Source organism: Achromobacter sp. LC458, assembly GCF_001005835.2.
Lineage (GTDB): Bacteria > Pseudomonadota > Gammaproteobacteria > Burkholderiales > Burkholderiaceae_B > Achromobacter > Achromobacter spanius_B.
Genome location: NZ_LBHW02000038.1, coordinates 1 through 57,120 on the forward strand (window position 1 = coordinate 1; position 57,120 = coordinate 57,120).

A 57,120-nucleotide genomic window follows, 5' to 3' on the forward strand; every position below is an offset into this window, starting at 1 on the left:
GGTCACGACCTGGTCGCGGGTCTTGGCTTGTTCCAGACCGGCGGCTTGGGCGCCAACGCCAACAAGCGCCAGGGATAGCAACAGGGTGGTGGTTAGGGTTTTCATGATTGAGACCTCCGTGTCATCTTGGATGGGGACCGAATCCGGCGGCCCTCCGTCGTGGTTCGTTGTTTGTTCCCGATGACTGAATTCTGCGCTTGATCCCACCTGGGATAAACCCTTGCTTGTTGAAAACATCTTTCCAAATAACCGAGTAATAAGCGTGATAGTGAAAAATCTCCCCGTTTTTGGCATGGTCTTGGCATGGTCGCGGCCCTCCAGGGAAACTTTCCTTACCGCCGGGACGGCAGATGGCGCAAAAAAGCCCCTGCCGTCATCCGGCAGGGGCTAGGGCGTAACCGCGGGGTCCGGCGCGCTCAGGCGCCGGCAGTACCCGGATCGGTTCAGGTCAAGGCGCGGCTTTCTTCTTGAAGTCGCCGGCGACGGCGGTGCTGAAGCCGTCGGGACGCAGGTACTTGCGCAGCGCGGCGTTGACCGTCTCAGGCGTCAGGGCCGAGATCTTCTTGTCCATCTCGGCTGACCACTCAAACGTGCGACCACGTTGCAGATAGTCCAGCCAGGTGCTGGCCAGGATGTCGTCCTGCGCGCGCGCCAGGTTGCGGTAGTTGAGCAGCGCGTTGATGCCATCGGTGATTTCCTTGTCGGAAAAGCCGTCTTTCAGCACGCGAGCCAGTTCCTCGTTGATGGCCTTTTCCAGCCGTTCACGATTCTGCGGCGCGTAGATGGCGTACATGGTCCAGCTGGCGCTGGGTTCGAACGAGGACACCGACAACGAACTGCGCACGTTGTACGACAGCCCTTCGGTCTCGCGCACGCGATTCCACAAGCGTGACGTTTCCGACGCACCGAACAGGTAATTGCCCAGATACAGTGCCGCGTAGTCGGCATCGGTGTCTTGCAGCTTGAGCGGCATGCGCGACAAGTAGAACGCATTGGCCTTGTCAGGTGTGTCGATATCGAACTGCTTGGCGGGGATGTCGCGATACGGGTTGGGCACGCGCGTGTAGGCAGGCGCCTTCTTCCAGCCGGCAAGGCCCGTCTTGATGGCCTTTTCGACGGCCGCCGGTTCAAAGTCGCCGACGGCGGAATACTCGATCTTGCCGGCGCCGTAGAACTTGGCGTGGAATTTGACGAGCGCGTCGCGGTTCAGGCCACGTACATTCGTCAGCGACTCTTCGAACGTGGGCACGTAGCGCAGGTCATCCACGGGCCACGGATTGTCCTGGCGGGCCAGGGTGCGTCCGGCCAGGGCTGACGGTTCGGTCATGGCGTTTTGGATCGACGTTTCCAGCTGGCGCTGGTATTCGTCCAACTGCTCTTTCGGGAAGTTGGCGTTGCGCACGATGTCCAGCGCCAGGGCAGTGAGCTCGGGCAGGTTTTCGCCCTTGGTCGACATGGCGATCTTGAGCGTGGTGCCGCCGCCGCTGAAACCAAGTTCAGCCTGGAGCTTGTCCAGCCGATCCTGGATGTCCTGGCGCGACAGCTTGGCCGTGCCGCGTATCAGCAAGTCGGCCACCGCGCTGGCGTTCACGCGTTGCCCGCGCAGGTCTTTCTCGTTGCCGAACTGGATCAGCATCTGCGCCTGCACGCGGTTGCCGCGCGTAGCCTTGGGCAACAGCGCCAGTTGAACCGGCCCGTTGGGCAGGTCCAGCTTCTTTCTTTGCGTCAGCTTGTCGATGTTTTCCGGCGTGGGATCGAATGCCGAGGCGGCCTTGAAGTCCGGGTCGCCCTTGTAGTCCTTGAACACGGCGGTCAGGTCCACGCGTTGCGTCTGCGGAGCGCGCAGCGGCTTTTCGGTGGGGATATAACGACCTTCGATGCGATTGCTTTGCAGCAGGTACGTGGTGGCCGCCTGCTGGACTTCAGCCAGCGTGGCCTTGCGGGCGCGGTCGCGCTGCAAGAAGAACAAGCGCCAGTCGCCGGCCGCAATGGCTTCGGACAACGCCACGCCGACTTGCTCGGGATCGCTGTAGGTTTGTTCCCATGCGGTCAGCCACTTGCTGCGGGCGCGGTCCAGTTCTTGCTGAGTGAACGGCTTTTTACCCAACGATTCCAGCGTGCCGGTCAGCGTCTTCATGGCGGCGTCCAGGTCTTTGCCGGGCGGCAACTGCGCGCCGAACATCGCCAGGCCCGGATCGCGGTTTTCCATGGTGAAGCCAAATACGCCCGAGGCCATTTTCGTGGCGACCAGCGCGTGGTACAGGCGGCCCGACGGCGTGTCGGACAAGATCACGGTGGCCAGGTCCAGCGGCACGAAGTCGGGGCTGCCGGCGGCGGGGATGTGGTACATCGCGGCAACCAGCGGCGTGCCGCCCGTGCGGCGCAGCGTGACGGAGCGTTCGCCGTCCTGCACGGGTTCCACGGTGTATTCGGGCGGCAGCTTGCGCTCGGGCTTGGGCAGCTTGCCCAGCGTTTGCTCGATGTCTGCCAGGGTGGCTTGCGGGTCGAATTTGCCGGCCACGATCAGCACGGCGTTATCGGGCTGGTAGTACTCGTGATAGAAGGCGCGCAGCTGGCCGATGTCTACGTTTTCGACGTCGGAGCGCGCGCCGATGGTGTTCTTGCCGTAGCTGTGCCACTGGTAGGCGGCGGCCTGCATCTTTTGCATCAGGATGCGTGAAGGACTGTTTTCGCCGCTTTCCATTTCGTTGCGGACGACGGTCATTTCCGAATCCAGGTCTTCCTTGGCGATCAAGGAATTGACCATGGCGTCGGCCTGCCAGCCCAGATACCACTTCAAGGTGTCGGGGTTGGCGGCAAAGCTGGCGAAGTAGTTGGTGCGGTCGCTGGAGGTGGACCCGTTGGCTTGCAAGCCTCGGCGCGAAAACTCGCCCATGGCGTTGCGGGTAGTGGACGTGCCCTTGAACAGCATGTGTTCAAGCAGGTGAGCCATGCCGGTCTGGCCGTAGTTCTCGTTGCGAGAGCCGACCAGGTACGTCATGTTGACCGTGGTGGATGGTTTGGATTCGTCGGGTACCAGCAGCACCCGAAGGCCATTGGCCAAGCGATATTCGGTGATGCCTTCAACCGAGGCGGCCTCCGAAACGCCGGCCGGAAGATTGGCGGCGCCGGCCTGGAAGGCCAGGAAGGAGGAGAACAGCAGCGCACCCAACGGGCGCGGCAGCTTCGACAGGGACAGGCGCATGGCAGACAATTCCTTTGGCATGGCAGAATCCGTTGGAGTGTATACGTTGGCAATGGTTCAGGGGCTGCGGACCTGGGCGCAAGACAAGGAAGTGCGACATGTCGTTATCTCTTGAAGTAGAAACACCGCGTCTGGTGCTGCGGCAATGGCGGGCGGACGACCGCAAGCCCTTCGCCGCCATGAATGCCGACCCTTGCGTAACGGAATTCCTGATCCCGCTTTCCACCGAAAAAAGCGATGCGCTGGCCCAGCGGCTGGCAGCGGGCATCGACGAGCACGGCTGGGGCTTTTGGGCGGTGGAAGCGCCTGGCGCGGCGCCGTTCATCGGCTTTGTCGGCATCAAGCCGTTGCCGGCCCTGCTTCCGTTTGCGCCAGGCGTGGAAGTGGGCTGGCGGCTGGCTCGTCCCTTTTGGGGGCGGGGCTACGCCAGCGAAGCGGCCGAGGCGGCGCTGCGCGTGGGCTTCGGCCAGGTGCACCTTCCCGAAATCGTGGCGTTCACCGCCGTGGGCAACCAGCGTTCGCAGGCAGTGATGAGGCGTCTGGGCATGCAGGCCGAGCCAGGTACGTTCGATCATCCCGCCTTGCCCGAGGGGCACAAGCTGCGCGAGCACGTGCTGTATCGACTGCGCCGCGAGCAATGGCTGCGCCAGAATAACGGTGACGCAGAGATAGGCGGCGTGCCGGTTGCAGCCGCATAATCGGCCGAAAGTGGCGTCGTCACAGGGTGCTGCACCGCAACACCGTTCGTGCACAAGGCAAATTTGAGCTTGCCCGGCTTGCGGGTGTAAGCTTTTCAACACGTAGTAGCTGTTGCCGACGGGATGCGCGACAGCCGTCTACCCGGCTTCCCGTCCAACGCCAGACGCCGCTGCAAGCGCGGCGCCGGTGCTTGTCGTTCGCGCCTTCGCTGCCGGCATCCTGCCGGCGCATTTTTCGGAGGAACGACCCATGCTGACCGAAATCGTCACGCGTGCCTTGTCCCAATTGACCGGTAGCGCCCTGAACGGCGACGGCATCAAAGGACAGTTTCAGTACGCCTATGCCAGTGATGACGGCCAATTCGTGGCCATACTGACCCATGATATGACCACCTATGTGGTGGACCTGAACGCCCAACGTTATTTTGCCGAGTGCGGTGGTTCGCCCCGTGGGTTTGCCGGGCACGTGCTCGAGATGGAAGGCGCGGCGACGCGCAGCCACCCCTGGCCGGCCGCGAACGATCTCTTTGACCTGGATATGGACGGCGACGACCTGTCCTGGCGCCAATGTCCCGGCCTGCGGCATGCGTTCGCCAACAACCGATCAGTGGAGAGCCGCGCCGCCTGAGAGTGGCCAGAAGCGGCAACACCTCATTGAACCGGCGGATTCGCCGGTCTTTTTTTTGTGCGGACGCTTTCGGCCGATGCTATCGACGCGGCTCGTGACAGTACAATTTCGCGCCATGAACTCGCCCGACATCCACGTCCCACCAGGCGCCACCCTGGTTGATTGCACGCATGCGCGCCATGCCGATCAGATACTGGCCATCTTCAACGACGCCATCGTCAATTCCACGGCGTTGTACGACTACAAGCCCCGTCCGCCAGAGGCCATGCAAGGCTGGTTCCAGGCCAAGCAGCAGGGCGGTTTTCCGGTAGTGGGATTCGAAAACGAGGCCGGTGAGTTGATGGCCTTTGCCAGCTACGGCACCTTCCGTGCCTGGCCCGCGTTCAAGTATTCGGTCGAGCATTCCGTTTACGTGGACGCGCGTTTTCGTGGCAAGGGGCTGGGCGAAGCGATGATGCGGGTGTTGATCGAACGTGCGCGCGCCAACCAGGTGCACGTGTTGGTCGGCGGCATCGACGCCTCGAACGAAGGCAGCATCCACCTGCACGAAAAGCTGGGCTTCACGCATTCCGGCACGATTCGCCAGGCCGGGTTCAAGTTCGGCCGCTGGCTGGATCTGGCGTTTTATCAACTGACGCTGGACACGCCCGAGCAGCCGGTCGACGGCTGACGCCCCGCAGGGCCTTACCGCGCGCCGTTACCGCAACCCCTTACTTGGACAGCATCCGCATGGCCTGTTCCAGGCCGGCGACGGTGACCGGGTACATGCGGTCCTGCATGATGTCGCGCATCAGCGCGATGGACTGCCGATACTGCCACGACGCGGTGGGCTCGGGGTTCAGCCATACCGACTTGGGCCACGCGTCCAGCAACCGCCGCATCCATTGGGCGCCGGGTTCCTTGTTGTAGTGCTCGACGGACCCGCCCGGTTGCAGGATTTCGTACGGGCTCATGGTGGCATCGCCCACGATGATCAGGCGCCAGTCCGGGTTGTACTTGCGCAGCACATCCCAGGTGTCGAAGCGTTCGTTCTGGCGGCGGCGGTTGCTTTGCCACAGGCTTTCGTACGGGCAGTTGTGGAAGTAATAGACTTCCAGATTGCGAAATTCGCTGCGCGCCGCTGAAAACAATTCTTCGACGCGGCCGATGTGGTCGTCCATGCTGCCGCCCACGTCCAGCAACATCAGCACCTTCACGGTGTTGTGGCGTTCGGGCACCATGCGCAGGTCCAGGTGGCCGGCGTTGCGCGCGGTGCTGGCGATGGTGTCGTCCAGGTCCAGTTCCATTTCGGCGCCTTGACGCGCGAAGCGGCGCAAGCGCCGTAGCGCCACCTTGAAGTTGCGCGTGCCCAGTTCGACCTGGTCGTCGTAGTCCTTGAACTGGCGCATGTCCCAGACCTTGACGGCCGACCGGTTGCCCGCCGACGCGCCGCCCACGCGAATGCCCTCTGGGTGGTAGCCGCCGTTGCCGAACGGCGACGTTCCGCCGGTGCCGATCCATTTGCTGCCGCCCGCGTGGCGCTCTTTCTGCTCTTGCATGCGTTCCTTGAAAAGCTCCATCAGCTTGTCCCAGCCGTGCTTTTCGATGGCCGCTTTTTCTTCGGGCGTCAGGTTCTTTTCAAACTGCTTGATCAGCCAGTCCAGCGGAATTTCCTTGCCTGGCGGCAGCGCGGCTTCGATGCCCTTGTAATAGGCGCCGAAAGCCTTGTCGTAGCGGTCGTAAAGCGATTCGTCCTTGACCAGCGTGGCGCGCGCCAGGAAGTAGAACTCGTCCAGCGTGGGCGCCATCAGGTCGTGGCGCAGGGCGTCCACCAGGGTCAGGTATTCCTTGACCGAGACGGGCAGCTTGTGCGCCCGCAGGTGATAGAAAAAGTCGATCAGCATAGGGTGCGCCGGTGGCTGCAAGATCAGCGGCGCTGGCCGCCGCGGGTCATGGCCGCCAGGCGTTCCAGCAGGTGCACATCTTGCTCGTTCTTCAGAAGCGCGCCGGCCATCAGCGGCACGGCGGTTGCTGTGTGGGCGTCGATCTCGGCCGCCGTGGCGTTTTCGGCCAGCAGCAGGCGCAGCCAGTCCAGCAGTTCCGAGGTAGACGGCTTTTTCTTCAGGCCGGGCGCATCGCGCAGCGCAAAAAAGGTGTCCAGCGCCGCGCGCAGCACGTCCTGTTTCAAGTGCGGATAGTGCACGGCCACGATGTCCCGCATGGTGTCGCGGTCGGGGAAGCGGATGTAGTGGAAAAAGCAGCGGCGCAGGAACGCGTCGGGCAGGTCTTTTTCGTTGTTGGACGTGATGATGACCAGCGGGCGATGGCGCGCCGAAATGGTCTCGCGCGTTTCGTACACATGGAATTCCATGCGGTCCAGTTCGCGCAGCAAGTCGTTGGGAAATTCGATGTCGGCCTTGTCGATCTCGTCGATCAGCAGCACCACCGGCTCATCGGCCTGGAAGGCTTGCCACAGGGTGCCTTGCACGATGTAGTTGCGGATATCGCGGACTTTTTCGTCACCCAGCTGCGAATCGCGCAGGCGCGAGACGGCGTCGTATTCGTACAGGCCCTGGTGCGCCTTGGTGGTGGATTTGATGTGCCATTGCAGCAGCGGCCGCCCCAGCGCGCGCGCCACCTCTTCGGCCAGCATGGTCTTGCCGGTACCGGGTTCGCCTTTGATCAGCAGCGGGCGCTGCAAGGTCAGGGCGGCGTTGACGGCCAGTTTCAGGTCATCGGTGGCGACGTAGCTGTCGGTCCCGTTGAAGCGGGCAGGCGAGGCGGAGTGTGCGGACTGGGCTGCGGACATTGGCTTATGGCTTCCGAGGATTGACGGTGATCAATACCCATCGCAAGGTATTAATCCTGAGCAATTATCGTACAATCAGGCGGTTTTGCAGTTGGGTTCGACCCGCAACGTGTTTGCAGGGGGCCGACGTGTGAGCAGGCCCTAGTCCTTAAGCCATACCAAGAAGAGCCATTCCAATGAAGTTGCGAACCTCTCTGAAGTGCACGGTTTACGTGTTGGCCGCGATGGCATCCTGTGCGATCGCCGGTCAGGCTGTTGCTGCCGACGCAGCGCCTGTCGGTAATATCCAAAACGCCCGCGACAAGGTCTCCATGTGCATCGGCTGCCACGGCATCGAAGGCTACAAGGCGACGTTCCCCGAGCTGTATCACGTGCCGATGATTGCTGGCCAGAACGCCAAATACATCGAAACCGCCCTGAACGAGTACAAGAAAGGCGCGCGCAGCCATCCCACGATGGACGCCATTGCCGGCAGCCTGTCCGACCAGGACATCGCCGATCTGGCCGCGTACTACTCGAATCTGAAATAAGGGGCAAACAATGAATCGCACGATGCTTGCCCTTCTGGGCGCGACTTTCGCCATGGCGGGCGCCTCCGTCCAGGCGCAGGACCTGGCGGCCGGCAAGGCCGTTTTCGACAAATTCAATTGCGCGTCGTGCCACGGCGCCGACGCCAAGACCGCGGTAGACCCGGCCTACCCCACGCTGGCCGGCCAGCATGCCGACTACCTGTCGCATGCGCTGAAGGCCTACAAACGCGGCGCCTCGGGCAGCGCGGCCACCGCCAACGTGCGCAAGAACCCCATCATGGGCGCCTTTGCCACGCAGCTGTCCGACCAGGATATTTCCAACGTGTCGGCATGGCTCGCGTCTCAGCCCAGCGACCTGGGCGTACGCAAATAAGCCATAACGCTTGCGCGTTGCACGCTACATAAGCGTCAAAGCAAGCATCAAAGGCTGGCGCGGCGCCGGATCAGATCGATATAGGTGTCGCTGTCCAGCGGCGTGCCCAGGCGCTGCGCCTCCCATACGACTTGCCCCAGGCATTCCATGATTTCATGGGCTGCATGGTGCGCGTCCGAGCGGGCGGTCAACTGCTGGTAAGCCAGACGGATGCCGGGCGGATGGTCGATGGACAACTGCTCGGCGATGGCCAAATGCATGGACAGGTGCAGGAAGGGGTTGGTGCGCCCCTTTTCCACCGCGTATTCCATGGTCATGGCCTCGGGGCTTTCAAGGTCCCCGTGGTATTCGGGATGCTCGATGATCCAGTCCAGCGCGATGGCCTCGAGCGGGGTCAGCACCTCGTTGGCGCGGTGCTTGCGCCAGGTGTCGATAAAGAATTCGCGGACTTGGTCGCGTGAGGGATTGAACATCGGTGGGGGCGCAATGCGGTCTATGGACGCATTATTTTACCGCGCGCCCGATGGCCGCCGGTTGCCGGGAACCCTTTGCGATATAGAATTGGTTGCTATCCGCCATCCGGTGTGCGGTCAGACAGGGGTTTTTCCCTGCGGAATCGGACGCTTTTCGATGCGGCGCGTGCAGAAAAACCACCCGGAGCAAATGGAGCATTCATGTCCTACCAACATATCAAGGTTCCCGCTGGCGGCCAGAAAATCACGGTCAACGCTGATTTCTCGCTGAATGTGCCTGAACAGCCCATCGTTCCCTTCATTGAAGGCGACGGCACGGGCGCTGACATCACCCCGGTGATGATCAAGGTTGTCGATGCCGCGGTGCAAAAAGCCTACGGCGGCAAGCGCAAGATCCATTGGATGGAAGTCTATGCCGGCGAGAAGGCCACCAAGGTCTACGGCCCGGACGTCTGGCTGCCCGATGAAACCCTGGAAGTCGTCAAAGACTACGTGGTGTCCATCAAGGGCCCGCTGACCACCCCGGTGGGCGGCGGCATTCGGTCGCTGAACGTGGCGCTGCGCCAGCAACTGGACCTGTACGTCTGCCTGCGCCCGGTGGCGTACTTCAAGGGCGTGCCTTCGCCGGTGCGTGAACCCGAAAAGACCAACATGGTGATCTTCCGCGAGAACTCGGAAGATATCTATGCGGGCATCGAATACATGGCCGAAAGCGAACAGGCCAAGGAACTGATCCAGTTCCTGCAGACCAAGCTGGGCGTCAAGAAGATCCGCTTTCCGAACACCTCGTCTATCGGCATCAAGCCGGTGTCGCGCGAAGGCACCGAGCGCCTGGTGCGCAAGGCCGCGCAGTACGTTATCGACAACGACCGCACGTCGCTGACGCTGGTGCACAAGGGCAACATCATGAAGTTCACGGAAGGCGGCTTCCGGGACTGGGGCTACGAGCTGCTGCAAAAGGAATTTGGCGCGCAGCTGATCGACGGCGGCCCGTGGTGCAAGTTCAAGAACCCGAAGACGGGCCGCGAGATCATCGTCAAGGACGTGATCGCCGACGCCTTCCTGCAACAGATCCTGCTGCGTCCGGCCGAATACGATGTGATCGCCACGCTGAACCTGAACGGCGACTACATCTCGGATGCGCTGGCCGCGCAGGTGGGCGGCATCGGCATCGCCCCGGGCGCCAACCTGTCGGATTCGGTTGCCATGTTCGAAGCCACCCACGGCACCGCGCCCAAGTACGCCGGCAAGGACTACGTGAACCCCGGTTCCGAAATCCTCTCGGCCGAAATGATGCTGCGCCACATGGGCTGGACCGAAGCGGCCGACCTGATCATCTCCAGCATGGAAAAGTCCATCCTGTCCAAGAAGGTCACGTATGACTTTGCCCGCCTGCTGGAAGGGGCGACGCAGGTGTCGTGCTCGGGCTTCGGCCAGGTCATGATCGAAAACATGTAAACCCGCGGTTCGTATCAAGATGGTCCGCTGAACCCGCCCGCCGTCATGGCGGGCGGGTTTTGTCTAACGTATCCGCATGAAGCGCGCTGGCGCTTACGCTGCTCTTTCCAGGTTGATCGCTGTGCCCCGACTGTATGTATCCCTAGCCACCTGGCTTGTATTGCTGGTTCCCGCGCTGGCGTTGACCAGCCCGGTGGGCGGCCCCGCCGTTCTTTATCTGAGCGCGCTGATTGCGCTGACCGCGCTGGCCGTGAACGCCGTCAAGCGCTACGAGCCCATGGACTTCCGGGCCTTGTGGCCCATGTCGCTGGTGCTGCTGCTGCCCCTGGCCTGTATGTTCATCACGTCGGCGGTGCGCGGCGTGTGGAGCAATTCCGAACTTGAAAAGCTGTTGCGCTTCGCCTTGGCGCTGCCGGTGCTGTGGCTGCTGCTGCGTGCGCCGCGCCCGTGGTTGAAGGCGGTGCAATGGAGCGTGCTGGTGGGCGCCTTCGGCGGGGCCATGCTGCTGATCGTCACGATGGCGACGGTGGGCCGCAACGGCATGGTGGACGTGGGCGGGCGCTATAACGCGGTGGCGTTCGCCAACCTGACTCTGCTGCTAGGCGGCATGACCTTGCTGTCGATGGGCTTTGGCGCCTGTACGCGCTGGCCGCGCATCGAAATGGCGGTGAAGCTGGCGGTGGTGCTGCTGACCGTCTACGCCACGTGGCAGTCCGAGACGCGCAGCAGCTGGATGTTGCTGCCGATTCTGGCGCTGGTATTCCTGCTGGGCCTGCGCAACTGGAGCCGTCGTCACAAGGTGTATTGCGCGCTGGCGCTGTGCGTGGCGCTGGCCGCCAGCGCCGCCGCCATCTGGACGTTCAGCAGCCGCATGCACGAGATCACGTCCGACGTGCAGGGGTTTGCCACGTCGTCCAACCGCGATACCTCGTTTGGCATCCGCTTGCAGCTGTGGCATGCGTCGCTGCTGATGTTCCAGAAAAGCCCCATCGTGGGCGTGGGCCCCAGCATGTTCCGCGAAGAGTTGCGGCACTTGCAGACGCAGGGGATCGTGACGCAAGAGGTGGTTGAAGGCTTCGGTGAGCCTCACAACGATATGCTGGGTGCGTTGTCCGGATATGGCTTGCTGGGCTTGATGACCATTCTGACCTTGTATCTGGTGCCGGCCGCCGTTTTCTTCCGGCGCATGGCCAGCGACGACCGCGTGATACGGGTGGGAGCGCAGCTGGGCTTGTTGTTCTGCCTGGGTTATTGCGCGTTCAGCTTGACCGAGATGATGTTCCGCAACATGCGCAGCGTGCCCAATTACTCGCTGATCGTGGTCACGCTGATCGCGCTGACGACGCCGCGGCCGACCAAGCAGGCAGTGACACCGCAGCCGGTGCCCCCGCGGCCATGACCTCCCATCCCTGACGACCCGGCATCCAGCCGCCGGGCCCGCACCGAACAAAACGCAAGGCGTCCCGCGCCTTGCGTTTTTTTTTGCGCCCGGCGCTTGCGCCAGATCAACAAGCCCGCGCGCGCTTGGTGAAAACCCTGCGTCTTCTTCGTATCCTGACAAATCGCAAATACATAAACAGTCACATTTTGCCGTCTATCGTTTCAGGCGCGCAGTGGGCATGACAAGCACTACAAGGAAATCCGGTGAAGAACTCCAGTCTGCGCAGAGAGTTGTTGTGGTTCGTTTTCGCGATAGGCGCGGCCGTGCTGGCGCTGGGCGCCTGGGATGCGTGGCAGCGTCGGGGTGAAATGGTCGAGGACCGCAAGACGGAACTGCGGCACGTGCTGGACCTATCGGCCGGCATTTTGCGCAACGGCAAGCAAAGCGTCAGCGAAGGCATGCCGCTGGCCGAGGCCAAGCGCAACGTGGCCAGGCGCCTGTCGCAACTGCGCTATGGCGCCGACGGCTATGTGGGCGCATTCGGCGATGACTACGCCTTGCTGGTGCACCCTGACCCGAAATTGGTGGGCACCAAGGTGCGTGACATCAAGGACGTGGACGGGCTGCCCATATTCCAGCGGCTGTATGCCGGCGGCAAGGCGGGCGGCGGCTATGTGCACTACCGCTTCCCACGGCCCGGCGCGGAGGAAGCGCTGCCGAAGATCAGTTACGCAACCTACGACGCGGAATGGGGCTGGCTAGTCTTCACGGGCCTGTATGTAGACGATGTGGACGCCGCGTTCTACCAGACGCTTTGGCGTCAGGGCGGGGCCACCATCGGTCTGTTGGTGTTGTTGCTGTTGGCGGCGCTGCGTTTTTTCCACACCCATGTGATCCGCCCCTTGGACGAGGCCGTGGCGCTGTGCGAACGCGTGGCCAACGGCGATCTGGCAGGCGAGGTATCCGGCAACCATCGTGGCGAAATCGGGCAGCTGTTCGAAGCCATGGGGCGCATGCAGACACGGTTGGAAGTGGCCTTGCGCAGCATCGTGCAATCGACCGGCTCCATCGCGGCGGCCTCGCGCCAGATCGCGGCGGGCAGCCTGGACCTGTCGGACCGCACCGAAAAGCAGGCGGCCGCGCTGGAACAGACGGCGGCCAGCGTTGAAGAAATTACGGCTACTGCCCGCCAAAGCGCGGAACACGTGCGCGAAGTCAGCGCGCTGGCCGCGCAGTCGGCAAAGTTGGCGCGTCAGGGCAGCGAAGAAACGCAGCACGCCATCGACGCCATGCGCGAGATCTCGCACAGCTCGCAGCGCATCGGCGAGATCATCAGCGTGATCGACGGCATTGCGTTCCAGACCAACATCCTGGCCCTGAACGCGGCGGTGGAAGCCGCGCGCGCGGGCGAGCAGGGGCGTGGGTTTGCGGTGGTGGCGGGCGAGGTGCGGGCCTTGGCGCAGCGCTCGGCCACGGCCGCCAAGGAAATCAAGGACCTGATCGAAGCCTCGTCCGACTCGGTGGCGCGCGGCAGCGAACGCGTGGGGCAGGCCAGCGCCACGATGGGCAGCGTGCTGGAATCGGCGGCCACCAGCGCGCCGTTGATGGGGGAAATCGCCACGGCGTCGGCTGAACAAAGCACGGGCATCGAACAGATCAACCAGGCCGTCACGCACCTGGACAGCGTGACGCAACAGAACGCCGCACTGGTCGAAGAGTTTGCCGCGTCGGCCTCGACCCTGCACGATCAGGCCGATGGCCTGGCGCGCGCCGTGTCGGTATTCAAGCTGTCTGCAAGCGGCTCGGCAGCGCCTGCATTGCGCCCAGTGCTCGTTGCAGCCGCGGCGTAAGGTCGCGGCTGGCGGGCATCATGGGCATGCGCAGTTCGTCGGCGATCAGGCCTTGCATGGCCAGCGCACGCTTGATCGGCGCGGGGTTCGGTTCGGCGAACAGCAGCCGGATCAACGCGCGCAGCGGTTCGAATAGCGCCCGGGCGGCGTCGGCCTGACCCGCGCGCGCCAGCCGCATGATTTCAACGTGGCGTTCGGGAAACAGATGCGCGGCGGCCGGTATGGCGCCGTGTCCGCCGGCCAGCCAGTGGTCCAGCAAGGACAAGTCGTCGCCACACAGCGCATCCAGCTTGCCGCGCGCATTCAGGGCGGCAAGCACGGGCGCATCGCATTCCTTCACCGCCGAAAAATTGGGCAAGGACGCCAGTGTTTCCATGGTTTCCACCGTCATCGTCACGCCGGTGCGCTTGGGGATGTTGTACAGGATGATGGGGCGATCGGTGGCCCAGGCGATCTGCCGGTAATGCCAAAGAATGCCCGCCTGCGATGGGCCCAGATAATAAGGCGGCGGCACCAGATAGCCCGCCGGCCGTAGCTTGTCCAGGCGCCGGATGGCCGTGGCCACGCCGCGCGTGTCCACGCCGCCCGCGCCGAACACCAGCGGCAGCGCGTGCGGATCGCTGTTGATCGCCTGCGCCATGTCGATCTTTTCGGACAGGCTTAGCAAGTTGCCTTCGCCGGTCGACCCGAACAGCACCAGCCCGGCGATGCCCGCGTTGCGGTAATAGCGGGCCAGCGCCTGGGCCGCGTCCGCGTCTACATAGCCGCCACGCAGCGGCGTGATCATCGGCAGCCAGATGCCTTCAAAGCGGGGGGTGACGGGCATGTCCATGGTTATTGCCCCGTCAGGGTGGCGGCCGGGCGCACGGTGCCGAATTCGGCCTGCGGCAGCCCACGCATGACGGCTTGCATCATGTCATCCAGTTGGTCCCGGCTGCATTGCAATTGCAGCGTGCTTTGCGCGCGGGCGTGGTCCACCGACAGCAAATAGATGCCGATGCGCGTGCCAAGGGCCCGATGCAGCGCCAGGCGCACGTTCAAGGCATCCAGCGTATCGATTCTGACCGTCAGCGCCACCTGTTCGTTGCGCGCCTGAGCAGGCGCGGGAAAGGGGGCAAGCAAGGCGGGGCCAGAGGAATTGGGTTGGGCGATCATGGCGGGGGCGGGGCGGAAGGCGCTGCTTGCGGCGATCCGCGTATCGGTTGGTTGATGACGATTCCACTATAGGAAGGGCGCCGTAAACCGCGCCGATAAAAGCGGGCGCGGCGCGTAAAAATCGCGTCAACGCCCGGGGGGATCAAAAAATTTTGGTCAAGGACAGCACGCCTGTCGCGCGGCCCATGTCGCGACCGCGGGTGTTGGTATAGACGGCGCGATCCGCGTTGGTGTCCAGGTAGGCCAGCGATACCGACAGGCCTTGTCCAAAGTCCTTGGTCAGCCCCAGCTTCCAGTCGGTATACGACCCGTTGTCCACGTTTTTCACCATCTGGCGGCCGGCATGGGCGTTCAGGGTCAGGCCCCACACGCCGGTGTCGACGTTGGCGCTCAGGTCGAAGTATTGGCTGTATTTGCTGTCGGCAAAGCCGAACAGGTTGGTCATGGCAATGGAATACTTGAACATGACCGGGCCATAGCCGATGCCGGCGTAGAGTTCGGTGGTGTCGGGGCTGGTGTAGCCGGACGGGAAATCGCCCGGGTAGTAGTACTGCAAGACACCCAGGTCCACGGGCACGCCGTCGGCCACATTGCCCTTGTAGCCGCCGTAGAAATCCATTTCCACGGGGGCGGAAACGTCGGGGTTGCTGTCGCCGAGCCAGCTGATGCTGGAATTCCAGTTGCCCAGATAAAAGCCGCTGCGGTGGGCAAGGTCGAAGCCGCCTTGCACGGCGGGTTTGTTGTCCGACTGCATCAGGCCGCGATAGCGGTATTGGCTCGTCAGGCCGAGGTTTGCGGACAAAGTGAAGTCGGGGGCGGCGGTGGCGACCGGGGCGTCATTGGCTTGGGCGGTGGCGGCCAGCGTCAGCAGCGCCAGCGCGGCCAAGGAATTGCGGGACATGGAATGCTCCTGCTGTTGAACGGATGGCAACAATAGGAGGATCGGCATAAAGCGCGAGACAAGACACGGGCGGCACGCGTAAAGATCGCGTCAATGTGGATCACAGGCACGGCGATCGCAGACACGTTGATTACATCCACGTTCACTACATCCCGGTCACCGCGATCCGTTGCCCCGCTCAGCCCGCGAAGCGGTACCCCACGCCGATCTCGGTCAGCAGGAACACGGGCTGCGCGGGGTCGGCTTCGAGCTTTTGCCGCAGGTGCCCCATGTAGATGCGCAGGTAGTGGTTGCTTTCGATATGCGACGGCCCCCACACCTCGCGCAGCAGTTCTCGATGCGTCATGACCTTGCCCCGGTGCGCCAGCAGTGCGGCAAGCAGTCGGTATTCCATGGCGGTCAGGTGCACGTGCTGGCCGCCGCGTTCGACGACGCGCCGCGAGAAGTCGACGCGCACGTCGCCAAAGCTGATCTCGGCGGCGCTGGCCGCGCCCGCCCGCGCATGGCGGCGCAACAGCACGCGCAGCCGCGCGAGAAGTTCGCTGACGCCGAACGGCTTGGTCAGGTAATCGTCGGCGCCCGCGTCCAGCGCCGCCACCTTGTCCGGCTCGGCGCTGCGGGCCGATAGGACCAGCACCGGCACCTGCGTCCAGCCGCGCAACTCGCGGATCAGCGTCATGCCGTCTTCGTCGGGCAGCCCCAGGTCCAGCACGATGGCGTCGGGCTGGCGCGTGCCGGCCTCGATCAGGCCGCGCTTGACCGTGTCGGCCTCGTGCACGGCGCAGCCCTCGCTTTCCAGGGCCTGGCGTACGAAGCGCCGGATGTTGGCGTCGTCTTCAATGATCAGGACGGTAGGCTGGTAGTCGAACATGCAAAAGGCGCTTTCAATGGGAATTGGGGGAATCGGGGGATTCAGTGGATTCGGGCTGGACGTCGGGCGGGGTGCCCAGCGGCAGGCTGAAGACGAACTGCGCGCCATGGGCCTGGCCCGGCGTGTGCTCCACCCAGATACGGCCGTGGTGGGCCAGGATGATGGCTTCGCATACCGCCAGGCCCAGGCCCACGCCGGGGGTGGCGGATTCGCGGTCGCCACGCGTGAATTTTTCGAAGATGCGGCGTTCGGCGCCCGGTGTAACGCCCGGGCCGTTGTCGCAGACGGCCACGCGCAGCGAGTCATCGTGCACCGCCGCGTGGATATGCACGGTGCTGCCGGGCGGCGTGTACTTGGCGGCGTTTTCAAGCAGGTTGCACAGCACGCGTTCGATCAGCACGCCGTCGCATTCCACCAGCGGCAGGTCGGACAGGCGCGCAACGGTGACGTGGTGCGCGGCAAGCGGCTCGCGCATGGCGGCCAGCGACGCGCCCACCAGTTCTTCAATGGACTGCCATTCCAGGCGCAGCGGCGTGTCATGGCTTTGCAGCCGCGCCATGTCCAGCAGATTGACCACCAGCGCATGCATGCGCTGCGCCTGGTCGCGCATGGCGCGAATGGTGTCCTGCACATCGTCCGGCAGCGTGCCCGGCCGGCGCGTCAGCGTGTCCGTCATGCCGACCAGGCTGGTCAGCGGGGTGCGCAGGTCATGCGACACCGCCGCCAGCAGCGAATTGCGCAGCCGTTCGGATTCCATGCTGACCAGTGCCTGCTGCGCGACTTCGACATAGTGCAGTCGCTCCAGCGCAATGGCGATCAGCGTGGCGTAGGCCTCGATCTGGCGGCGCGCGTCGGGATGCGTGAACAGGCTGCGGCGCGGCGCGGCCAGGGCCAGCACGCCGCGCGTGCGCATCGGCGCTTTCAGGGGCAGGTACAGCAGGTCGCTGTTGGATAGCGTGGCGGTGCCCGCGCCGGCCGGTTGGCCATGGTCGTACACCCATTGGGCCAAGGCGGACTCCAGCGCCGGCATATCGTCGGCGGCGGGCGAGGCCAGCTTCAGGCGGTCGTCCAGGCCCAGGATATACAGCGCGCAGCGCGAGCCGAAGGTGGCGTGCACGAATGCGCCGGCCAGCGCCACGATCTGTTCCGGCAACAATGCCGACGACAGCTCGCGCGCGAATTCGTACAGGCTGCGCGCGTCGGCTTCGCGCTTGACCGACACCTGCGCCTGTAGCCGCAGCCCGGCCGTCAGCTGCCCGATCAGCAGGCCCACGGCCAGCAGCACGGCGAACGTCAGCAGGTACTGCACGTCCGACACGGCAAAGGATGCCAGCGGCTGCACGAAGAAAAAGTCGAACAACGCGACGCTGACCACGGACGCCAGCGCGGCCGGGCCTCGCCCGTGACGCAGCGCCACGGCCACTACCGCCAGCAGGAACAGCATGACGATGTTGGTCTGGTGCAGCGCCGGAAACGCCAGCATCGACAAGCCTGTGGCGGCCGCGCAATAGCACAGCGCCCAGGCATAGCCCGACCAAGGCGCGGTGTTGCGGTCATCGGCTTGCGTGCGTGCGCGGTGCCCGAGCGTCAGCGGGTCGCGCCCTGGCGCCGCGCTGGCGGGCAGGGGTGGTGCACCCAACCGGATGATGTCGATTTCGGGGCAGCCCGCGGCCAGCATGTCGGCAAAGCTGTGGCGGCGCCACAGCCAGCCCGGCGCCAGCGCCGCCGACAGCAAGGCGGATAGCGACACGCGCAGCCGTTGCAGGCCGCTTGCGCGGGTGCGCCCCACGACGGCCTTGGTGATGTTGTGCCGACGCACGTAGCGCACAACGGCATCCACCATGTCGCCGCCGGGCAGCGTTTCCGTGCGCGCGCCCAGGCCGTCGGCAAGCGCCAGGCTGCGCTGCATGCGGTCTTGCTGGGCCTGGGGGGTGGGCGCCGCGCGCGGCGTGTCGATGGTGACCACGTGCAGGTCGCAGTCCAATTGCTGGCTCAGGCGGTGCGCGCTGCGGATCACGTATTCGGCGTCCGCGTCCGGGCCGATGCAGGCCACCACGGCTTCGCGCGTGCGCCACACCGAATCAATGGCGCGGTCGCGGCGATAGGCCTGCACGTCGTCGTCCACGTGGTCGGCGGTGCGGCGCAAGGCCAGTTCGCGCAGCGCGATCAGGTTGCCCTTGCGAAAGAAATTGCGCGTGGCGTGGCGCGCCTGCTCGGGCAGATAGACCTTGCCTTCTTTCAGGCGCCGCAGCAGTTCGTCGGCCGACAGGTCCACCAGGATGACCTCGTCGGCGGTGTCGAAGACCTCGTCCGGCACGGTTTCCCACACGCGCACGCCGGTGATGCTGCCCACCGCTTCGTTCAGGCTGTCCAGATGCTGCACGTTCAGCGTGGTCCAGACGTCGATGCCGGCGGCCAGCAATTCGTGGATGTCCTGCCAGCGCTTGGCGTGGCGCGAGCCCGGCGCGTTGGAATGCGCCAGCTCGTCCACCAGCACCAGCGCGGGCCGGGCGGCCAGCGCGCCGTCCAGGTCGAATTCGCGCAGCACGTGGCCCCGGTACGCCACATCTTTCAAGGGCAGCGTTGCCAAGCCATCCAGCAGGCTTGCCGTTTCGCGGCGGCCGTGGGTTTCGACGATGCCGGCCAGCACGTGCACGCCTTGCTCGGCTTGCGCGCGGGCGGCCACCAGCATGGCGTAGGTCTTGCCCACGCCGGCCGATGCGCCGAAGTACACGCGAAGCTTGCCGCGCACCGCCTGGCGCGCGGCGTCGTCCAGCGTTTTCAAGAGCGCGTCGGGATCGGGACGCTCGCCAGCAATGTCAGCCATGAAGCGCAAAGTGTGGGGTGGAAAAGGCTGGCGCTACTATACGCCGCGCCGTCATGGCGCAGGGCGCAATGCATCCAGCGCCAGGTTCAAGGTCAACACATTGACGGTCGGGTCACCCAGCACGCCGATCCAGGGTTTTTCGGTGTGCGCCTGAATCAACGCATCCACTTGAGCGCGCGGCAGATGGCGGAGGCGCGCCACCCGCGCGGCCTGATAGTTGGCGGCGGCCGGGCTGATGTGCGGGTCCAGGCCGCTGCCGGACGCGGTGATCAGGTCCACCGGCACCGGCGTGGGGTTGTCCGGATCGGCCGCTTTCAAGGCCGCGATGCGTTCCTGGATGGCTTGTGCCAGCGCGGGGTTGCGCGGGCCCAGGTTGGACCCGCCGGAGGCCGCGCCGTTGTACGGCATGGGCGCGGTGGCCGACGGCCGGCTCCAGAAGTACCGCGGTTCGCTGAACGCCTGGCCGATCAGCGCCGACCCGACGACCTTGTCGCCCTGCGTGATGAGCGAGCCGGCCGCCTCGTGCGGGAACACTACGGCGGCCACGCCGCGCGTCAGGAAGGGGTAGGCCAGGCCGGTCACGAGCGACAGCGCGGCAAAGACGACCAGCGCGGGGCGCAGGATGCCGCCTTGGCGGGCCGGGGTGGGGGCAGTGGCGGCTGCGTTTGGGGAAGTTGTGGCTTGCATGATGAATTCCTTGAATGAGGCAGGCTCTGGGCGGGCTCACCGGCGGGCGCGAGGCGCGCGCCGGGGGCCGGGAGTGACTGGGGGCGGGTTATGTCGGCGGCATGACAGACGTGGGCTACGTGCTTATGTTGCGGGCCGGGCCGGGCCACGCCAGGCCACGCCAGGCCGGGCCGCGCCAGGCCGGCGCGGGCGTCAGGCCCACCCCAGCGCGGCCAGCACCATGTCGACCAGCTTGACGCCGACGAATGGCACCAGCAGGCCGCCCAGGCCGTAGATCAGCAGGTTGCGGCGCAGCAGCACCGAGGCGCCCAGCGGCCGATAGCGCACGCCCTTGAGAGCCAGCGGAATCAGCACCACGATGATCAGCGCGTTGAAAATCACGGCCGACAAGATGGCCGAGGCTGGCGTGGCCAGCTGCATGATGTTCAGCACGTTCAACTGCGGATACACGGTGGCGAAGGCGGCCGGAATGATGGCGAAGTACTTGGCTACGTCGTTGGCCACGCTGAACGTGGTCAAGGCTCCGCGCGTCATCAGCATCTGTTTGCCGATTTCAACGATCTCGATCAGCTTGGTGGGGTTGGAATCCAGGTCCACCATGTTGCCCGCTTCCTTGGCGGCCTGGGTGCCCGAGTTCATCGCCACGGCCACGTCGGCTTGCGCCAGCGCGGGCGCGTCGTTGGTGCCGTCGCCCGTCATCGCCACCAGCCGGCCTTCGGCTTGATAGGCGCGGATCAGCTTCAGCTTGGCCTCGGGCGTGGCTTCGGCCAGGAAGTCGTCCACCCCGGCTTCGGCGGCGATGGACGCGGCGGTCAGCTTGTTGTCGCCGGTGATCATTACCGTCTTGATGCCCATGCGGCGCAGTTCGGCAAAGCGCGACTGGATGCCCGGCTTGACGATGTCTTTCAGCTCGACCACGCCCAGCGCGCGATTGCCGTCGCTGACCAGCAGCGGCGTGCTGCCGCGCCGGGCTACGTCTTCGGCTTGATGCAACACGGCGTCGGGCACGTTGGCGTCCAGCGCTTTGAGCCAGGACTGTACGGCGTCTATCGCGCCCTTGCGGATCATGCGTTCGCCCAGGTTCACGCCGCTCATGCGCGATTGCGCGGTGAACGGGACGAACTCCGCGTCTTCCACACGCGTGGCGGGGGCGTGCGTGGTCTTGTCGGCCAGCGCCACGATGCTGCGCCCTTCGGGCGTTTCATCGGCCAGCGAAGCCAGCCGTGCCGCGTCCGCCAATTCGCGGACCGACACGCCCGGGGCGGGCAGGAAGGTGGACGCCTGGCGGTTGCCGAAGGTGATGGTGCCCGTCTTGTCCAGCAGCAGTACATCGACATCGCCCGCCGCTTCAACCGCGCGGCCCGAGGTCGCGATGACGTTGGCGCTCATCATGCGGCTCATGCCCGCCACGCCGATGGCCGACAGCAGGCCGCCGATGGTGGTCGGTATCAGGCATACCAGCAGCGCCACCAGCACGGTCACGGTCACCGCCGCACCGCCGCCCGCCGCGCTGACGGCGTAGATGGAGAAGGGCATCAGCGTCACGACCACCAGCAGGAACACCACCGTCAGGCCGACCAGCAGGATGGTCAGCGCCAGTTCGTTGGGCGTCTTCTGGCGCTTGGCGCCTTCCACCATGGAGATCATGCGGTCCAGGAAGCTCTCGCCGGGGTCGGCCGCGATGCGCACGAAGATCCAGTCGGACAGCACGCGCGTGCCGCCGGTGACGGAAGAAAAATCGCCACCCGATTCACGGATGACGGGCGCCGACTCGCCGGTGATGGCGCTTTCGTCCACCGAGGCCACGCCCGCGATGACCTGCCCGTCGCCGGGAATGGTTTCACCCGCTTCGATCAGCACCACGTCGTCCCGGCGCAGCAGGCCCGAAGCCTGGCTGACGGCCTGGCCGCGCCATTGATCGGGATGTGCGTCGCGGGCGTCGGCATCGTGAAAGTTCTTGAGCAGGCGCGCGTTGATGGTGGTGCGCAAGCCGCGCAGCGTCGCCGCCTGCTGCTTGCCGCGGCCTTCAGCCAGGGCCTCGGCGAAGTTGGCGAACAACACTGTGAACCACAGCCATACGGCGATGGCCAGGATGAAGCCGGCGGGCGCTTCGGCCTGGCCGCGCAGGGCCATGACCCACAGCACGGTGGTCAGGATGCTGCCCACGTACACGACGAACATGACGGGGTTTTTCAATTGCGCGGCGGGCGACAACTTGCCCAGGCTGTCCAGCAGCGCGGGCGCGACCAGCGATCGGGACCACATGCCGAAAGGGCGCTCTTGGGGGGTGACGTCGGGTGCGCGGGCGGCGCCGCCGCCTGCGCTTGAGGTTTGCATTTCAATCTTGGCCATGTTGTTTCCTAGCCTGTTGCATTCAAGGTTGCAGGTGTTCAGCGACCGGCCCCAGGGCCAGCGCGGGCACATACGTCAGCGCGCCCACCAGCAGCACCGCGCCGATCAGCAGCACGACGAAAAGCGGGCCGGTGGTGGGCATGCTGCCGGGGCCGGCGGGCAGGCGCCGCTTGGCCGCCAGCGAGCCGGCCATGGCCAGCACCGCCACGATCACGGCAAAGCGGCCAAACCACATCGCGATGCCCAGCAGGACGTTGTAGAAAGGCGTGTTGGCCGATAGCCCGGCAAACGCGCTGCCGTTGTTATTGGCGGCCGATGACAGTGCGTACAGGATTTCCGAAAAACCGTGGATGCCCGGATTGAGCACGCCCGCCTGGCCCGCCGATACCGACACGGCCAGCGCGGTGCCGCCCAGCACCAGCAAGGGGGTGACAAGGATGATGATGGACACCATCTTCATGTCGTAGGCTTCGATCTTCTTGCCCAGGTATTCGGGCGTGCGTCCGATCATCAAGCCGGCGATGAACACCGCCAGCACGGCGAAGGCCAACATGCCGTACAGCCCGGAGCCCACACCGCCGTAGACCACTTCGCCCAACTGCATCTGCAACATCGGCGGCAGGCCGCCCATGGCGCTGAACGAATCGTGCATGCCGTTCACCGCGCCGCACGATGCCGCCGTGGTGATGATGGCAAAGAGCGACGTGGCCGCGATGCCGAAGCGCGATTCCTTGCCTTCCATGTTGCCGCCCGGCGCCAGGGCCGTCATGGCGCTGTCCGCGCCGGCTTGCGCCGCCATGGGGTTGGGCTGCTGTTCGAAGTAGGCGGTGGTCAGCGCAAACGCGGCAAACAGCACCGTCATCGCGGCCAGGATGGCGATGCCCTGCCGGCGGCTGCCCACCATTTCGCCAAAGGTGAAGCACAGCGCGGCGGGAATCATCAAGATGGCCAGCATCTGCATGAAGTTCGCCAGCGGCGTGGGGTTCTCGAACGGGTGCGCGGAATTGGCATTGAAGAAGCCGCCGCCGTTGGTGCCCAGCAGCTTGATGGCTTCCTGCGAGGCCACGGGGCCCATCGCCAACGTTTGTGTCGAGGTGACGGCCGGGTCGGTCACGGCCTGGCCGGACGCGTCCAGCACCGGCTGGCCGTCGGCGCCCACGCGCGGCTGTTCGTAGTGCAGGGCCTGCACCGTCTGCACGTCTTGATACGGGCTGAAGTTCTGGATGACGCCCTGGCTGACCAGCAACAGCGCCAGCACGAACGACAGCGGCAGCAGCACGTACATCGTGCAGCGAACCATGTCCGCCCAGAAGTTGCCCACCGTGGCCGAACAGTGGCGCGACAGGCCGCGTATCAACGCAAACAGCACGGCGATGCCGGTGGCGGCCGAGACAAAGTTCTGCACCGTCAGCGCCAGCATCTGCGTCAGGTAGCTCATGGTGGATTCACCGCCATAGCCTTGCCAGTTGGTGTTGCTGACAAAACTGATCGCGGTGTTCAGCGCGGAATCCGGGCTGACGGCGCCCATGTTGGCAGGGTTCAGCGGCAGCATGCCTTGCAAGCGCTGCAAGCCATAGACGACCGCGATGCCGACCATGTTGAACACCAGCACGGCCACGGCGTAGCGCTTCCAACCCATTTCGGCCTGCGGGTCAATGCCCGCAAGCCGGTAGATGCCGCGCTCCAGCGGGCGGCCCCAGGCGGTCAGCCTGGATTGCCCGTTTTCCATGGCGACGCGGATGTAGCGCCCGAGCAGCGGCGCGATCGCAAGCAGGATTGCCAGGTACAAGGCCAGCAATCCGACGAATTCGGCGGTCATCAGAATTTCTCCGGTTTGAACAGCGCCACCAACAGGTAGACGAACAGCACGGCCGCGGTCAGGCCGCTAAGCCAGTAAAGCCAGTTCATGACGGCTCTCCCCCGGACAGGGCTGCGCAAAATTGCAGCAGGGCTAGCGTCGCGCCGGCCATGACGGCGAAGGCGGCGATATAGATGGCATCCACGTTTTTCCTCCCGGGAGCAGCGCTCCCTTCGAACGACGGGCCTGCGCGGCAAAGGCGGATGCGCGCCGGGGCAGGCCAGGTGACCAATCAGGACACCGGCAGGTTACGGAGCGGGGGGTAAAAACGGGATATAGGTTGGGCGGGCGGGTGTAAACAAGAAATAAAAATGGCGCGGCGTCCGGGGCGGACCAGGGGGCTGATGGGCCGGACCGGCGCGCCCGATTCCGGGCATGGCGCGGTGGCGGCCGTCATATTGCGGGACGCGCCAGATTCCTGAATTCGGCTCAATTCCGGCTTTTTTGACAAAAAATCCCAATATTTAGAACTTTCCGGTCAAATGGCACCGTTGTGGTGCGAGGAATATGTAAATGAATGCTCCGTCTTAGGGCATTCCCCTAGTGTGGCATTCCCGCACTTGGTGCAGAATCTCTTCCCATGCAGGTGAGGAGACAAAGCCCTGCATGGGCAAATACCGGCGGCACCGGTACATAAAAAAAGTAAAGCAGTACTCAAAAAAAGCAAAACGCACAACGGCTGGCACCAAAGAGTGCCAGCCGTTGTCGCATAAAAAGCCTGGATTTCATCCGCAAGGGCTTTTCAGACGCAGCGTTTCGCGCTATCCAGATAGGGTCTGAAAACATCCTAGCTATGCCGAAATCCCGCGCATCTCTTTCCCCGCCTATCACCACCCCCTATTGGCGCCGCAATCTGCGGCTGATTCTGTTGCTGCTTGTGGTCTGGGCGGCACTGACGTTCGTGCCCGCATTCTTCGCGCGCAGCCTGAGCTTTGATTTCATCGGATGGCCCTTCGCGTTCTGGATGGCGGCCTATGGCGCGCCGTTGGCATATCTGATCATCGTGGGCGTCTACGCGCGGGTCATGAACCGCGCCGACGAAGCCGCCGAGGCGGCGCTCGATGCGGGCGGTGGAGGGGGCGCTGAAGTGGGGACCCCTGCGGGCGGCAACGGCAACGGCAACGGCAACGGCAACACCCCCGGCAACGGCGATCGCGCCGGCGGGGGCCGCTGATGCCGTTCAGCGGAGATACCCCACAGGAATTCAAGATCCGGCTACGCCGTATCTACGTGCTGTACACGGCCGGCTTTGCCCTGATGATCCTGCTGATGGCGCTGGCCGAGGTCCTGGGGATGCCGCGCAACTGGATCGGCTACGTTTTCCTGCTGGTCACGGTCAGCCTGTATGCCGGTATCGGCATCGTCTGCCGCACGTCGGATCAGGTCGAATACTACGTGGCGGGCCGACGCGTGCCCGCTATCTATAACGGCATGGCCACGGCGGCCGACTGGATGTCGGTGGCATCGTTCATCGGCGTGGCGGGCACCCTGTACCTGACCGGCTACGGCGGGCTGGCCTACATCATGGGCTGGACGGGCGGCTACGTGCTGGTCGCCATGTTGCTGGCGCCTTACCTACGGCGCTTTGGCCAATACACCATTCCCGACTTCATGGGCGCGCGCTACGGCGGCAACATGCCCCGGCTCGCGGGCGTGGCCTGCGCCATTCTCTGTTCGTTCACCTACCTGGTCGCGCAGATCTACGGCGTGGGCATCATCACCACGCGCATGACGGGTATTTCGTTCGAGCTGGGCATCTTCGTGGCGCTGGGCGGCATGCTGGTGTGTTCGTTCCTGGGCGGCATGCGCGCCGTAACGTGGACGCAGGTGGGGCAGTACATCATCCTGGTCATCGCCTACCTGGTGCCGGTGGTGTGGCTGTCGGTCAAGCATACGAACATGCCGGTGCCGCAATTGTCGGCCGGCGTGGTCTTGCAGCAGGTGACCGAAAAAGAAATCTATCTGCAAAACGATCCTTCCGAAATCGAGGTGCGGCGGCTGTGGCAGCAGCATGCCGATGAAATGGCGTCGCGCGTACAGGCACTGCCTGATTCGTGGGCGTTGGAAAAGGACAAGCTGCGTAGTCGCCTGGCGCAGTTGAACGCGTCGGACGCGCCGATGGTCGAGATTCGTTCGGCCGAGCGCGAGCTGGCCGCCTACCCCGCCAGCGTGGAAGACGCGCGGGTGGCGTGGTCGCAGGCGCGCGCCACGTTCGAGGCGCGGGCCGCCCCGGCCACCCCTCACGCGGAACCCTTTCCCGCCAAAGACCCCGAAGAACAGCGCAACATGCGCGTCAACTTCCTGGCGCTGGTCTTGTGCCTGATGCTGGGCACGGCGGGCATGCCGCACATCCTGATGCGTTCATACACCACGCCCTCGGTGATCGAGGCGCGCAAATCGGTGTTCTGGTCACTGCTGTTCATCCTGCTGCTGTACTTCATGGCGCCCGCGCTGGCGCTGCTGGTCAAGTACGAGGTCTATACGCAGGTGGTGGGGTCGAACTTTCTCAGCCTGCCCAATTGGGTGCATGCCTGGAGCGCGGTCGACAGCAACCTGCTTGACGTGACCGACATCAATCGCGATGGCGTCGTGCAGCTAAGCGAGATCAGCATGGGGGCAGACGTGGTGGTGCTGGCGATGCCCGAGATCGGCGGCTTGCCTTATGTGATTTCGGGCCTGGTGGCGGCCGGCGGGCTTGCCGCCGCCTTGTCCACGGCCGACGGCCTGCTGCTGACGCTGTCCAATTCCTTGTCGCACGACATGTGGTACCGGATGGTGTCGCCGCGCATGTCGGCGGCGCGCCGGGTAATGGTGTCCAAGATACTGTTGCTGGTGGTGGCGTTTGGCGCGGCCTGGGTCGCCGCGCGCAAGCCTGCCGACATTCTGTTCATGGTGTCGGCGGCGTTCTCGTTCGCGGCCTCGTCGTTCTATCCTGCCCTGGTCATGGGCGTGTTCTGGCGCCGCGCCAACAAATGGGGCGCTACCTTGGGCATGGCGGCCGGGCTGCTGGTTACCTTTGCCTACATGACGCATACGCATCCGTGGTTGCGCGAATGGGTGCTGGGCATTTCACGCACGCAGCCGGTGGACCTGTGGTGGGGCATCCAGCCGATTGCCGCTGGCGTGTTCGGCGCGCCGGTGGCCTTCCTGACGATCATCGTGGTGTCGCTGCTGACCCCGCCGCCGGACCGTGCCACCTTGGCGTTGGTGGATTATGTGCGGCATCCGGGCGCGCGCCATCCCGGCGATTCGCTGCCGCCCACCAACAATTCCTAGGGGGCACCGCAGGCATTCGCCTGCCGGTTGTCGGCGTTGGTGCACGCTTCCCACACGCCTGGGGGCAGCGTCTGCAATAGCGTGTAGACCTGGCCCGGCGCCCACAGCCAGTGCACGCCGCCGGGGTTTTTCCCTGCCGCTTCCCAGACTTGGCGGCGCTGCGCCACGCTAAGGGTGAATTGGCCGTCCGGGCCGCTATTGCCCTGCGCCAGGATGGACGACGGATCGCGCCTGGCGCCGTAGACGTCGCCGTCATCGCCCTTGGGCTGCACGATGGCCCAGTCGTAGTGATACGACTCCATGGCCGGCGCCGCCCAGTTTGCGCCGGGCAACACCAAGACGGCAAATTCGGACGGGCGTTCCTGATAGGGCAGCCCCAGCATCAACTTTTCGTTGTGCCAGTCCAGCCGTTGGCGACGATAGCGCTGGGCGGGGTGGCCTTGCTGATCGAACTGGGTGACTTCCTGGGCATCGCCCTGGTTCTCCACATACGAAATCGTGCGCAGCAGCCGACCGGCGGCATCGTGTACATAGCGCATCAGCGGCCGAGACGGGTCGCTGCAAGCGCTGGCGCCATGTTCCGCCAGCCATCCGTTGCTGTCATAGCGCAGACAGAAATAGGCCGAGGGGTTGGGCTTGCCCTGCGCATTCCGAGAACGCATTTCGTAGCCCGCAAGCCGGCCGGCGCTGTCGTATTGAAAGCGGGTTTCGTAGTCGGGCTTGGGCAGCCCGGGCCGCCCGGCGGCTTGCGCTGCCTGGAGGGTGCCGGGGTCGAATTGGGCGATGCCGCACAGGTGGCGGACGCCGTCGGGGCCGCGCTCGAACCGCAGCACGGTGGGGCCGAGCGTGGCGTTGGCGATGGGGTCGGCCTTGGACCCCGCGTTGATGGGGGCGGGAGACGCGGCCCCAGACGCGGGGGAGGCGTTCGCCATCGGGTCGGTCACATACACCGACCAGTCCACCTGCTCGGCCCAGATGACGGGCGTGGCGCGTGTGCCCGTTTGCACCGCAACGGGCGGTTCCCAGGTCTTGATGCGCGAGCCGTCCAACGCCAGCAAAGTGGCGGTTTCGTCCAGCCGTACCTGGGCCACCACCGTCTCGCGCTGGGCCGATGCGGCCATGGGCTGGCACAGCGCGTGCGCCCACGTGGACGCGCACGACAGCCCGGTCAGCAGCAGCAGGCGCAAGGTGCGATCAATAGGCGGCATTGTGCAGGTAGACGATCAGGCCCCAGAGTTCGCTGCTGATGCCGCCCAGGCGCAACGCTTGGTCGCGCGTGTCCATCAGCAGGAAAGGGTAGGCGTCGCGTTCCAGCTTGCCGGGCGGGGGTAGCCGGTAGGGCTTGAAATGCTCGGGTGACAGCAGGTAGGTATTGGCCATGTCGCCGACGTCCACGTGCAGGTACCAGACGGTCAAATCGCCGACATCGACGGCGGGCGTGGTCTCGGGGTAGACGCCGCCCTGGCCGGCCGGGATGGCGCTGGCCAGCACGCCCGTGAACACCGCGCGCGACCCGGCTTGCGGATAGTACAAGCCGTCGTCGCCGCGTCGCGTGAAGGTTTGGCGCAGGAAGCTGGCGGCGCGCGAACCGGGCACGACGGAGCGCGCAAAACGTTCATCCAGCTGCGCCTCGGTCAGCGGGCCGCGCGTGGCGGCAAGCGCATCAAGATCGTGGGTGAATGCCTGGAACCAGGCGCGGTAGCGGACGAGTTCGGCGGCGCGGTTGAAGTCCTGCGCCATGGCGTTGGCGCTCCAGAGCCCGCCCACGCAGGCCAGGCTGACAAAGCACAGCCACGCAAACCATTGGCGCCAGAGCGGCATTCCGGCCACGCGCCAGCAGGCCGCGCCGGACAATTCCGCGTCACATACAGCGGCTGCACCCTCCGCGGCAGGCGCGGTCAATGGGATACCGACTTCGAAAATACGTTCATCACCACCACGCCGGCGATGATCAGGCCGATGCCAACCAGCGCGGGCGTGTCCAGGTGCTGCTTGAACAGCACCGCGCCCACGATGGAGATCAGCACGATGCCCACGCCGGACCAGATGGCATAGGCAATGCCCACCGGGATCTCGCGCAGCGTCAGAGACAGGAAGTAGAACGAAATCAGGTAGCCGCACACGGTGATCAGCGACGGCACCAGACGGGTGAATCCTTCGGAACCCTTTAGCGCGCTGGTGGCGAAGATCTCGGCGATGATCGCCACGCCCAGGTACAGCCATTTCATTTGCGCGACCCTTCGGATTGCCGCAGCAGCACCAGCAGCGCACCGGCGCCGCCTTCGCGTTCGGGAGCCTCGGAAAAAGCCAGCACTTCGTTCTTTTGCACCAGCCAGGTCCGCGCCTTGTCTTTCAGCACGGGCTCCAGCCCTTCGGATCCGTAGCCTTTGCCGTGCACGATGCGCACGCAGCGGATGCCATGGTCCTGGCATTCGTCCAGAAACGACAGCAGCGCGTGGCGCGCCTGTTCGACGCGCAGGCCGTGCAGATCCAGTTCAGCGCCCGCGCGCCATTGGCCGCGCCGCAGGTTGCGCGCGGTGTCCGGCGCCGCGTCACCACGCACAAAGGCGGTGCCGCCTTCGGACAACAGGTGCGTAATTTCGCCACCATCGGATACGCCCACATCGGCGCGCGACGGCGTTTCGCCCAGCGCGTTGGCCCGCCGCAACGCCGGGGCAGGTTCCGCCACGGGTTTGTGTTCAACCCGGGCGTCCTGCTTGATCGGCGTGACGGACTTCATCGTGCGCTGAAACGCCGCCATGTCATCCATGGGGGCGGTTTCAGGCTTCTTGATGGCGGCAACCCGCTTGGCAAGCGCTTCGCGTTCGCGCTCGGTTTGCAGGTCTTTCTTCAGGCGTTTCAGGTCGGCCAGGCCGACCTTACTGCCCCGCATTCTCCAACCACCGTTGGGCGTCCAGCGCGGCCATGCAGCCCGTGCCGGCGCTGGTGATGGCTTGGCGATAGACGTGGTCTTGCACGTCGCCGGCGGCGAACACGCCGGGCACGGACGTCATCGTGGCCATGCCGGACAAGCCGCTCTTGGTGACGATGTAGCCGTCCTTCATTTCCAGCTGGCCCTGGAAGATTTCCGTGTTGGGCTGGTGGCCGATGGCGATGAAGGCGCCGGTTGCCGGCATGTCTTCCGTGACGCCGGTGTCCACGTGGCGTACGCGCACGCCAGTTACACCGCTGTTGTCGCCCAGCACTTCTTCCAGCGTATGGAACAGCTTCAGTTCCATGTTGCCGTTCTCGACCTTGGACATCAGCTTGTCCACCAGGATGGGCTCGGCGCGGAACTTGTCGCGGCGATGGATCAGGGTGACCTTGCGGCAGATGTTGGACAGGTACAGGGCTTCTTCCACGGCGGTGTTGCCGCCGCCGACCACGACCACGTCCTGGTTGCGGTAGAAGAAACCGTCGCAGGTGGCGCAGCCCGACACGCCGCGGCCCATGAAGGCCTCTTCAGAGGGCAGGCCCAGGTATTTGGCCGATGCGCCAGTGGCGATGATGAGGGCGTCGCAGGTGTAGATCTTGCCTGTGTCGCCGGTCAGCGTGAACGGGCGCTTGGACAGGTCGACCTTGGCGATGTGGTCAAACAGCATTTCGGTGTTGAAGCGTTCGGCGTGCTTCTGGAAGCGCTGCATCAGGTCCGGACCTTGGACGCCATCCGCGTCGGCGGGCCAGTTATCGACGTCCGTGGTGGTCATCAACTGGCCGCCTTGGGCCAGGCCGGTCACCAGGACGGGGCTCAGGTTGGCGCGTGCCGCATAGACGGCCGCCGTGTAACCGGCGGGGCCGGAACCGAGTATCAAAACTTTAGCGTGCGTGGGCGTGGACATGGGCGGGTATCTTTAGGTTAACGCCCAATTATAATGAGCCGCATGCCGCGTATCTCGACTGCTTCCCCGCGCGCCTCGCGCAACACCCGCAACGGGCCTTCGCCGCTACAAACGCGTATCTCCGCGTTGCTGCGTGAAGCCCGCTGGATCCTATTTGCCGCCCTGGCGGCCTGGCTGACTCTGGTGCTGGCCACCTGGAGCGCGTCCGACCCTGGCTGGTCGCACTCGGTGCCAGGCGACGTGGTGCGCAACCACGGCGGCCGCCTGGGCGCCTACCTGGCCGACATCCTGCTCTACCTGTTCGGTTTTTCCGCCTGGTGGTGGGTAATTCTGCTGCTGCACCGGGTTCGCGCCGGCTACCGGCGCCTGGCCAGCCAGCTTAAGGTAACTAACAGTAAGCAACCGGAAGTGCTGCCGCGCGTCCATTGGGAAGAGGGCATCGGCTTCTTCCTGCTGCTGGTGGGGTCGCTGGGCATGGAAGCCCTGCGCCTGTCCAGCCGGGGCACGCACCTGCCCGGCGCGTCCGAAACGGCCAGCGGCGCCGGCGGCGTCATCGGCCACACGCTGGCCGACTTGATCAGCCGCAGCATCGGTTTTACGGGCAGCACGCTGGCCTTTTTGGTCATGCTGGCCATCGGCCTGAGCCTGTTTTTCTCTTTTTCGTGGTTGGCGGTGGCCGAACGCGTGGGCTCCTGGCTGGAAGGCCTGGTGCGCCGCGTCCGTAATTCCTACGCCGCTCGCGAAGACCGCAAGGTCGGCCAGGTGGCCAAGGCCGTGCGTACCGAGCAAGTCGTGGCCAAGCAGGAAAAACTGGTGCACGAACAGCCGGTGCGGATCGAACCCGCCATTACCGTGGTGCCCAAGTCCGAGCGGGTCGAAAAGGAAAAGCAGCAGTCGCTGTTCTTCGCGCCCGCCGGCGGCGCCGAAGGCGACCTGCCCGCGATCAGCCTGCTGGACCCCCCGCTGACCAACCAGGAAACGGTGTCGGCCGAAACCATCGAATTCACCTCGCGTCTGATCGAAAAGAAGCTGGCCGACTTCGGCGTGTCGGTCACCGTGGTGGCGGCGCAGGCCGGCCCGGTCATTACGCGCTACGAAATCGAGCCCGCCACCGGCGTCAAGGGCAGCCAGATCGTCAACCTGGCCAAAGACCTGGCGCGCGCCTTGAGCCTGGTCAGTATCCGGGTGGTGGAAACCATACCCGGCAAAAACCTGATGGGCCTGGAATTGCCCAACCCGCGCCGCCAGATGGTCCGCCTATCGGAAATCCTGGGGTCGCAGACCTATCACGCCAGCCATTCCGTCGTGACGATGGCGCTGGGCAAGGACATTGCCGGCAACCCGGTCGTGGCCGACCTGGCCAAGATGCCCCACCTGCTGGTGGCGGGTACCACGGGGTCGGGCAAGTCGGTGGGGATCAACGCCATGATCCTGTCCTTGCTGTACAAGGCCGACGCTTCGCACACGCGCCTGATCCTGATTGACCCGAAGATGCTTGAAATGAGCGTCTACGAAGGTATTCCGCATCTGCTGGCGCCGGTTGTCACCGACATGCGCCAGGCCGCCAACGCGCTGAACTGGTGCGTGGGCGAAATGGAAAAGCGCTATCGCCTGATGAGCAAGATGGGCGTGCGCAACCTGGCGGGCTACAACACCAAGATCCGCGACGCCATCAAGCGCGAGGAACCTATCCCGAACCCGTTCTCGCTGACGCCCGACCAGCCCGAGCCGCTAGCGCCGCTGCCCACCATCGTGGTGGTCATCGACGAATTGGCTGACCTGATGATGGTGGTGGGCAAGAAGATCGAAGAACTGATCGCCCGCCTGGCGCAAAAGGCGCGCGCTGCCGGTATCCACCTGATCCTGGCCACGCAGCGCCCCAGCGTGGACGTCATCACCGGCCTGATCAAGGCCAACATCCCGACGCGCATCGCGTTCCAGGTGTCGTCCAAGATCGATTCCCGCACGATTCTTGACCAGATGGGCGCCGAAACCCTGCTGGGCCAGGGCGACATGCTTTACATGCCGCCGGGCACCGGCTTGCCCGTGCGCGTGCACGGCGCGTTCTGCAGCGACGATGAAGTGCACCGCGTGGTGGAAAGCCTGAAGGCACAAGGCGAGCCCAACTACATCGAAGGCCTGCTGGAAGGCGGCGTCGAGGGCGATAACGGCGAAGGCGCCAGCAGCGTCACCGGCATCGGTGGCGACGCGGAATCCGACCCGATGTACGACCAGGCCTGCGAAGTGGTGCTCAAGCATCGCCGCGCGTCGATTTCGCTGGTGCAGCGCCACCTGCGTATCGGTTACAACCGCGCGGCCCGGTTACTGGAGCAGATGGAGCAATCGGGTATGGTGTCGGCGATGCAGTCCAATGGCAATCGCGAGATCCTGGTCCCCGCCGCTGCCGCCGCCCGAGAGGAAGCCTGATGAAGACGTTTCACCGCCTGGCCGTTGTCGCCGCCCTGAGCCTGGCGCCCGCGCTGACGTTCGCCGCCAGCGCGCAAGAGCAGTTGAAGTCGTTCGTGGCCACGGTCACCTCGGCCACCGGTTCGTTCTCGCAATACACCGTGAACAACCAGGGCCGCACGCAGCCTGCCCAGACCGGCGTGTTTTCATTCCAGCGCCCGGGCAAGTTCAAGTGGGCGGTGCAAAAGCCCTATGAGCAGCTGGTGGTGTCCGACGGGCGCGTGCTGTTCCAGTTTGACCCCGACCTGGCGCAGGTTACCGAACGCAAGGTGGACGCCGCCATCGGCACGTCGCCGGCCGCGATCCTGTTCGGATCGGGTTCGCTGGAACAGTCGTTTGATGTGTCGGCCTTGCCGTCCAAGGACGGCGTGGACTGGCTGCGCGCCAAGCCGCGCACGGCGGATGCGGGCTTTTCGCGCGTGGACATCGGCATGAAAGACAACCTGCCCGTGCGGGTCGAGCTGCTGGATTCGTTTGGCCAGACGACGCGCGTGGACCTGTCGTCCATTGCCGCCAACCCCAGCCTGCCCGCCAAGGAATTCCAGTTCACCGCGCCCAAGGGCGTGGACATCGTCAAGATGTAAGGCCGCGCCGCGCGCCGGCAGGCGCGTGGCCGGCGATTCACCGCATCAAGGGCGCTTGTACGCCACGCAATCGATTTCCACCTTGGCGTCCACCATCAGGCTGGACTGCACGCAGGCGCGGGCGGGCGGATTTTCGCCGAAGTATTCCTTGAACACCTTGTTGAACGACGGGAAATCGCGCGCGTCGTCCAGCCATACACCGCAGCGCACGACGTGTTCGGGGCCGTAGCCCGCTTCCTTCAAGATGGCCAGCAATTGCTGGATGGCCTTGTGGCATTGCGCCACCGTGCCGCCCTCAATCACTTCCCCGTTTTCCATCGGCACCTGGCCGGATACGTGCAGCCAGCCGTCGGCGGCGACCGCGCGCGCGAACGGCATGTGCGAACCGCCCTGGCCGGTGCCGCCACCGGCGCCGTAGCGGGTGATGCCGTTTTGATCGGGGGTGGGAGTGTTGCTCATGGAGGTGCTCCTTAATTCGTAGTGGGCAAGGATGATTCGGGCAAGGAAATTCAGGCCAAGGCCGAATAGGGCGAGGCCGCCGCGAAGCTGGCGCGCAAATCGCCATTGCGGGGCAGCCAGCGGCCCGCGCGTTCGCCGGTGGCCTGGCCGTGCCGGTAGGACAGCGCGCCGTTGACCCACACGGCCTCGATGCCAGCGGCCGTTTGCACCGGCTCGGCGAAGGTGGCGCGGTCGATGACGGTATCGGGATTGAACAGCACCAGGTCGGCGTGATAGCCCTCGCGCACCAGGCCGCGATCGGCCAGGCCGAAGCGGGCGGCGGAAAGACCGGTCATCTTGTGCACGGCCTGGATCAGCGGCAGCAAGCCCACGTCGCGGCTGTAGTGACCCAGAACGCGCGGAAACGCGCCCCACAGGCGCGGGTGCGGCATCGGGTCATTGGGCAAGCCGTCGGACCCCACCATCGTCAATGGATGCGACAGCACGCGGCGCACGTCGTCCTCGTGCATGTTGTGATACACGGCGCCGGCCGGTTGCAGGCGGCGCGCGGCGTCCAGCAAGGACACGCCCCAGTCCGCCGCCACGTCGGCCAGCTTGCGCCGCGCCTGCTCGGGATGCGGCACCGACCACGTGATGTCGATATCGAATTCGTCGGTCACCTGCTTCAAATCCAGCGTGGACGAGCTGGCCGAATACGGATAGCAATCGCAGCCCACATGCTGCATGCGGCCTGCGTTTTCCAACGCGAACAGCACTTCCTTCGTGCGGCCCCAATTGCCCGCGCCCGCGCATTTCAGGTGCGACACCACCACCGGCACGCGCGCGTGCCCGGCAATGTCGAAAGCTTCCTGCATGGCATCCAGAATGGCGGCGAACTCGGAACGCAGGTGCGTGGTGTACAGCGCGCCGAATTCATCCAGGGCTTCTGCCAGCAGTTTGACTTCAGCGGTGTCGGCTTCAATGGCGGACGCATAGGCCAGGCCGGTGCTCAGGCCGATGGCGCCGTGCGCCAGCGCATCGCGCAGCTGTTCGCGCATGGCCAGCACTTCGTCGCGCGTGGCGACGCGGTCCAGGCGGTCCATGTGGTTGCTGCGCAGGGCGGTATGGCCGACCAGCGCGGCCACGTTCACGGCGGGACGCGCCGCTTCGATGGCGCGCGTGTAGTCGCTGAACGAGGGGTAGTTGAAGTCTTCACGGCCACCCAGCAGGTTCATCGGATCCGGCGGGTCGGCGCGCAGCGACACGGGCGAGGCGCTGATGCCGCAGTTGCCCACCACCACGGTGGTCACGCCCTGCGACAGCTTGGGCAACATGCCCGGAGTGCGGATCACGTTGGTGTCGTCGTGCGTGTGCACGTCGATGAACCCGGGCGCCAGCGCCAGGTCGGTGCCATCGATGATCTGGCGTGCCTGCGCGCCCGGCAAGGCGCCGATGGCTGCGATGCGGCCGTCGGCCAGCGCAACGCTGGCGCGGTACTCGGGGCCGCCGGTGCCGTCCAGGATACGGACGTTGCCGATAAGGGTGTCGTACATCTTGGGTTCCAGGTTCAATCGCCCAGCGGCAAGCGGTTGGGGCCACCACGGTGTTCGTCCAGCGCCAGCTTGATGCGGCGCAGGCGTTCGCGGTTTTCCTCTTGGTTCAGCATGGCCAGTTCGGTGGACAGCAAGTCGATGGCCAGCATCATCGCGTAGCGCGATGCCGAGGGTTTGTAGATGAAGTCGGTTTCGTCCGTGCGGATGGGCAGCACCACATCGGCCAGCTTGGCCAGTTCGGACGTGGCGTCGGTGATGGCGACGATGCGGGCGCGATACTGCTTCACGATGCGGGCCGCGCCAAGGATTTCCGGCGTCAGGCCCGACGCCGACAACACCAGCACGGCGTCGTGCTCGGTAAGCGTGGCGGCCACCATGCGCAGCAGCACGGCATCGCTGTACACCGCGATGGGGTAGCCCAGCCGCACCAGCCGCGACTGCACTTCCTGTGCCAGCACGGCCGAGGCGCCGCCCATGCCGAACACGTAGATCATCCGCGCGCCGTCCACAATGGATGCCGCCTGTTCGAATAGCGGTTCGGTGAACGTGGGCAGATGCGCGCGCAAGGTGCTTTCGATGTCGGCGTAGATGCGTGCGTAAAAGGTGCTTTCCTCGGCCGGCGCGCTGGGGTCCAGAAAGCGGCTGCCCACCGTGCTGGCCTGCGCCAATTTCATTTTCAGGTCGCGCGTGTCGTCGCAGCCCACGGTGCGCGCAAAGCGCGAAATCGTGGCGATGCTGACCCCGGCCTTGGTGGCCAGCTGGTCGACGGTGGCGCTGGCGCCCCAGATGATGTCGTCAAGAATGGCGTCGGCCACCTTGCGTTCGGTCACGCTCAATGCGTCCCGCCGACTGCGTATCTGGAAGACGATGTCGCGGATGATGTCCATGTGGGGTTTCCTGGGTCTGATCGGGTCGTGCAATGCGCTAGGCCGCCAGCTCGGGGGCGTCCAGGCGCGAACAGGCCACGAAGTGGCCCGCGCCCACCTGGACGGCTTGCGCCTCGATGGTGGCGCAGGCGTCGATCGCGTGGGGGCAGCGCGTGCGGAACACGCAGCCGGACGGCGGATTGACCGGGCTGGGGATATCGCCCTTGAGCAGAATACGCGATAGCGGGGCGCGCGGATCCGGCACGGGCGCGGCCGACAGCAGTGCGCGAGTATAGGGGTGGCGCGGCCGTGCATAGACCTCGCTGGTCGGCCCGCGTTCCATCACGCGGCCCAGATACATGACGACGACTTCATCGCACAGGTAATCCACCACGGCCAGGTCGTGCGCCACGAACAGCATGGTCAGGCCCAGGTCGCGTTGCAGGTCTTGCAGCAGGTTAAGCACCTGCGCCTGCACGGATACGTCCAGCGCCGACACCGGCTCGTCCGCCACGATGAAATCGGGTTCAACGGCCAGCGCGCGTGCGATGCCGATGCGCTGGCGCTGTCCGCCCGAGAATTCATGCGGGTAGCGGCGGCTGTGGTCCGCGTTCAGGCCCACGCGTTCCAGCAGTTCGCCGATGCGCGCTGCGCGGCGATGTTGCGCCAGCTTGTGCGTGTCCAGCGCTTCACCCAGGATCTCGGCCACCGTCATGCGGGGGTTGAGGCTGGCGTACGGATCCTGGAACACAATCTGCATGCGGCGGCGCCACGGCAGCATCTGCTTTTCGTTCAGATGCGTGATGTCGGTGCCGTCAAACAGCAGGCGGCCGGCGGTGGGCTTGAACAGGCGCAGCAACGCGCGGCCCGTCGTGGTCTTGCCCGAGCCTGATTCGCCGACCAGGCCGACGATGGTGTTGCGCGGCACATCGAAGCTGACGCCATCCACGGCACGCACGACCGGCGCGTTACGGGCTTGCGACGTGGGAAAGTGGACCTTCAGGTCTTCAATGCGGACCAGCGGGTCTTGGGCCCGCACGGTGGCTTGGGGGCTAGTCATATCGGATTCACCTTGATGCAGCGCGCGCGGTGTTCCGCTTGCACCGCAACCAGTTCGGGCACGGCGGCGCGGAAATCGTCCGCCGCCAGTTCGCAGCGCGGGGCGAAGGTGCAGCCGGCGGGCAGCGACAGCACGCTGGGTACGTTGCCGGGAATGGCGCGCAGCCGTTCGCCCGAGGCCAATAGCGCGGCCGTGGGCAGGCAGGACAAGAGGCCGCGGGTGTACGGGTGCGTGGGTTTCTCGAACAGGTCGTAGACACCCGCGTCTTCCACCACGCGGCCGGCGTACATGACGGCGACGCGGTGCGCGATTTCCGCCACCACGCCCAGGTTGTGCGTGATGAACAGGATGCTCATGTTCATTTCTTTTTGCAGGCGGCGCAGCAGGTCCAGAATCTGCGCCTGCACCGTCACGTCCAACGCGGTGGTGGGCTCGTCGGCGATCAGTACCGCCGGGTTGCAGGCCAGCGCCAGGGCGATCATCACGCGTTGCCGCATGCCGCCCGACATCTGGTGCGGATATTCGTTGACGCGCCGGTCGGCGGCCGGGATCTCCACGCGTTCCAGCATTTCGCGGGCGCGGCGGATGGCCGACGCGTACGAGCCGCCTTCGTGCTGCAACACGGCTTCGGCGATCTGGTCGCCCACCGTGTACAGCGGGTTCAGGCTGGTCATGGGTTCCTGGAAGATCATTGCGATTTCGGCGCCGCGTATCTTCTGCAGGGTGGCGGACGAAGCGCGCGCCAGGTCATGCTGCACGCCCTGGCGGTCGCGAAACAGGATCTTGCCCGCTTCGATGCGGCCCGCCGGTTTGGGCAACAGCCCCATGATGGACAGGCTGGTCACGGATTTTCCGGAACCGGATTCGCCCACGATGGCCAGCGTTTCACCGCGCGCCAGATCAAAGGTGACGCCGTCCACGGACTTGGCGATGCCGTCGCGGCTGTGGAACCAGGTCTTGAGCCCTTCCACGGACAGCACGACGTCTCGGTTGCTTGACGTCATGATTACAGCTCCTTGCGCAGGCGCGGGTCGAGTACGTCGCGCAGCCCGTCGCCCACCAATTGCAGCGACAGCACGGACAGCACGATGGCGATGCCGGGGAAAATCATGATCCAGTCCGCCGACCCCATGTATTGCTGGCCGGCGTTGATCATGGTGCCCCAGGTGGGGATGTCGGGCGAAACGCCCACGCCCAGGAACGACAGGCCGGCTTCGGCCAGAATCGCGTAGGCGAAGATGAACGTGCCTTGCACCAGGATGGGCGACACCAGGTTGCGCAGCACGTGCACGGTGACGATGCGCCACGTGGGCACGCCCAGCGCGCGGGCGGCTTCCACGAACGGCAATTCACGGATCACCAGCGTGGAGGCGCGCACGATGCGGGCCAGGCGGGGCGTGTAGACGATGCCCAGCGCAATCACTACGTTGATCAGCGAGGGGCCCAGCGCGGCCACCAGCGAAATGGCCAGCAGGATGTCGGGAAACGCCATCATGGCGTCGATCAGCCGCGAGACAAACTTGTCGGCCGAGCGGAAGAAGCCGGCGATCAGCCCCAGCGCGATGCCCAGCACGCTGGACACGATCACGACCGAAAAGCCCACCATCAGCGACAGGCGGCCGCCGTAGATGACGCGGCTGAAGACGTCGCGGCCAAAGTCGTCGGTGCCGAACCAGTGCGCGGCGCCCGGCGCCTTCAGCCGGTTCATGATGGACAGCTTAAAGGGATCGTAGGGGCTGACCCACGGCGCCAGCAGCGCGGCGGCCACCAGCACGATGATGACGATCAGACTCAAGAGCACGGTCTTGCGCGACACCAGCAGGCGCAGCACCTGCCAGCGGTCGGCGCCGCCGGCGGATTGGGGGGAAGTTGCAATAGCCATATCAGTAGCGCACCCGGGGGTCGACCAGCAGGTAGAGCAGATCGATGATCAGGTTGATCAGGACGTAGATGGCCGCGATGATCAGCAGCGCGCCCTGGATGACGGGATAGTCGCGGCGCAGCACCGCCGACACCACCAGACTGCCCACGCCGGGCAGGCCGAACACGGTCTCGGTCACGACCGCGCCGCTGATCAAGAGCGCGGTGGTCAGGCCCAGCACGGTCAGGATGGGAATCAGCGCGTTGCGCACGGCGTGCTTCAGGATGACCTTGCTTTCCGGCAGGCCCTTGGCACGCGCGGTGCGCACGTAATCGTCTCGCAGTACGTCCAGCATGCTGGCGCGGATAAAACGGGTGATCAACGCCGAATTGACCAGGCCCAGCACCACGGCGGGCAGGATCAGGTGCGACAGGCGAGTGGCCAGCGAGGCGTCCGGGCCGCCATAGCCCGACACCGGCAGCCAGCCCAGCTTCACCGAGAAAATCTGCATCAACAGCAGGCCCAGCCAGAAGCTGGGCACGCTGGAGGTAAACATCGAGAACGACAGCACCGACTGGTCCAGCGTGGTGCCGCGCTTGACCGCCGACAGGATGCCGACCGGCAGCGCGATGGCGCTGGCAATCAGCAGCGACATCAACGTCAGCAAAATAGTGGGCTCGGCACGGTCAGCCAGCGCCGACAGCACGGGCTTGTTCATGAAGATGGACTGGCCCAGGTCGCCTTGCACCAGCTTGCCCAGCCACGATACGTATTGCAGCGCCATGGGCTGGTCCAGCCCCAGTTGCGCGCGCAGCGCGGCGATGTCCTGCTGGCTGGCCTGTGGCCCAAGCATCACAGCCGCCGGATCGCCGGGTGTGACGCGAATGATGACGAACACGATGGTCGCGACGATAAACATCACGGCCACCAGCCCGACCAGCCGGTTCAAAAGATAACGCAACACGATAGAGTCCTAGAAAAGCGGCAATCAGTGCACGCGGAGCGAAAGACGGCTTGGGGCGCGGCAGGCGGCGGGATCATTCACCGCCTGGCCGCGCGTTTCCCTACTTACTTGGCGCTTTTCCAGGCGTTCCAGAAGTACGGCCACGGAGCGGGCTGCGTGCCTTGCAACGACGGCGAGCGCGCGGCCTGGGCGTTGAAGTCGCCCACCTTCACGAAGGGGATTTCGTCATACACGGCCTGCTGCACGTCGGCCCAGCGCTTGATGCGTTCTTCCTGCGTGCGCGCCTGGTTGAAGGCGTCCATCACCTGCGCGCGGCGCGGCGTGTCCCACCAGCCGGGGGCGTCCTTGGACGGGAAATCGATCAGCGCGGGTTCGGGCAGGAACACGCTGTGGGTAATGAAGATGTCCCACACGGCGGGGTCCTGGCGGCGCTGCGTCAGCGTGGCCCAGTCCACCACCTGCATGTCCACCGTGAAGCCGGCGGCCTTCAGGTATTCCGCGGCCACCAGCGCCATCTTGTAATGGAATTCGTACTGCTGGCTGGTCAGGATGCGGATCTTCTTGTCGGCCACGTTGGCGCCGTCAAGCAGCTTCTTGGCGGCGGCGGCATCGCCCTTGTTGTAGACCTTGCCGCCCAGCGACGTGGCCCACGGGTAGCCTTCCGGATACAGGTCGCCGTTCAGCTTGTAGAAGTCCTTGTTGCCGAAGGCGGCGAACAGCATGTCTTCTTCATTCAGCGCCAGCTGCACGGCCTGGCGCACCGCCAGGTTGGACATGATGCCTTGCTTGGTGTTGAGCACCAGGCGCGGCCAGCCGAAAGGCTTGAGCATCACCGGGTCGGAACGGCCACCCTTGAGCTTGGCCAGCGCTTCCACCGGCAGCGAGTCGACGTAGTCGAACTGGCCGGCGGCGGCGGCTTCGGAACGCGTGTTGGCGTTGCTGACCGGCACAAAGCGGATTTCGTCCAGGTACTGCTTGCGCGCGCCGCCGTAGCCGTCGGGCTCGCCGTCGCGTTGCTTGTAGCCGTCAAAGCGCACCAACTGGATGTACTGGTCGGGCACGCGGGCCTTCAACTGGTACGGACCCGTGCCGACGATTTCGGTCAGCACCGGCGCAATCTTGCCCTTGGGCATGATGACGGCGGCGGCGTTGTTCATGGCCAGCAGCGCGGTCAGCGGCGCGTAGGGCTGCTTGAGCGTGATGCGGATGGTGTGGGCGTCGGGCGCCTCGATGCTGCTGATGACCTTGGCCGCGCCCTTGCCGCGTGTGGCGGTTTCGGTCCAGCGCTTCAAGGACGCCAGCACGTCGGAGGAGTCCATCTTCGAGCCGTCATGGAACGTGATGCCCTGGCGCAGCGCAATCGTGTAGACCAGGCCGTCGGGCGTGACGTCGGGCATCTTCTCCGCCAACAGCGGGGTCAGGTTCCACTTGGCGTCGAAGGTGTAGAGCGTTTCGAAGAAATGCTGCGTCAGGATGCCGACCAGATCCGCCGTGCTGGTCATCGGGTCCAGCGTGGGCGGTTCACCGATGGTGGCGACGGAAATCGTGCCCCCCTTGACCGGCGTGGCACTCAGGGCGGGGGAGGTCATTGCGGTCAAGCCAATTGCGCCGGCCGCGAGCAGGCTGGTCAGCCCACTGCCTCGCCGGGAGGGTCGGAAGTTCATGATTCTCTCTCCAGAGGGTCAAAAACAAACAGGTTGTCGCGTGTGATCGGATTCGCGCCGGGATCCCGGTCGTCGTGCAGCAGCCCCCTTGGGCCAGGCGCGTTGCGGCGGGCTAGGGGGCGTTCAGAAGAAGGTTTCGGCTACGTCGGTGACGCGGTACTGCTCGTCCACCAACAACACCTGGCGCCATTTGTCGAACGTCAGGCAGGGGTGGGAAATGTCGAAGGCGATCATGTCGCCGACCTGGATGTCGTCGCCGTCGGCGATCTGCATGAAGGCATGCTGGTCCATCATGGCGGTCAGCTTCCACGCCTGGGGCGCGGCGCTGGGGGCGTTTTGGCCCGGCGAGGCGTCGCCCGGCGAGGCGTCGCCCGGCCCGACGCGGCCCGGCCTGGCGCGGCCCGGCCTGACGCGGCCCGGCCGATAATGCAGCGCGGGCGTGGGCAGGCCGGCGTCGAAAGCGGCATCGCGCTTGCCCAGCGCAATGATGGCGCGGCCCGGTTCGGGCAGCGACTGCACATAGGCCCAGACTTGCAAGGCGGGCAGCAGGCCCGGTTCCATTTTTTGCGCCACGGGGTTGTGGGCGTTGATGCGTTCAGCGGCGGACCGGTAGACGCCCACGTCGTGCGACAGATAGCAGCCGGGGCGCAGGATCACTTCCAGCGGCGCGCCGATATCCAGCTGCGAGAATTCTTCGGCCACCACATCGAACCAGGCCGAGCCCGCGCCGGAAATAATGGCGGGGCCGTTCTTGCGCAGACGGCCGGCCGTGGCCAGCCCGCGCAGCGCATCGGTGGCGCGGCGCAGGAACGCGCGGATCGCGCCTTCTTCCTGCAACACGCCTTCATAGACTTCAATGCCCGCCAGCGCCAGGCTGGGCCAACGGCCAATTTCGTCGATCACCGCTTGCAACTGCGCATCATCGCGCACGCCGGTGCGTCCGCCCGTGGGGCCAAGCTCGATCAGCACAGGCAAAGTCAGGCTCTGTTCGGCAAAGAACTGGCCTAGCTGGGCGGCGTTGGCGGGGGAATCGACGATGCAGAAGTAGGTGAACGCCGGATCTTGCAACAGGCGCGCGATGATGGCCATGTTGGCGCGGCCCACCAATTGGTTGGCCATCAGCACGCGGCGGATGCCGTGCTGGTACGCGGCCAGCACCTGCGGCGCGGTCGCCAGCGTGATGCCCCATGCGCCGTTGTCGATCTGGCGCTTGAACAGCGCCGGGCTCATGGTGGTCTTGCCGTGGGGCGCCAGCTTGACGTGGTACGCCTCCATGAACTGCTGCATCCATTGCAGGTTGTGGCGCACGCGCGCTTCGTACAACACGGCCACGGGCAGGCTGACGTCTTCGTCCAGCAGGTTCCAGTTCAGGGCGGTCACACCGGCCGTCGTACAGGACTCGGGGAACGCGCCCAGGCCTTTGCCGTTCACATCCAACAGGGCTGCGGGGGAAGAGGAATGGATCATGGCGGCGCGCTCGTTATGGAAAATATTTACGTGGAAATGCTTTTTTTTCATTATCGTGAAAGAAATTTACAAAGGCAGCTAGGACTTACCCGTACGGTGCGGGCCGGCCGAGTTGGCGCGACAATAGGAAATTCGCGAAAAAAACGCGCTCCATGAAGGAATAGCCATGTTGAAAGTTGCCTTGGGCCAGTTCGCCGTCAGCCGTGTCTGGGAAGAGAACGCGCAGGTCTGCATCGACCTGATGGAGCGGGCCAGCGCGGGCGGCGCCGGTCTGCTGGTCTTGCCCGAAGGCATCCTGGCGCGCGACATCACCGACCCGCAAATCGTGCTGAAAGCCGCGCAGCCGCTGGATGGCCCGTTCATGACGCGCCTGCTGGAGGCCAGCCGGGACTCGTCGCTGGCGACCATGATGTGCGTGCACGTGCCGACCGGCGAAGGCCGGGTCTGGAACACGCTGGTCACGGTGCAAGACGGGCGCATCGTGTCGCAATACCGCAAGCTGCATCTGTACGACGCCTTCACGATGAAGGAATCCACCAACGTCACGCCGGGCACCGAGATCCCCCCGTTGCTGGACATCGCCGGCCTGCGCGTCGGCCTGATGACCTGCTATGACGTGCGCTTTCCCGAACTGGCGCGCCGCTTGGCGCTGGATGGCGCCGACCTCCTGGTGCTACCCGCCGCCTGGGTGCGCGGGCCGCTCAAGGAAATGCACTGGGAGGTGCTGGTCACGGCCCGTGCGCTGGAGAACACCTGCTACGTGGCGGCCACGGGCGAATGCGGCGAACGCAATATTGGGTGCAGCATGGTGGTGGACCCGCTGGGCGTGGTGACGGCGCGCGCGGGCGAAGCCCCGGCGCTGGTGTTTGCCGACATCGACCCCGAGCGCCTGGCGCATGCCCGCAAGGTGCTGCCGGTGCTGGCCAACCGCCGCTTCGGCCCGCCCGAACTGGCCTAGGCGCCCCGGGGCCAGACGGTCCAATGTGTGGTCCGGTGTGTGGTCCGGCGTGCGCTCCGGGGGCGCCCGGAAAGGGCGCGGCGGTCATGGTGTAATGCTGACTTGATCTTCTTGCCGTCTTCCCCCATCTGCTGCCAATGAGCAACGATCTCTTCGCGGCCGATCCTGCGCATCGGCCCTATGTGCCCCTGGCCGAGCGCCTGCGCCCGCGCACGTTGTCCGACGTGGTCGGGCAGTCGCACCTGCTGGGGCCCGACAAGCCCCTGCGCGTGGCCTTTGAATCCGGTCGCCCGCATTCCATGATTTTCTGGGGGCCGCCCGGCGTGGGTAAAACCACGCTGGCGCGCCTGATGGCCGACGGTTTCGACGCGCAATTCATCGCCATTTCGGCGGTGCTGGGCGGCGTCAAGGACATTCGCGAAGCGGTCACGGTGGCGCAAGTGGCGCAAGGCCAGGGCCGCCGCACCATCCTCTTTGTTGACGAGGTGCACCGCTTCAACAAGGCCCAGCAGGACGCCTTCTTGCCCTATGTGGAAAGCGGGCTGTTCACCTTCATCGGCGCCACAACGGAAAACCCGTCGTTCGAAGTCAATTCGGCGCTGTTGTCACGCGCCCGGGTGTACGTGCTGCAATCGCTGTCGCCCGAGGAATTGCAGCAGCTGGTCGACCGCGCCGTGCACGCCCTGAACGAAGGGCTGGACGACGGCGAGGCCGCCATCCGCATCGAACCCGACGCGCGCGAGCAACTGGCCGCCTGGGCCGACGGCGATGCGCGACGGCTGATCAGCGCGGTGGAAGTGGTGGCGGAATCGGCGCAGTCGGCCGGTCGCGACACGGTGGACGCCGCCTGGCTGGAAATATCCCTGTCGCAAAACCTGCGCCGTTTCGACAAGGGTGGCGACGCGTTCTACGACCAGATCAGCGCCTTGCACAAGTCGGTGCGCGGCTCAAATCCCGATGCCGCGCTGTATTGGTTTTGCCGCATGATCGACGGCGGCGCCGATCCCAAATACCTGTCGCGGCGCCTGGTTCGCATGGCGGTCGAGGACATCGGCCTGGCCGACCCGCGCGCCACCGACCTGGCCGTGAACGGCGCCGACATCTACGAACGCCTGGGCTCGCCCGAGGGTGAGCTGGCGCTGGCGCAAGCCGTGGTCTACATGGCCTGCGCGGCCAAATCCAACGCCGTCTACAACGCCTACAACCAGGCGCGCCAATTCGCGGCGGAACACGGCAGCGCGCCGGTGCCGATCCACCTGCGCAACGCGCCGACCAAGCTGATGAAGCAACTGGGCCATGGCAAGGCCTATCGCTATGCCCACGACGAGCCTCACGGCTACGCTGCGGGCGAACAATATTTCCCTGACGGACTCAAGCCTTCCTTCTACCGGCCGACCGATCGCGGCCTGGAGGCTAAAATCCAGCAAAAGTTGGCATTTCTGCGCGAGCTGGACGCGCAGGAACGCGCCAAGAACCGGTAACGGGCCCCGGCCCGCCGCCTTCACCCAACCTCAACCGACATCAACATGCTAGACCCGATACTGCTGCGCAAAGACCTGCAAACCGTCGTCGACCGCCTCAAGAGCCGTGGCGTGTCCTTCGACACGGAACGGTTCAACGACCTGGAATCCCGCCGCAAGGCCGTCCAGACCGAAACCGAGTCCCTGCAAGCCCGCCGCAACGCGCTGGCCAAGCAGATCGGTCAGTTGAAGGCCAAGGGCGAAGACGCCAGCGCCGTCATGGCCGAATCGCAGGCCGTGCCCGTTCGCCTGAAGCAGCTGGAAGAAGAGCTGGCGGCCTTGCAGGCCCCGCTGAACGACCTGCTGATGTCGGTGCCCAACCTGCCGCACGCCAGCGTGCCGCTGGGCGAATCCGCCGACGACAACGTCGAAGTGCGCCGCTGGCTGCCCGGCGCCGCCGGTGCGGACGGCAACCCGCCCGCCCTGGCGTTCGAGGCGCGCGACCACGTCGCCATTGGCGAGCCGCTGGGCCTGGATTTCGACATGGCCGCCAAGCTGTCGGGCGCGCGCTTCTCGTTCATGCGCGGGCCCATTGCCCGCCTGCACCGCGCGTTGTCCCAGTTCATGCTGGACCTGCAAACGGGCACGCACGGCTACACCGAGTGCTATACGCCTTACATCGTCAACGCGTCCACCTTGTACGGCACGGGCCAGCTGCCCAAGTTCAAGGACGACATGTTCGCCGTGTCCAAGGGCGGTGGCGATGACGACCCCAAGGTCGATGCCGCCGGCAACCCCTATGTGCGTGAAGACCAATACCTGATCTCCACGTCGGAAATCACGCTGACCAGCGTCGCGCGCGACACCATCCAGGCCGCCGCCGACCTGCCTTTGAAGCTGACGGCGCACACGCCTTGCTTCCGTTCGGAAGCCGGCAGCGGCGGCCGCGACACGCGCGGCATGATCCGCCAGCATCAGTTCGACAAGGTCGAAATGGTGCAGATCACGCAGCCGGATCAATCGTATGAAGCGCTGGAAGACATGGTCGGCCACGCCGAACGCGTGCTGCAATTGCTGGGCCTGCCGTATCGCGTCATGCTGCTGTGCACGGGCGATATGGGTTTTGGTTCCGCCAAAACCTATGACCTGGAAGTGTGGTTGCCCGCGCAAAATACCTGGCGCGAGATTTCGTCGGTGTCCAATTGCGAAACGTTCCAGGCTCGCCGCATGCAGGCCCGTTTCCGAAATGCACAGGGCAAACCGGAATTCGTGCACACGCTTAATGGTTCGGGCCTGGCCGTTGGCCGCGCGCTGGTGGCCGTGCTGGAAAACCATCAACAGGCCGACGGCAGCGTATTGATTCCCGAACCGCTGCAAGCTTATATGGGCGGTTTGACGGTACTGAAACCCTGAAGCGCATTACGTCTATCGGCCATTTGGCGGATAAGAAAACGGAGCCTCGCGGCTCCGTTTTTTTTTATCATAGCGACACATTGCTGTCTTTTTTACTCATTATCATCACAGTGTGAGTGCATGAATTTGATGTGAGCAATTGTGTATTTCTAATATAAGGGCCGGATAGTTGCGGCACAATACACCCGCGTTCTTCACGCTTCATTCACTTATATAACAAGGAGTTGTCCATGACTTCAAGAATGATTGGAGATTTTCGTGTGAGATGCTCTGTCGCTCGCGAAGACGAGCAGGGCTACCGCGTGCAGATATGGACCCGCCGAGTCGGCGGAACCGCGCCGGAAAAATGCTGGACGGTACCCGGACAGGCGCCGTTTTCGGATTTGCACGAAGCAGAGCAGGAAAGCCGTCAGTTGTTCCAAGAAATCAATGGTGTGCGTTTTAACGGTGAGCCGGAGTTTGCCCATGCGTCCGCATAATGGTTGGTGGCGCGCGTCCAGTGCGCCGCGCAGATGGATTGATCTTGTACAGGAATCGCCGCGTTGGGCGGATGGAAAGCCCGCGCCGGTATCGCAAAAATCCGCCTTGGTGGCGGAAAAACCGCTACGAGCCCCCGCGGCTTAATAGGCATCCACCGGGACACCGGACATTGTCCCCACGGAAAAAAGGCCACTCATTTGAGTGGCCTTCGTATTTATCGGCGCCAATCTCCATGGCCCTTGCCATGGCCGTGCCCGTCACGATAATAGCCAGGGCCCGGACCGTAGTAGCGCGGGGGCGGACCGCCGCGCCAGTGGGGGCCGCCACGGTAATACACCGGGGCGGGGTAAACCACCGGGGGCAACGTATACCGGCGCGGGATACACCACACCCGGCACGCCGATGGAAATACCCACGTCCACTCGGGCCAAGGCCACGCTGGAGATCAGCAGACCTGCGGCACCCACACCAGCAATAAGCCACTTTTTCATGTTGCACCTGCCTGCTGCACGACACAGCAAAGTTATTTGACGCCCCTATTTTCGGGCTTTTCGGCCGCGTATTCGTAAGCGCCCCAAGCGCAATAGCGACAATCCGCAACCGTCCCCCGTCACAAGGCTCGGATCGTGCTGCGATGCGGGACTAGTACTTCTGCTCTGGTAGGCCCAGATCTGAAATCGATTGAAATGAAGTGGAATGCGATGAAGTCACCGGGGGTCGTTACATCCGGTCACCATCCGCCGGGGGCGGCGTGGCGACATCGCTACAGCGTTTGGGTGCGCCGGTATTCCACGACCCAGACCCAGGGGTTGGCGGCCCAGGCATGCGAGCCATAGCGCTCACACCACATCAATGCAAACGCTGTTTGAAGAGGAACGCCGGGCAATAACGCCGACGCTTGGTAAATCGCTTCGGTGCCTTCGGCCCGGGCGTCGGCTTCGGTCAGGGTTTGCAGCCGTTGAATGCGCACGCCTACTACCAATGCGTGAGCAAACGGGTTGCCCGCTTCGTCGCTCAAGACGATGCTTTCACCGGATTTTCCAAAGGGGCATCTGACCCAGCTGGAAGTGCGGCGTAATTCGGTGGGGTTATCGCGATCAGGGCCCATTGCAACCCAGCGCCCGGCGTCGGCCGCGTCCGCGTACCAAGCCGTTGTGAGCTTGGTGGGCTGCGGTTTCAGGATGCGTCGGCTCTGCACTTTCGTGCCCGCCAGAACGGCTTGCTTGTGCGGCTCGCTGAATTGAAGTGACTGCCTTTTCATGCGCTCGCTGTTCTCCTATCTACCAACGTCCGCGGATTCCAAGTGCCGCAGCGTGACACATGCACCAGCTTATTCAGATCAGGATCACGCAGTATGACGTGTCGTGTTCGCGCTGTCAGGCAAGCTTTGTATTAGTGTTGTCTTTTTGTCTTGTGGCGTTGTTTGTATACTCGAGCAATGACTACTGACCTGCATAATCTCAAGCCCGGGTACTACTGGTACACCATGGCCAATGACCCGCTGGCCGTTATCCACATCCATGAAGACGGTGGCGCATCGCTCATGGGTTCGGACTATCGCATCGGCGCCGAAGGCGTTGCCGACATGGTCCGCCAAGGCGAACGCTTTTTCTGGATCGAACCGCCGCAAGTCTGAGCATTCAGGCTGATACGGCCGGCCCCTCGGGCCGGCCGCTTTCGTTTGTTCGGGAACATCCATGACCGACCTCTTGTTGAAGAACGTCCGCATGTCGGCGGCCGAAACCGTCGACGTGCAAGTGCGCAACGGGCGCATCCTTCAGATCGGTACCGCCGTGCACGCGCCGGCCGACGTGCTGGTCGAGGAGGGCGGCGGCGCGTTGTTGTTGCCGGGCCTGATAGAAGGGCATACCCATCTGGACAAGACGACCTGGGATTCCCCCTGGTACGTCAACGAAGTTGGCCCGCTGCTGACCGACCGTATCGATAACGAACGCGCCTGGCGCGCCAGTTCGGGGCATGATGCCGCCAGCCACGCGCGCGCGCTGGCGCTGGCGTTTTTGCGTGAAGGCACCACCCGCATCCGCAGCCATGTCGACGTCGACACCGACGCGGGCCTGCGCCATCTGGACGGCGTGCATGCCACCCGCGACGAACTCGCTGGCCGCATTGAAATCCAGACCGTGGCATTTCCGCAGTCGGGCCTGCTGGTACGCCCCGGCACCGCGCAACTGCTGGATCAGGCGCTGACGCAGGGGGCCGATGTGCTGGGTGGGCTGGACCCGTCCGCCATTGACCGCGACCCCGCCCAATCCCTGGATGTGCTGTTCGGCCTGGCCAACAAGCATGGCAAGCCGGTAGACATCCATTTGCACGAGCCCGGCGAGTTGGGCGCGTTTACGTTGGACCTGATCCTGGACCGCGTGCAGGCGCTGGGCATGCAGGGCAAGGTGGTGATCAGCCATGCGTTTTGCCTGGGGGGCGTGGACGCCAAGCGACTGGACGGCTTGCTGAAACGACTGGCCACGCTGGACGTTGCGCTGCTGACCACCGCGCCGCCATCGCGGCCCGTGCCGCCCGTGCGCGCTTGCCGCGAGGCGGGCGTCACGATCTTCGGCGGCAACGATGGCATCCGCGACACCTGGACGCCGTACGGCAGCCCCGACATGTTGGCGCGCGCCATGATGATCGGCCTGCGCAACGACCTGCGGCGCGACGACGAAGTGGAATGGGCGTTTGATTGCGTCAGCGGCGCCGCCGCCCGCGCCTGTGGTTTCGAGGGCTATGGCCTGACGCCGGGCGCGCGCGCTGACCTGGTGCTGGTCGACGCCAGCTGCGTGGCCGAAGCGGTCGTCACGCGCAAGCCGCGCCGCCTCGTCATATCTGGCGGCGTCATCGTGGCGCGTAACGGCCAGGACGCCATCGCCTAGCCGCGCGTCAGGCCCAGCTGCGTTTCAGTCAACGCCGCGAAGGCCCGCATCAACTCCGACCGTACGCCGGCGCGCTGCCAGATCGCACCCACCGTGCGTACGGGGCAGGGCGCGGGCAAGGGCCAGCGCTTGACCCGCGCCACGGGCTCGCCCATCACCGCCCAATCAGGCAGCACCGCCACGCCCAAGCCCTCGGCCACCAGCTTGGCGATGGAGTCGATGCCATCCAGTTCGAACCGTACATGCGGCCGCAAATTGCGCGCGCGCAAGTAATCGTCGGCCATCTTGCCGCCCACCACGCTGCGGTCATAGCAGATGTACGGTTCGCGCGCGATCACCGCTAGCGGGTCGCGCACCTTCATGCCGGCGGGCGTCACCAGCACCAGCGGTTCGTGCCGCAGGTCGCGCCATTCGCAGGTCTTGGGCAGGGTGAACAGCGGGTGCACCAGCAGCGCGCCGTCCAGCTCACCAGATAGCACCTTGCTGTAAAGCAGGGTGGTGGGCGCAGGCTCTATGTAGATCTCGATATGCGGATGGCGCGCCACCCAGGTCCGCAGCACGGGCGGCATGATGCCGGTTAGCGCGGTGGGCGTGGCGCCCAGACGCAAGGGGCCGGCGGGCAGTTCGGTGTCGCTGGCCGCCGAACGCAGGTCGCGCACGTCGCGCAGGATATGGCGGGCGCGCTCAAGAATGCGCAGCCCGGCGGGCGTGGGCTTGACGGTGCGGCCCGAGCGGGCAATCAGCGCGCTGCCGACATCGCCTTCCAGCGCGCGCAAGCGCTGCTGCACGGTGGCCGGCGTCAGCCCTTGATGGCGCGCGGCCTGCGCGATGGAGCCCAGTTCCACCACATGCACATAGGTTTGTAGAAAGCGCGAGTCCACGGCGATTGCGCCCCTTTTGAAAGATGGTTTTTCCGTATTCTAAAGATGGATGAAGATAATTGTTGTTTTCTTTGACGGCGGCAAGAATACGTTCAACCCCAGCCGCCCGCGCGCATCAGGCCACGGCGCGGCATGTTGGAAACCCGCCATCAAGGAGCTTGCCGTGCCCATTATTGAATCCATCGACGTTTGCGCCGCCGCCGTGCCGCTGGACAAAGTCACGTCGTTTTCAAACCGCAGCGTATCCACCCGCCACTACGGCCTGGTCAAGGTTCGTTCCGCCGACGGCGTCGAGGGCATCGGCTTTTGCTATGTGGGCAGCGCCGGCGGCGCCATCTTCGAAGCGGCCGTGCAAAGCCTGTTGGCGCCCGTGCTGCTGGGCCGCGATTCGCATGCCGTTGAAGGCCTGTGGCAGGCCATGTACCAAGAGGCGCTGCTGCAAGGCCGCCAGGGCACGGTGATGCGCGCGTTAAGCGCACTGGACATCGCGCTGTGGGACTTGAACGCCAAGACGGCCGGGTTGCCGCTGCACAAATTCCTGGGCGCCGTTGAACTGGAGACGGTGCCGGCCTACGCCAGCGGCGGCTATTACCTGGACGGCAAGACGCCGCAGCATCTGGGCGAAGAAATGGCCAGCTATGTGGACAAGGGCTTTCGCGCCGTCAAGATGAAAACGGGCCGCCTGTCGCCGCGCGAAGAAGAGGCGCGCCTGAAGGCGGCGCGCGAGGCGGTTGGCCCGGACGTCGAACTGATGATGGATTGCAATAACGCCTGGCAGGACGTGACGCAGGCCATGCAGTACATCCGCCGCTTCGAGCAGTACGAACCGTATTTCATCGAAGAACCCTTTGGCCCGGACGATATCGACAGCCATGCCAAGCTGGCGCGGCTGACGCATCTGCCCATCGCCACGGCGGAAATCGGCTATGGCCGCTGGTACCACAAGGAACTGCTCGACAAGGGCGCGGCCGGCATCCTGCAAACCGATGCGGCCGTCTGCGGCGGCATCACCGAATGGAAGCGCATTGCCGCCACCGCCGCCAGCTATGGCGTCGTGGTGTGCCCGCATTGGTTCCACGACGTGCACGCGCCGCTGGTGGCGGCCACGCCTAACGCGCGCTACGTGGAGTTCTTCTGGGACGACCAGGTGCTGAATTTCCGCAAACTGGTCGATCGGCAGTTAACCCACAAGCAAGGCCGCGTGGTGCTGCATCAGGAGCCGGGCCTGGGTTTTGGGTTTGACGAGCGCATGGTGGAAAAATTTGGCAAGTGGGTCCGCGTCAGTCGCTAGGCGCCATCACAAGCAGGCGGCGCTTTTCCAATAAAAGCTGCCGGCCTTCGGGACCGGCGCAAGGAGACAAGAATGCAACGCAGGCAATTCATGACCGGCGCCGCGGCGCTGGGGGCGGCGCTCGTGCTGCCCGTGACGGCGCGAGCGCAGCAGGACATGCCGTCCGGCCCGGTGAAAATCGTGGTGGGTTTTCCGGCCGGCGGAGGCACCGATGTGCTGGCGCGCCTGTTGGGGCAAAAGCTGGGTGTGATGTGGAACATACCCGTCATCGTCGAGAACCGGGCGGGCGCGGCCGGCGTCATCGCCGCCGAACAGGTCGCGCGCCAGCCCAATGACGGCAACACCTTGTTGATGGCGCATGTGAACAGCCACGGTATCGCGCCCGGCCTGCATCCCAAGCTTGCCTATTCGGTGGACCGCGATTTCACGCCCATCGCGCTGGTCGGCAAAACGCCCACCATCCTGATCGGCGGCGCCTCGCAACCCGCCAAGACCTTGCCTGACCTGGTCAAGCTGTGCCGCGCGCAGCCGGGCAAGATTGTGTTCGGGTCCGCCGGCGCCGGCTCGGCCCAACACCTGGCGCTGGAGATCTTCAAGGCGCGTGCTGGCATCGACGTGCTGCACGTGCCCTACAAGGGATCGGCGCCGCTGATGAACGATCTGCTGGGCGGCCATGTGCAGTACTGCTTCGAAGGCATGACCACCGCCACGCCGCTGCTGCAATCGGGCAAGGTGATCGCGCTGGCGCAGACGCTGCAACAGCGTTCCAAGAGCCAGCCGGATGTGCCCACGGTGGCCGAACAGGGCTACCCCGGTTTCGAGGCCAGCATCTGGTTCGGCATGGTGGGCCCCGGCAAGATGCCGGACGCCATGGTCCGGCGCATGAATCGAGACATCGACCAGGTGCTGGCGATGGCGGATGTGCAGGAAAAGCTGGCGCAGGTCGGCGCGGAAGACGGTGGCGGCAGCGTGCAGCGCTTTGCCGATTTCATGGCGCAGGAACAGCGCAAGTACGCCAAGACGATCAAAGACGCGAAGATCGTGGTGGAAAGCTGACCCTGCCGGCGCGCCCCGGCATGCACCTGAGCCGGCGTCGCGCGTCAACCGGCGCGCGTTGCCCCGACCGGCTCTGACCCTTCCCATCCCGCCATCGCCGATATCGACCGCGCTTTTTCGCGCAGCAGCCGCGCGGTGCCGGAATCCAGGTCGTCGTCGATGGCGCCCACCGGCCCCATCAGCGTGATGGCGGCCGTCATTTCGCCCAGCATGTCGAAGATGGGCGCGGACAGCGACGTAAAGTGCGGCAGCAGCGCGTGGCGGCAGCGGCTGATGTGGTGCTTTTGCACTTCGTCGCGTATGGCTTGCACGTCTTTCAGCGTGTAGGAATTGCCCGGCGCCCCGCCGTGGCTTTCCGGCACGGACGATGCCAGTTCCCGCTCCAGCAGGTCGCGCGTCAAGGCATCGGGCAGATGGGCCAGAAAATTGCGGCCCAGCGCGGATGACAGCAGCGGCATCACGGTGCCCACGCGTAATTCCAGCAGGGGCCGGCTGCGGCTACCTTCCACGCGATAGACGATGGTCGGCCCCTTGTTGCCCCACACGCCCAAAAACACGGTGTGCCCGGTGACGGCGGCCACTTCGGCCATGATCGGCCGCGCCGTGGTGAAGACGTCGAACTGTTCCAGCGCGGCCAGCCCCAGGCGCAGCGCGTAGGGCCCCAGGCCGTAGTGCCCCGTGTCCGCATGCTGCTGCACCACGCCCACCTTCTGAAAACTGACCAGGTAGTAGTGCACGTTCGGCACGGTCAGCTCACAGGCGTCCGCGATGTCCTTCAGAGGCAAGGGCCGGCCCGTCTTGCGGATCAGGTCCAGGATGCGAAAGCCCACTTCAATGGACTGGATGCCCCTGCGCGCCGCGGTCGGCGTCTTTTCCGTGTCCTTGTCTACCTTGCCGGCGGGCCTTGCCATCACTGCCTCCACTGTGTGTTTGGCGGCAGTGTAGCAGCGGCGTCCGGCCGCTTTCGACGGGTCCACGCGGCCCGTTCCGGGTTTCCCCCAGCTTTGTCCGCCCGGGTTTTAAGTTTGATAATAGTTAATGCGTACAGCAGTATCAATCTAAAAACACAGGGGAAAGCAAGCATGGAAGCTAATGTGGCAATGGGGCGCGCGGCTGCGGCGCCGACGCTAAGTCGCAAAGAGGAACGCCAGGTGGTGGTGGCCTCGACCTTGGGCACGTTGTTCGAGTGGTATGACTTTTTCATCTACGGGACGCTGGCGGTTTTCATGAGCCAGGTGCTGTTCCCGCAGGACAATCCCACCGTTGCGCTGCTGGCCGCCTTGGGCGCGCTGGCGGTCGGCTTCATCATCCGGCCGCTGGGCGCGGTGATGTTCGGGTACCTGGGGGACAAGTGGGGCCGCAAGTACACCTTCTTGATCACGGTTGTGATGATGGGCGGGGCTACCGTGTTGATCGGCTGCCTGCCCACCTACGAATCGGCGGGCCACCTGTCCTGGATTCTGTTGCTGACGCTGCGCGTGGTGCAGGGCCTGGCGGTGGGCGGCGAGTACGGCGGCGCGGTGATCTACGTGGCCGAGCACTGCGAACCCAAGCGGCGCGGTCTGCTGACGGGCTGGATCCAGATCACCTCGTCGGCCGGCCTGATCCTGTCGCTGGTCGTCATCCTGTGCACCCAGGCATCCATGAGCGCCGATGATTTCCGGCAGTGGGGATGGCGCCTGCCGTTCATCCTGTCGATCGTGATGCTGGCCATTTCGATCTACGTGCGCGCCAAGCTGCACGAATCGCCCGTGTTCACGCGGATGAAGCAGCAGAACCGCCTGTCGAAAAACCCCATCAAGGAAACGTTTGGCCAGTGGTCCAGCCTGCGCCTGGTGATCCTGGCGCTGATCGGCGTTACCGCCGGCCAGGGCGCCACGTATTTCACGGGCCAGTTCTACGTGATGATCTTTCTGCAACAGGCGGTGCAGCTGGACCAGACCAGCGTCTACACCCTGATCCTGATCGGCTTCATCATCGGCGCGCCGACCTTTGTGCTGTTCGGCTGGCTGTCCGACCGCATCGGCCGCAAGTGGATCATGATGGCGGGGCTGTTCATCGCCGCCCTGGGTTATCACTCGATGTTCGACGTGCTGCTCAAGGCTGGCAACCCGGCGCTGGCGCAAGCCATGCAAAGCACGCCGGTCCGCGTGCACGCCGACACCAGCGGCGGCGCATGCGACTTCGGCTTGCAGGCCGCCATGATCGGCAGCCACGCCGATCACAAGAAGGTGTGCGTGCAGGCCAAGAAATTCCTGGTCGGCAAGGGCATCAACTTCGAATACGCCGCGCCGCTGCCCGGGCAGGAAATCGCGATGAGCGTGGGCGGCACCACCGTCAACGGCTTTGACCGCGCCGCCTACGCCCGCGCCCTGGGCGCGGCGGGCTACCCCGATCGCGCCGACCCCGCGCGCGTGGACCGCGCCACCATCATCCTGATCCTGGTGCTGATGACCGCCGTGGTCGCCATGGTGTACGGGCCGGTCGCGTCGTACCTGGTGGAATTGTTCCCGGCCCGCATCCGCTACACCGCGCTATCCTTTCCGTATCACATCGGCGCCGGCATCTTCGGCGGCATCGTGCCCTTTACCGCCACCTACCTGGCCCAGGCCAGCGGCAA

The 57,120-nt window shown here is 64.9% G+C and carries 50 protein-coding genes and 2 pseudogenes (1 of these 52 only partly in view); 21 read left to right on the top strand and 31 right to left on the bottom strand.

What is annotated here, in order from left to right; genetic code table 11:
- Window positions 1-448: 448 nt before the first annotated feature.
- The gene (locus YH64_RS23990; protein WP_046803409.1) at window positions 449-3,205 is read right to left on the bottom strand and encodes a pitrilysin family protein; all 2,757 of its coding nucleotides are present in this window, start codon (window positions 3,203-3,205) and stop codon (window positions 449-451) included.
- Between the two features lie 98 nt (window positions 3,206-3,303).
- Between YH64_RS23990 and YH64_RS23995 the strand changes: the two genes are divergently transcribed.
- The 3 genes from YH64_RS23995 to YH64_RS24005 all read left to right on the top strand — a co-directional run bounded on the left by YH64_RS23995 (window position 3,304) and on the right by YH64_RS24005 (window position 5,201).
- Entirely contained in the window at window positions 3,304-3,903 is a 600-nt protein-coding gene (locus YH64_RS23995; protein WP_046803408.1) for a GNAT family N-acetyltransferase, read from the top strand.
- Window positions 3,904-4,153: 250 nt separating this feature from the next.
- The gene (locus YH64_RS24000; RefSeq protein ID WP_046803407.1) at window positions 4,154-4,531 is read left to right on the top strand and encodes a hypothetical protein; all 378 of its coding nucleotides are present in this window, start codon (window positions 4,154-4,156) and stop codon (window positions 4,529-4,531) included.
- A gap of 115 nt (window positions 4,532-4,646) precedes the next feature.
- Window positions 4,647-5,201, top strand: coding sequence for a GNAT family N-acetyltransferase (locus tag YH64_RS24005; RefSeq protein ID WP_046803406.1), 555 nt, complete (start codon window positions 4,647-4,649; stop codon window positions 5,199-5,201).
- 40 nt (window positions 5,202-5,241) lie between these two features.
- Here YH64_RS24005 and YH64_RS24010 read toward each other — a convergent pair whose 3' ends face one another.
- Both YH64_RS24010 and YH64_RS24015 read right to left on the bottom strand, forming a co-directional pair.
- Window positions 5,242-6,414: a VWA domain-containing protein gene (locus YH64_RS24010; RefSeq protein ID WP_046803405.1), complete on the bottom strand. Its 1,173-nt coding sequence runs from the start codon at window positions 6,412-6,414 to the stop codon at window positions 5,242-5,244.
- 23 nt (window positions 6,415-6,437) lie between these two features.
- Window positions 6,438-7,319, bottom strand: a complete 882-nt coding sequence (locus YH64_RS24015) for a MoxR family ATPase (protein ID WP_046803404.1) — start codon at window positions 7,317-7,319, stop codon at window positions 6,438-6,440.
- A gap of 176 nt (window positions 7,320-7,495) precedes the next feature.
- Between YH64_RS24015 and YH64_RS24020 the strand changes: the two genes are divergently transcribed.
- Both YH64_RS24020 and YH64_RS24025 read left to right on the top strand, forming a co-directional pair.
- A complete protein-coding gene (locus YH64_RS24020) occupies window positions 7,496-7,849 on the top strand; it encodes a cytochrome c (RefSeq protein ID WP_046803403.1) in 354 nt (117 codons plus the stop codon).
- Between the two features lie 10 nt (window positions 7,850-7,859).
- Entirely contained in the window at window positions 7,860-8,222 is a 363-nt protein-coding gene (locus YH64_RS24025) for a cytochrome c (RefSeq protein WP_046803402.1), read from the top strand.
- Between the two features lie 47 nt (window positions 8,223-8,269).
- On the opposite strand, the gene YH64_RS24030 is transcribed toward YH64_RS24025, so the two are convergent.
- Window positions 8,270-8,695, bottom strand: coding sequence for a DUF1841 family protein (locus tag YH64_RS24030; RefSeq protein WP_046803401.1), 426 nt, complete (start codon window positions 8,693-8,695; stop codon window positions 8,270-8,272).
- 201 nt (window positions 8,696-8,896) lie between these two features.
- On the opposite strand from YH64_RS24030, the gene icd reads away from it, so the two are divergent.
- The 3 genes from icd (at window position 8,897) to YH64_RS24045 (ending at window position 13,384) form a co-directional block, all read left to right on the top strand.
- Window positions 8,897-10,153, top strand: coding sequence for an NADP-dependent isocitrate dehydrogenase (gene icd, locus YH64_RS24035; protein WP_006217809.1), 1,257 nt, complete (start codon window positions 8,897-8,899; stop codon window positions 10,151-10,153).
- A gap of 121 nt (window positions 10,154-10,274) precedes the next feature.
- Window positions 10,275-11,552 carry an O-antigen ligase gene (locus tag YH64_RS24040; RefSeq protein WP_046803537.1) on the top strand — a complete coding sequence of 426 codons (1,278 nt, stop codon included), beginning with the start codon at window positions 10,275-10,277 and terminating at the stop codon, window positions 11,550-11,552.
- Window positions 11,553-11,797: 245 nt separating this feature from the next.
- Window positions 11,798-13,384: a methyl-accepting chemotaxis protein gene (locus YH64_RS24045; protein ID WP_046803400.1), complete on the top strand. Its 1,587-nt coding sequence runs from the start codon at window positions 11,798-11,800 to the stop codon at window positions 13,382-13,384.
- Here the strand turns inward: YH64_RS24045 and YH64_RS24050 are convergent.
- The 9 genes from YH64_RS24050 to kdpF form a co-directional block, all read right to left on the bottom strand.
- The gene (locus tag YH64_RS24050; protein ID WP_046803399.1) at window positions 13,317-14,216 is read right to left on the bottom strand and encodes a 4-hydroxy-tetrahydrodipicolinate synthase; all 900 of its coding nucleotides are present in this window, start codon (window positions 14,214-14,216) and stop codon (window positions 13,317-13,319) included. The two genes, YH64_RS24045 and YH64_RS24050, sit on opposite strands and share 68 nt — an antisense overlap.
- 2 nt (window positions 14,217-14,218) lie before the next feature.
- Entirely contained in the window at window positions 14,219-14,539 is a 321-nt protein-coding gene (locus tag YH64_RS24055) for a hypothetical protein (protein WP_046803398.1), read from the bottom strand.
- 142 nt (window positions 14,540-14,681) lie between these two features.
- The gene (locus YH64_RS24060) at window positions 14,682-15,440 is read right to left on the bottom strand and encodes a TorF family putative porin (protein WP_046803397.1); all 759 of its coding nucleotides are present in this window, start codon (window positions 15,438-15,440) and stop codon (window positions 14,682-14,684) included.
- A gap of 178 nt (window positions 15,441-15,618) precedes the next feature.
- Window positions 15,619-16,311, bottom strand: coding sequence for a two-component system response regulator KdpE (gene kdpE, locus YH64_RS24065; RefSeq protein ID WP_046803396.1), 693 nt, complete (start codon window positions 16,309-16,311; stop codon window positions 15,619-15,621).
- Window positions 16,312-16,324: 13 nt separating this feature from the next.
- Window positions 16,325-19,138 carry a sensor histidine kinase KdpD gene (locus YH64_RS24070; protein ID WP_046803536.1) on the bottom strand — a complete coding sequence of 938 codons (2,814 nt, stop codon included), beginning with the start codon at window positions 19,136-19,138 and terminating at the stop codon, window positions 16,325-16,327.
- Between the two features lie 51 nt (window positions 19,139-19,189).
- Window positions 19,190-19,825 carry a potassium-transporting ATPase subunit KdpC gene (gene kdpC / locus YH64_RS24075; RefSeq protein ID WP_046803395.1) on the bottom strand — a complete coding sequence of 212 codons (636 nt, stop codon included), beginning with the start codon at window positions 19,823-19,825 and terminating at the stop codon, window positions 19,190-19,192.
- A 192-nt stretch (window positions 19,826-20,017) separates the two neighbouring features.
- On the bottom strand, window positions 20,018-22,177 hold the full coding sequence (kdpB, locus tag YH64_RS24080; protein ID WP_046803394.1) for a potassium-transporting ATPase subunit KdpB: 2,160 nt from the start codon (window positions 22,175-22,177) through the stop codon (window positions 20,018-20,020).
- A 22-nt stretch (window positions 22,178-22,199) separates the two neighbouring features.
- Window positions 22,200-23,996, bottom strand: coding sequence for a potassium-transporting ATPase subunit KdpA (gene kdpA, locus YH64_RS24085; RefSeq protein ID WP_143215515.1), 1,797 nt, complete (start codon window positions 23,994-23,996; stop codon window positions 22,200-22,202).
- A complete protein-coding gene (kdpF, locus tag YH64_RS24090; RefSeq protein ID WP_046803392.1) occupies window positions 23,996-24,085 on the bottom strand; it encodes a K(+)-transporting ATPase subunit F in 90 nt (29 codons plus the stop codon). Before kdpF ends, kdpA begins: the two co-directional genes overlap by 1 nt.
- A gap of 743 nt (window positions 24,086-24,828) precedes the next feature.
- Between kdpF and YH64_RS24095 the strand changes: the two are divergent.
- Both YH64_RS24095 and YH64_RS24100 read left to right on the top strand, forming a co-directional pair.
- Window positions 24,829-25,098, top strand: a pseudogene (locus tag YH64_RS24095) (DUF4212 domain-containing protein); the annotation flags it as partial.
- 110 nt (window positions 25,099-25,208) lie between these two features.
- Window positions 25,209-27,311 (top strand): sodium:solute symporter family protein, encoded by a 2,103-nt coding sequence (locus tag YH64_RS24100; protein WP_143215516.1) that lies wholly within the window; start codon window positions 25,209-25,211, stop codon window positions 27,309-27,311.
- Here YH64_RS24100 and YH64_RS24105 read toward each other — a convergent pair.
- From YH64_RS24105 to trxB, 5 genes are all read right to left on the bottom strand, one after another.
- Window positions 27,308-28,519, bottom strand: coding sequence for a hypothetical protein (locus tag YH64_RS24105; protein WP_046803390.1), 1,212 nt, complete (start codon window positions 28,517-28,519; stop codon window positions 27,308-27,310). The two genes, YH64_RS24100 and YH64_RS24105, sit on opposite strands and share 4 nt — an antisense overlap.
- Complete coding sequence (locus tag YH64_RS24110) at window positions 28,506-29,132, bottom strand: hypothetical protein (RefSeq protein WP_046803389.1); 627 nt, start codon at window positions 29,130-29,132, stop codon at window positions 28,506-28,508. The genes YH64_RS24105 and YH64_RS24110 overlap by 14 nt, the downstream gene beginning before the upstream one ends.
- A 77-nt stretch (window positions 29,133-29,209) precedes the next feature.
- On the bottom strand, window positions 29,210-29,539 hold the full coding sequence (locus YH64_RS24115; protein WP_046803388.1) for a multidrug efflux SMR transporter: 330 nt from the start codon (window positions 29,537-29,539) through the stop codon (window positions 29,210-29,212).
- A complete protein-coding gene (locus YH64_RS24120; RefSeq protein WP_046803387.1) occupies window positions 29,536-30,204 on the bottom strand; it encodes a Smr/MutS family protein in 669 nt (222 codons plus the stop codon). The genes YH64_RS24115 and YH64_RS24120 overlap by 4 nt, the downstream gene beginning before the upstream one ends.
- A complete protein-coding gene (gene trxB / locus YH64_RS24125) occupies window positions 30,191-31,150 on the bottom strand; it encodes a thioredoxin-disulfide reductase (RefSeq protein WP_046803386.1) in 960 nt (319 codons plus the stop codon). Before trxB ends, YH64_RS24120 begins: the two co-directional genes overlap by 14 nt.
- Window positions 31,151-31,192: 42 nt before the next feature.
- Between trxB and YH64_RS24130 the strand changes: the two genes are divergently transcribed.
- Entirely contained in the window at window positions 31,193-33,577 is a 2,385-nt protein-coding gene (locus YH64_RS24130; RefSeq protein ID WP_120154118.1) for a DNA translocase FtsK, read from the top strand.
- Window positions 33,577-34,200, top strand: coding sequence for an outer membrane lipoprotein chaperone LolA (lolA, locus tag YH64_RS24135; protein ID WP_046803384.1), 624 nt, complete (start codon window positions 33,577-33,579; stop codon window positions 34,198-34,200). The genes YH64_RS24130 and lolA overlap by 1 nt, the downstream gene beginning before the upstream one ends.
- A gap of 45 nt (window positions 34,201-34,245) precedes the next feature.
- On the opposite strand, the gene YH64_RS24140 is transcribed toward lolA, so the two are convergent.
- The 9 genes from YH64_RS24140 to YH64_RS24180 all read right to left on the bottom strand — a co-directional run bounded on the left by YH64_RS24140 (window position 34,246) and on the right by YH64_RS24180 (window position 44,073).
- Entirely contained in the window at window positions 34,246-34,659 is a 414-nt protein-coding gene (locus tag YH64_RS24140; RefSeq protein WP_046803383.1) for a RidA family protein, read from the bottom strand.
- A gap of 50 nt (window positions 34,660-34,709) precedes the next feature.
- Window positions 34,710-36,191, bottom strand: coding sequence for an amidohydrolase family protein (locus YH64_RS24145; protein WP_046803382.1), 1,482 nt, complete (start codon window positions 36,189-36,191; stop codon window positions 34,710-34,712).
- A gap of 14 nt (window positions 36,192-36,205) precedes the next feature.
- The gene (locus YH64_RS24150; protein ID WP_046803381.1) at window positions 36,206-37,078 is read right to left on the bottom strand and encodes a MurR/RpiR family transcriptional regulator; all 873 of its coding nucleotides are present in this window, start codon (window positions 37,076-37,078) and stop codon (window positions 36,206-36,208) included.
- A 37-nt stretch (window positions 37,079-37,115) separates the two neighbouring features.
- Window positions 37,116-38,117: an ABC transporter ATP-binding protein gene (locus YH64_RS24155; protein WP_046803380.1), complete on the bottom strand. Its 1,002-nt coding sequence runs from the start codon at window positions 38,115-38,117 to the stop codon at window positions 37,116-37,118.
- Entirely contained in the window at window positions 38,114-39,121 is a 1,008-nt protein-coding gene (locus tag YH64_RS24160) for an ABC transporter ATP-binding protein (RefSeq protein WP_046803379.1), read from the bottom strand. The genes YH64_RS24155 and YH64_RS24160 overlap by 4 nt, the downstream gene beginning before the upstream one ends.
- A gap of 2 nt (window positions 39,122-39,123) precedes the next feature.
- Window positions 39,124-39,999 (bottom strand): ABC transporter permease, encoded by an 876-nt coding sequence (locus tag YH64_RS24165; RefSeq protein ID WP_046803378.1) that lies wholly within the window; start codon window positions 39,997-39,999, stop codon window positions 39,124-39,126.
- Between the two features lies 1 nt (window position 40,000).
- Window positions 40,001-40,942: an ABC transporter permease gene (locus tag YH64_RS24170; protein WP_046803377.1), complete on the bottom strand. Its 942-nt coding sequence runs from the start codon at window positions 40,940-40,942 to the stop codon at window positions 40,001-40,003.
- A 104-nt stretch (window positions 40,943-41,046) separates the two neighbouring features.
- On the bottom strand, window positions 41,047-42,606 hold the full coding sequence (locus YH64_RS24175; protein WP_046803376.1) for an ABC transporter substrate-binding protein: 1,560 nt from the start codon (window positions 42,604-42,606) through the stop codon (window positions 41,047-41,049).
- A gap of 123 nt (window positions 42,607-42,729) precedes the next feature.
- The gene (locus tag YH64_RS24180) at window positions 42,730-44,073 is read right to left on the bottom strand and encodes an amino acid deaminase (RefSeq protein WP_046803534.1); all 1,344 of its coding nucleotides are present in this window, start codon (window positions 44,071-44,073) and stop codon (window positions 42,730-42,732) included.
- Window positions 44,074-44,239: 166 nt separating this feature from the next.
- On the opposite strand from YH64_RS24180, the gene YH64_RS24185 reads away from it, so the two are divergent.
- The 4 genes from YH64_RS24185 to YH64_RS24200 all read left to right on the top strand — a co-directional run bounded on the left by YH64_RS24185 (window position 44,240) and on the right by YH64_RS24200 (window position 48,383).
- Window positions 44,240-45,031, top strand: coding sequence for a deaminated glutathione amidase (locus tag YH64_RS24185; RefSeq protein ID WP_082134367.1), 792 nt, complete (start codon window positions 44,240-44,242; stop codon window positions 45,029-45,031).
- A gap of 137 nt (window positions 45,032-45,168) precedes the next feature.
- A complete protein-coding gene (locus tag YH64_RS24190) occupies window positions 45,169-46,512 on the top strand; it encodes a replication-associated recombination protein A (RefSeq protein ID WP_046803375.1) in 1,344 nt (447 codons plus the stop codon).
- 45 nt (window positions 46,513-46,557) lie between these two features.
- Window positions 46,558-47,904 (top strand): serine--tRNA ligase, encoded by a 1,347-nt coding sequence (gene serS, locus YH64_RS24195; RefSeq protein WP_046803374.1) that lies wholly within the window; start codon window positions 46,558-46,560, stop codon window positions 47,902-47,904.
- A 230-nt stretch (window positions 47,905-48,134) separates the two neighbouring features.
- Window positions 48,135-48,383, top strand: a complete 249-nt coding sequence (locus YH64_RS24200) for a hypothetical protein (protein WP_082134366.1) — start codon at window positions 48,135-48,137, stop codon at window positions 48,381-48,383.
- 215 nt (window positions 48,384-48,598) lie between these two features.
- On the opposite strand, the pseudogene YH64_RS30640 reads toward YH64_RS24200, so the two are convergent.
- Window positions 48,599-48,875: pseudogene (locus YH64_RS30640) on the bottom strand (virulence factor).
- A gap of 272 nt (window positions 48,876-49,147) precedes the next feature.
- Window positions 49,148-49,645, bottom strand: coding sequence for a PmgT domain-containing protein (locus YH64_RS24210; RefSeq protein ID WP_046803373.1), 498 nt, complete (start codon window positions 49,643-49,645; stop codon window positions 49,148-49,150).
- Window positions 49,646-49,822: 177 nt separating this feature from the next.
- On the opposite strand from YH64_RS24210, the gene YH64_RS24215 reads away from it, so the two are divergent.
- A complete protein-coding gene (locus YH64_RS24215; protein WP_082134365.1) occupies window positions 49,823-50,020 on the top strand; it encodes a hypothetical protein in 198 nt (65 codons plus the stop codon).
- 61 nt (window positions 50,021-50,081) lie between these two features.
- Window positions 50,082-51,272 (top strand): amidohydrolase family protein, encoded by a 1,191-nt coding sequence (locus tag YH64_RS24220; protein WP_046803372.1) that lies wholly within the window; start codon window positions 50,082-50,084, stop codon window positions 51,270-51,272.
- On the opposite strand, the gene YH64_RS24225 is transcribed toward YH64_RS24220, so the two are convergent.
- The gene (locus YH64_RS24225; RefSeq protein ID WP_046803371.1) at window positions 51,269-52,153 is read right to left on the bottom strand and encodes a LysR family transcriptional regulator; all 885 of its coding nucleotides are present in this window, start codon (window positions 52,151-52,153) and stop codon (window positions 51,269-51,271) included. The two genes, YH64_RS24220 and YH64_RS24225, sit on opposite strands and share 4 nt — an antisense overlap.
- Window positions 52,154-52,316: 163 nt before the next feature.
- On the opposite strand from YH64_RS24225, the gene YH64_RS24230 reads away from it, so the two are divergent.
- Window positions 52,317-53,444: a mandelate racemase/muconate lactonizing enzyme family protein gene (locus YH64_RS24230; RefSeq protein WP_046803532.1), complete on the top strand. Its 1,128-nt coding sequence runs from the start codon at window positions 52,317-52,319 to the stop codon at window positions 53,442-53,444.
- Between the two features lie 72 nt (window positions 53,445-53,516).
- Complete coding sequence (locus YH64_RS24235; RefSeq protein ID WP_046803370.1) at window positions 53,517-54,500, top strand: tripartite tricarboxylate transporter substrate binding protein; 984 nt, start codon at window positions 53,517-53,519, stop codon at window positions 54,498-54,500.
- Window positions 54,501-54,544: 44 nt separating this feature from the next.
- On the opposite strand, the gene YH64_RS24240 is transcribed toward YH64_RS24235, so the two are convergent.
- Window positions 54,545-55,411 carry an IclR family transcriptional regulator gene (locus YH64_RS24240; RefSeq protein WP_046803369.1) on the bottom strand — a complete coding sequence of 289 codons (867 nt, stop codon included), beginning with the start codon at window positions 55,409-55,411 and terminating at the stop codon, window positions 54,545-54,547.
- 171 nt (window positions 55,412-55,582) lie between these two features.
- On the opposite strand from YH64_RS24240, the gene YH64_RS24245 reads away from it, so the two are divergent.
- Window positions 55,583-57,120: the 5' portion of an MFS transporter gene (locus YH64_RS24245; protein ID WP_046803368.1), read on the top strand. 115 nt of this gene lie beyond the right edge of the window; 1,538 of the gene's 1,653 nt are visible here — the first part of the coding sequence; the start codon lies at window positions 55,583-55,585; its stop codon lies beyond the right edge, outside the window.

Bases quoted from the DNA above. Each gene is read 5' to 3' on its own strand.
- YH64_RS24190 (WP_046803375.1), top strand. From the start codon at position 45,169: ATGAGCAACGATCTCTTCGCGGCCGATCCTGCGCATCGGCCCTATGTG.
- kdpE (WP_046803396.1), bottom strand. From the start codon at position 16,311: ATGTTCGACTACCAGCCTACCGTCCTGATCATTGAAGACGACGCCAAC.
- YH64_RS24150 (WP_046803381.1), bottom strand. From the start codon at position 37,078: ATGGACATCATCCGCGACATCGTCTTCCAGATACGCAGTCGGCGGGAC.
- YH64_RS24145 (WP_046803382.1), bottom strand. From the start codon at position 36,191: ATGTACGACACCCTTATCGGCAACGTCCGTATCCTGGACGGCACCGGC.
- YH64_RS24235 (WP_046803370.1), top strand. From the start codon at position 53,517: ATGCAACGCAGGCAATTCATGACCGGCGCCGCGGCGCTGGGGGCGGCG.
- YH64_RS24180 (WP_046803534.1), bottom strand. From the start codon at position 44,073: ATGATCCATTCCTCTTCCCCCGCAGCCCTGTTGGATGTGAACGGCAAA.
- YH64_RS24185 (WP_082134367.1), top strand. From the start codon at position 44,240: ATGTTGAAAGTTGCCTTGGGCCAGTTCGCCGTCAGCCGTGTCTGGGAA.
- kdpC (WP_046803395.1), bottom strand. From the start codon at position 19,825: ATGCAAGCCACAACTTCCCCAAACGCAGCCGCCACTGCCCCCACCCCG.
- YH64_RS24210 (WP_046803373.1), bottom strand. From the start codon at position 49,645: ATGAAAAGGCAGTCACTTCAATTCAGCGAGCCGCACAAGCAAGCCGTT.
- YH64_RS23990 (WP_046803409.1), bottom strand. From the start codon at position 3,205: ATGCGCCTGTCCCTGTCGAAGCTGCCGCGCCCGTTGGGTGCGCTGCTG.
- lolA (WP_046803384.1), top strand. From the start codon at position 33,577: ATGAAGACGTTTCACCGCCTGGCCGTTGTCGCCGCCCTGAGCCTGGCG.
- YH64_RS24000 (WP_046803407.1), top strand. From the start codon at position 4,154: ATGCTGACCGAAATCGTCACGCGTGCCTTGTCCCAATTGACCGGTAGC.
- YH64_RS23995 (WP_046803408.1), top strand. From the start codon at position 3,304: ATGTCGTTATCTCTTGAAGTAGAAACACCGCGTCTGGTGCTGCGGCAA.
- YH64_RS24130 (WP_120154118.1), top strand. From the start codon at position 31,193: ATGCCGCGTATCTCGACTGCTTCCCCGCGCGCCTCGCGCAACACCCGC.
- YH64_RS24050 (WP_046803399.1), bottom strand. From the start codon at position 14,216: ATGGACATGCCCGTCACCCCCCGCTTTGAAGGCATCTGGCTGCCGATG.
- trxB (WP_046803386.1), bottom strand. From the start codon at position 31,150: ATGTCCACGCCCACGCACGCTAAAGTTTTGATACTCGGTTCCGGCCCC.
- YH64_RS24055 (WP_046803398.1), bottom strand. From the start codon at position 14,539: ATGATCGCCCAACCCAATTCCTCTGGCCCCGCCTTGCTTGCCCCCTTT.
- YH64_RS24120 (WP_046803387.1), bottom strand. From the start codon at position 30,204: ATGCGGGGCAGTAAGGTCGGCCTGGCCGACCTGAAACGCCTGAAGAAA.
- YH64_RS24100 (WP_143215516.1), top strand. From the start codon at position 25,209: ATGCCGTTCAGCGGAGATACCCCACAGGAATTCAAGATCCGGCTACGC.
- YH64_RS24155 (WP_046803380.1), bottom strand. From the start codon at position 38,117: ATGACTAGCCCCCAAGCCACCGTGCGGGCCCAAGACCCGCTGGTCCGC.
- serS (WP_046803374.1), top strand. From the start codon at position 46,558: ATGCTAGACCCGATACTGCTGCGCAAAGACCTGCAAACCGTCGTCGAC.
- YH64_RS24070 (WP_046803536.1), bottom strand. From the start codon at position 19,138: ATGGCTGACATTGCTGGCGAGCGTCCCGATCCCGACGCGCTCTTGAAA.
- YH64_RS24160 (WP_046803379.1), bottom strand. From the start codon at position 39,121: ATGACGTCAAGCAACCGAGACGTCGTGCTGTCCGTGGAAGGGCTCAAG.
- YH64_RS24200 (WP_082134366.1), top strand. From the start codon at position 48,135: ATGACTTCAAGAATGATTGGAGATTTTCGTGTGAGATGCTCTGTCGCT.
- YH64_RS24110 (WP_046803389.1), bottom strand. From the start codon at position 29,132: ATGCCGCTCTGGCGCCAATGGTTTGCGTGGCTGTGCTTTGTCAGCCTG.
- YH64_RS24165 (WP_046803378.1), bottom strand. From the start codon at position 39,999: ATGGCTATTGCAACTTCCCCCCAATCCGCCGGCGGCGCCGACCGCTGG.
- kdpA (WP_143215515.1), bottom strand. From the start codon at position 23,996: ATGACCGCCGAATTCGTCGGATTGCTGGCCTTGTACCTGGCAATCCTG.
- YH64_RS24220 (WP_046803372.1), top strand. From the start codon at position 50,082: ATGACCGACCTCTTGTTGAAGAACGTCCGCATGTCGGCGGCCGAAACC.
- YH64_RS24030 (WP_046803401.1), bottom strand. From the start codon at position 8,695: ATGTTCAATCCCTCACGCGACCAAGTCCGCGAATTCTTTATCGACACC.
- kdpF (WP_046803392.1), bottom strand. From the start codon at position 24,085: ATGAACTGGCTTTACTGGCTTAGCGGCCTGACCGCGGCCGTGCTGTTC.
- YH64_RS24240 (WP_046803369.1), bottom strand. From the start codon at position 55,411: ATGGCAAGGCCCGCCGGCAAGGTAGACAAGGACACGGAAAAGACGCCG.
- YH64_RS24140 (WP_046803383.1), bottom strand. From the start codon at position 34,659: ATGAGCAACACTCCCACCCCCGATCAAAACGGCATCACCCGCTACGGC.
- YH64_RS24215 (WP_082134365.1), top strand. From the start codon at position 49,823: ATGACTACTGACCTGCATAATCTCAAGCCCGGGTACTACTGGTACACC.
- YH64_RS24020 (WP_046803403.1), top strand. From the start codon at position 7,496: ATGAAGTTGCGAACCTCTCTGAAGTGCACGGTTTACGTGTTGGCCGCG.
- YH64_RS24105 (WP_046803390.1), bottom strand. From the start codon at position 28,519: ATGCCGCCTATTGATCGCACCTTGCGCCTGCTGCTGCTGACCGGGCTG.
- YH64_RS24010 (WP_046803405.1), bottom strand. From the start codon at position 6,414: ATGCTGATCGACTTTTTCTATCACCTGCGGGCGCACAAGCTGCCCGTC.
- YH64_RS24175 (WP_046803376.1), bottom strand. From the start codon at position 42,606: ATGAACTTCCGACCCTCCCGGCGAGGCAGTGGGCTGACCAGCCTGCTC.
- YH64_RS24005 (WP_046803406.1), top strand. From the start codon at position 4,647: ATGAACTCGCCCGACATCCACGTCCCACCAGGCGCCACCCTGGTTGAT.
- YH64_RS24060 (WP_046803397.1), bottom strand. From the start codon at position 15,440: ATGTCCCGCAATTCCTTGGCCGCGCTGGCGCTGCTGACGCTGGCCGCC.
- kdpB (WP_046803394.1), bottom strand. From the start codon at position 22,177: ATGGCCAAGATTGAAATGCAAACCTCAAGCGCAGGCGGCGGCGCCGCC.
- YH64_RS24025 (WP_046803402.1), top strand. From the start codon at position 7,860: ATGAATCGCACGATGCTTGCCCTTCTGGGCGCGACTTTCGCCATGGCG.
- YH64_RS24015 (WP_046803404.1), bottom strand. From the start codon at position 7,319: ATGTCCGCAGCCCAGTCCGCACACTCCGCCTCGCCTGCCCGCTTCAAC.
- icd (WP_006217809.1), top strand. From the start codon at position 8,897: ATGTCCTACCAACATATCAAGGTTCCCGCTGGCGGCCAGAAAATCACG.
- YH64_RS24115 (WP_046803388.1), bottom strand. From the start codon at position 29,539: ATGAAATGGCTGTACCTGGGCGTGGCGATCATCGCCGAGATCTTCGCC.